This is a genomic window from Actibacterium ureilyticum, from assembly GCF_002285435.1.
Taxonomy (GTDB): Bacteria; Pseudomonadota; Alphaproteobacteria; order Rhodobacterales; family Rhodobacteraceae; genus Actibacterium_C; species Actibacterium_C ureilyticum.
Genome location: NZ_NSBT01000024.1, coordinates 385,926 through 441,190, shown reverse-complemented (window position 1 = coordinate 441,190; position 55,265 = coordinate 385,926). Strand labels below are relative to the sequence as shown.

Here is a 55,265-nt window from a genome sequence, read left to right as displayed (position 1 = left end):
GAAATCCGCGCGCGACGATCTGATCGACGCGGCGCTGGCGATGACACGCGCGCATGAAAAGCTGAAGATCCTCGAGGCGGCGCTGACCCAGTTGTCGACCGCCGAGCAAAGCATCGAATCCGTACCCGAGGAATCCTATAGCTATATCGCGCTGGACCTTGGGGATTTCTTCGACGCGCTTTACGATCTGGAAGGCGCGCTGAAGGCCGATGCCGATTACCGCGATGCCGATCTGGCGCATCGGCGGTACAGCTTCCTGGAAATCGGCTGCGGGTCGGGCCGCAACCTGTTCCTGCTGGGTGCGACGGACCGGTTCGAGGTCGGCCAGATGCGCGGTTTCGACATCTCGCCCGAGCTGATCGAGCACGGGCGCAAGGTCTTCGGGTTCACCGACCAGATCGGTGTGGGGGATTGCAAAAGCTTCGATTACGGCGATTTCGACGTGGTCTATTTCTATCGCCCGTTTTCCGACATGGCGGCGGAAGAGGCGTTCGAGGACTACCTGGTGCGCGGCATGAAACCCGGCGCCTATGTCATCGGGTGCAGCAACCTGACCTTTGCCGATGACCGGCGGCTGATCTCGAAATGTGAAAACGACCGGATCTTCAAGAAACTGCGCTAGCGCCCCGGCACGGTGGTGAAACCCAGCATGTGCCAGACCTGCATCCCGCCGCGATAATAGAAGATCTTGTCGGCGGGATAGCCGGCCTCGATCATCCGGCGGGCGGCGCTGGGGGATTGCCCGCACCACGGGCCGTTGCAGAACAGCGCGACGGTCTTCACCGCGGCGGCCTCGCAGATGAAACCGTCGAAATCGGGCTCGCAGCCCAACTCGTCCAGCCGGTCGGCGGCTTCGGTATAGGGGACCGAGACCGCGCCGGGGATCGTGCCGGCTTCGAATTCCGGGCGGATGCGGCCGTCGATCACCACCGCATCCGGGTCGGTCAGCATCTGCAACAGCTCCAGCTCGCCGATGGTGGTGACGCCGGGGGCGGGCGTCATCGGCTGGATGCAAAAGGACGGGCAGGGGCGCGAGGTGCGCGCCCATTCGCCGCCGATCATGTTGTCATTGTCCTGAATGCGCCCGATCTCGACCGGGCCGCCGGGGGTCTCGACCGTGACGGCGGGCATGTCGGGGCGGATATTCACCGGCTCTTGCGCGGCAAGGGGGCGCGCCAGCATCAGCGCGATCAGCAACAGGCGGTACATGGTCTTTCCTTTCGATCGGTTGCCGGGGTTCGCGCCTAGCCGAAGGTCGCGGCGACCTCATACATCACCGGCTCGAAGCTTTTGCACAGCTCGTTGATATGCCGGTTGCGCGCGCGCATTTCGGGGCTGCGCAGCATGGCCTGGAAATCCTCGCGCTTGCGCCATTGGGAATAGTTCGCGATCCGGGTCTGTGCGTCGTTGATATGCAGCCCCGCGGCGATGAAGCCGGGCTGCTTGCTGATGAATTCGGCATAGGCGTCCTGCAGGGCCTCGAGCAGGTCCTGACAGGTGCCCGGCGTGGTGTCGAAGGTGGTGATCACGGTCTGGAACGACGTGTCTTCGGTGATATGTGGCATGGGCGGTCCTCCTGCCGGGCAGTCTAGGCCTTCGGCCCGCCCGGTCAAAGCCTCAGCGTACCACCAGCACCGCACAGGGCGCGTGCCGCACGACCCGCGCCGCCGTCGATCCCAGGAAGTAGTCCTGCAATCCCGGCCGGTGCGACGCGATCACGATGCAATCCACATCGTGTTCGTCGGCATATTCCACGATGGTGCGCCCGGCATGGCCCACGACCACATCGGCATGGGTGTCCGGCGCGTCGCCCAGTTCCGATTGCAGCTGGGTCTTGATGGTCTGGCGGTTGTGCTGCTCCTGCCCCTCGGGCAGGTATTGCGCGACATAGGGCGGGATCGCTTCCAGCACCGTCAGCGCGGTGATCCGACCCCCCTGCGCCAACAGGCGCCGTGCCAGTTCCAGCGCCTCGCCGGTCTGCGGGCTGTGGTCCATCGCGATGGGCACAAGAACGTGTTTGTACATCGTGTCTCCTCCTGTTTCCGTCAGAAGTTTGACACCGGGCGCCCACGCGGTCCTTGATCCACATCAGCCCGCGATGGCGATCAGAACCTCATCGGCCAGCGCGTTGACCTCTTTCGCGGCGGGGCTGGATGCTCCGGCCTCCAGCACGCCCGCGCCCTGACCCAGCGATTCCGCAAAGACCACGCGATTGGCCAGCCGCGTTTCCGCCAGATCCGCCGAAAGCTCGGCCGCCTTGCCCTGAATGTCGGCATCCAGGCGCGTGCCCTTGCGGGTGCGGTTCAGCACGACCGTCACCGGGCGCCCCTCGCGCCGGGCCAAGTCCAGAACGCTTTCGGTGGCCCAAAGATCGACCTGGCTGATCGCGACGGGCACGATCACATGCGCCGCCGCGCGCAGGGCGGGCCGCAGGTCGCTGTCGGCCTTGGGCGGGGTGTCGATCAGCACGATGTCATGGCGGTCGGCCAGCTTGCCGGTCTCGTACCCCACGCCCCAGGCCGACGCGGTCGAGAACTCCATCCCCGGGTCGCCCAGCCGTTCGGCGCGGGTCATGAACCACCGGCCCAGGCTGCCCTGCGGATCGGTGTCCAGCAGGGCGACGTTCAACCCCCGTTTGGCAAAGGCAACGGCCAGGTTGGCGACCAGCGTGGTCTTGCCCGAGCCGCCCTTCTGCTGTGCGACGGTGATGATCGATCCGGCCATGTCCGGCATCCTTTCAGGGCTTGCTGCAGCGCAGCATGACACAGCGATTCCGATTCTGCACGCCGATAAAACCCTGCAAATTCAGCGTGCGATAAACCGAAGACAGCCCGCCGAAACCGGCGGGCTGTTCACAGGGTATCGCAAAACGCGATCCGAATCAGGTGGGATTGTCGACACGGCCCGTCAGCAGCACGCTGCCGCGCACGGCCACCGGCCAGTTCACCTGCGCCTCGTTCTGCGCCGCGCCGGTTTCGGTGCGCACATAGGGCATGTGATAGACATTGGTGCCGCCGCCATCGGTGATCGGATCCTCGGCCACCAGGGCGGTCACATTGCGCAGCCGCCCGTCGAAGGGCAGATAGCCGTCAAAGCTGCAATTCCACACCGTCTGGGCCGAGTTGATGTCGAATTTCAGGCTGACCGGGTTGCTGATCGTCTGGGTGACCCCGTTGAACGCGTTGCCCTGAACCGTGATGTTGCGCGCCCGCGTCCAGTCCAGCGTGGCATAGGTCGTGTCCACATGGTCGATCCGGTCGATCGAGCCGTTCAGCGACTTGAACGTGTTGCCCGAGATGTTCAGCCCCTGAATGTAATGCCCCGCGCCGACCGGCTTGATCACGAACCAGCGGAACCAGGCCGCGACATCATTGGCGGTAAAGACATTGCCGGTCACGGTCAGCCCGCCAAAGCTCAGCTCGTTATTGTGCTCGGGCTCGTCGTCATGCTCGTTGCTCCATTCGATGAAGCTGTTGTCGACGTAGTTGGCGGTGATCGTCGTCTTGACGTTGGTGCGGGTCAGGACCAGCCCGGGCTGGCGGATGCCGTCGGTCTCGTCATCGCCCTGGAACCAGTGGTTGGACGTGATCAGGTGGCCGGTGCCCGCCATCACAGCGAAATGCGCGAACCGCACCACGCGGTTGTCGCGCAGCTTGGTATCGTTGGCATTGACGTTCAATGCGATGGTGGTGCGGTCCTGCGACCGCAGGCTTTGCTCGTTCGAGATGAACTGGCAGCGGTCGATCAGCAGCCCCTGGCATCCCAACCCGGCCGAGGTCACACCCCGGTCGCGCGGCTTGGTGACGAAACAGTCGCGCATCTGAAAGATCAGCCCGTCATCGGGCAGCATCACGCCGCTGGCCTCGCCATCGCAATTCAGCTCGACATCGGCCAGCACGAAACGCGACAGCGATGCGAAGCCCGCGAAATCCAGCAGGTATCTGAACCGGGTGAAGGTATAGGTTTGCGTGCCCACCGCATCGAACAGCGGCTGGCTCAGCGTCACGGTGCCCGCGCCCACGTTCTTGGCCCGCACGTAAACCTCGCGGCCCACGCCCAGCCCCTGAACCAGCGACCCGATCTCGATATTCGCCACATCGGTCACATTGGTCAGCTGCATCGGATTGCCGGTGCTATAGGTCCCGGCAGAGGTCACGATCGCCGGGTCCCAATTGGTGCTGGCGACCGCGTTGAACTGGCCGTTGCGGATCACCCGACGCTGGGAAAAGGTGGTCTTGTTCGCCACCGCGCCCTGCATGTCGATGGGGCCGTCCACGTCGATCCGGCGGCCCTTCATGTCCAGGCTGTCATGGTCCGAGAAGTTGAACATCACCGCCACGGCGCGCTTGAACCCCTCCAGCTCGTCGCCGAACGCCTCGGCATAGGTTGGCAGGTCGAAGTTCTTGGTCAGGGCCAGGCGCTTGTCGGCGGCCATGCTGACCGTGCCCTCGAACCGCACCGGGGCCTCGAAGGTCATGTGATCGCCCAGCAGATAGGTGCCCGCCGGCACCAGAACCTCGCGCCCGCCCGCGGCGGCATCGGCGGCCTCGAACGCGACCCGGTCATCGGTGATCCCGTCGCCCACCGCGCCATAGTCGCGGACATCGACCCAATCCATCAGCTGCCGGTGATAGACCGATGTCACATCCTCGACGATCAGGTCGTCGATGCGCACCACGCCGCCATTCGCACCGGTCAGGTCCAGACCGATATGGGCATAGATCGGCGTCGTGCCCCACACCATGTCGACCCCGCCCCGGTTGCCCGCGCCGATGATCGCGCTGACCTCGACCACGTCGCCATAGGCGGTCAGGGCGGTTGTCGGCCCGACCTCGACCAGGCCCGTCACATGTGCACTGCCAGCGCCGCCCGCCCAGGCGGCGATCTGAACGGCGGGGAGGTTGCCGCTGACGGCCTTGATCCGCGCCGTAACCCGCAGGTAGCAGCCGGGCAGCAGCGGCGTTTCGCCCATATGGCGCAGCCTTTGCTGGCTGTCGGTCTTGATCAGCTCCAGGCAGGTACCGAAATCCTGATCGGCCACGATCAGGGTCGCGTTGGCCGCGCCGTCATAGGTGGCCGATCCCGGCGTGCCGTCTTCGCTGGACCAGACATCCAGCCCGTTTTCAAACGCCGGTGGCATCAGGATCAGCCCGTCAGTGATAGCCTTGTTCATCAATCATCCCTTTCCTCGCACGCATCCGCGCGCCGGGCCGTCGGACACGCCGCAGACAAGGAAAGACCGGGGTGCCGAAGCGCCGCTCGATTTTCAGTCACTCTGTCAGGAGAGACCGGGCGCCAGGCCCGGATGGACACAGCCCTATCAGCCGGGGATTAAGATCGGGTAAAGATCAGGCATTGAAATCGGGCCGCGCCAGCAGCGTGACGCCGTCGATCCGCCATGTGCCTTCGATCTGCACCATGTCATAGCGCAGCACATGCAGCCGTCCGGCCCGGTCGGTGATCATCACATCCTGCTGGTGGCGCCCCTCGGTGCCACTGCCGTCCAGGAACCGCACCTCACCCGGTCGCCAGACCATGGGATAGCCGTTCTGCACCATCTGTGCGAAACGCTCCGCCGATCCGAACAGGCGCTGGATCCCGGGCGAGGCATGGCCGAACGCGGTCGTGAAATCATCGGCCTGAAACGCGCGGATCTGGTCGGTGATCACGCTTTGGGCCAGGCTGTCGGCGCGCGCGCTCTGCGGCGCCGCAAGCACAAGTGTCGTGCACAGGATGATGGGTCGCATGGGTGCCTCCGCCGGATTCACCCATGAAAACCTAGCGCGCAGGCGCCCCCCGGCAAATGCCGGTCAGGCCGCCAATGCGCCCGCCAGACCCTTTTCCAGCAACGCAATCGATTCCTCGCGCCCGTAAAGCGCGATGAACCCGCCGAAACGCGGCCCCTGCGATTGGCCCAGCAGCACCTCGTAAAGCGCCTTGAACCAGTCGCGCAGCGGTTCGAACCCGTGGTTCTTGCCGACCGCGAAGACGATGGATTGCAGGAAATCCTCGCTTTGCCAGTCAACTTCGGGCAGGGGGGTGTCCTTGCCCTCGGCCTCGTTCTTGCGGGCGATGGCGGCCAGTGCGGTATCGCCATCCTTCAGACAGGCCACCAGATCCGCCATTGCGGCGCGTTCCTGTTCGGTCGGCGCGCGGAACTGCTTGGTGGGTTTCACGAAATCGTTGAAATAGCGCACCGCATAGCCCGCCGCCGCATCCAGACCGGGATGGGTCTCCGGCGTGGCATCGGCGTATTTGCCGATGAACCCCCACAGGGTGTCCTTATCCTCGGCGCTGGCGACCGACGCCAGGTTCAGCAGCATCGAAAAGCTGACAACCATGTCGCTGGCCGGCACATTATGCCCGTGGATGTGGTAAACCGGGTTCGCCAGCTGCTGATCCAGGCTTTGCCCCGGATAGGCGCGCAGCTGCTGATGGTATTCGTCCATCATCTTCGGGATCACGTCGAAATGCAGCCGCTTCGCCGTCTTGGGCTTCAGGAACATGAAATAGGACAGGCTTTCGGTGCTGGCATAGGTCAGCCATTCGTCGATCGAGATACCGTTGCCCGACGATTTCGAGATCTTCTGGCCCTTTTCATCCAGGAACAGCTCGTATGTGAAATGCTCGGGCGCTTTCTGGCCCAGGATCACACAGATCCGGTCATAAATCGGCGTGTTGGTCGAATGGTCCTTGCCATACATCTCGAAATCCACGCCAAGCGCGGCCCAGCGGGCGCCGAAATCGGGCTTCCACTGCAGTTTCACATTGCCGCCGGTCACCGGCAGGGTCCATTCGCGGCCGTCTTCGTCATCAAAGGTGATGGTGTGATCTTCGGCATTCACCGATTTCATCGGCACATACAGCACCCGGCCGGTTTCGGGGTGGATCGGCAGAAAGATCGAATAGGTCTGCTGACGCTCGGCGCGCAGCGATTTCAGCATCACCTTCATGATGTCGTCATAGCGTTCGACGGCGCGTTTCAGCACCGCGTCGAACTGGCCGGATTTATAGAATTCGGTCGCCGAATAGAATTCATAGTCAAAGCCGAAGGTGTCGAGAAACCGGCGCAGCATCGCATTGTTGTGATGGCCAAAGCTTTCGTATTCGCCAAACGGATCGGGCACAGCGGTCAGCGGCTTTTGCAGATGCGCGGCCAGCTGATCGTGGTTGGGCACGTTGCCGGGCACTTTGCGCATCCCGTCCATATCATCGGAAAAACAGATCAGCCGGGTGGGGATATCGCTGATATCCTCGAAGGCGCGGCGGATCATCGTGGTGCGCAGCACCTCGCCGAAGGTGCCGATATGCGGCAGCCCGCTGGGGCCGTAACCGGTCTCGAACAGCACCGATCCGCTTTCGGGCGGCGCGGTCTCATAGCGTTTGAGCACCCGGCGCGCCTCTTCATAGGGCCAGGCTTTGGAACGCATTGCGGCATCGCGCAGATCGGACATCGGTTATTTCCCTTACCAGCCGAAACCCCACGTTCCGGCAAGGTCAGCTACCTATTGCCCCCTTGGGCCCGCGTCAATATTCTGCGGCCCGAACCTGCCTGATGGAGCCCGTTTTGACCCAAGCCCAAGTGCCCCTTACCGCCCAGGACAGCCTGGTTGCGATCATGATCACGGTTTCCGCCTCGGACGAGGATATGCGTACCGCAGAGCTGATCACCATTCAGCGGGTGGTGAATCACCTGCCGGTCTTTGCCACGTTCGATCCCGACCGGATCCCCAATATCGCGCAGACGGTCTTTGACCTGCTCGAGGAAGAGGACGGCCTGGACGCGCTGTTCGGTCTGGTCAAGGACGCGCTGCCCGAAAAGCTGTACGAGACCGCCTATGCGCTGGCCTGTGACGTGGCCGCGGCCGACGGCACGCTGGACGAATCCGAGCTGCGCCTGCTCGAGGAAATCCGCTACGAGCTGAACATCAACCGGCTGCATGGCGCGGCCATCGAACAGGGCGCGCGGGCGCGTCACATGACGCTCTGACCCTCAGGTGCCGTGCAGCACCGACCAGCGGCTCAGCAATTGCTGTTGCAGATGACGGGCGCGCCGGGCCCATGACCGGCCGCCATCGGGGCGTTCGCGCTGGGCACGGCTCAGCGCGGCGCGGCGGTCCTCGTCCGCCGAAAAGATCGCAAAGGCCAGATCCTGTCCGTCCGGGGTGCGGATATATCCCGCCAGCGCGCTGACGAAATTCAGCGTGCCGGTCTTGGCGCGGATATCGGGCTGAACCGGCCCGGGAACCGCCATGTCCTTGGGCAGGTTCACCGCTTTCAGCAGATCCCGCAGCCCGCCATCCGGCCCCATCGCCACCAGGATACGCACCATGTCGCTGGCGCTGATGCGCGAGCCGTCGCCCAGCCCCGAATGATCGTGCAGCGCCGCATGCCGCGTGCCCAGCCGCTGCGCGGACCAGTCGCTCATGGCGCGGGCGGACTGGGCCAAGCTGTCGACCCGGCCCAGCCGGGCCTTGGTCGCGGTCATGCCCACCACCTCGGCGGTCAGGTTGGTGGAATATTTCAGCATGTCGCGCAGGATGTCCTGCAGGGGCGGGCTGGCATGTTCGGCCATCACCGTGCCATCGGCGGGGGTGGTGCCGGGCGCGCCCCGGTCCAGCACGATGCCGTGGGATCGGGCCAGGGTGCGGAACACCTCGGCCGCGTAAAGCTCGGGCCGCCGGACCGGCAGCCACCGGCTTCCGCCCTTGCCCAAGGCGCCGCGCGCAACGGTCCAGTTATCGACCTCGCCCTTGGTGGAATAGGTATAGACCGGCGCGTTGCGGTCGACGATCTGCATCCGCGCCACGCCCACCTGCGGGCGAAAGCGTCTGGCGCGGGCCTCCATCGTGATGGCGAACCCCTCGCTGGCGCGTTTCCATTCGAAATGCACCCGGTTGAAATTCAGGTTCAGCCCCGAAATCGCGGGGTTATAGCCCAGATGATCGGGCTGTTCGGGGTCAATCGCGCGCTTGTCGGGTAGCGCGCCGGAATCGTACAGGAACCGGCCCGTCACCTCGCGCACACCGGCGATCTTGAGCTGCGCGGCCAGATCGCCCAGCATATCGGTGTCCAGCACCGGATCGCCGCTGCCCGACAGGATCAGGTCGCCATCCAGCCGGCCATTCGTGACCGCCCCGTTGGTCACCAGCCGGGTGCGGAAGCGATAGGCGGGCCCAAGGGTTTCCAGCGCATAGATCGCGGTCAGCGACTTGGTAACGCTGGCGGGCGGCAGCGCCATCAGGGGCCTGGCCGATTCCACCACCGCACCGGTCCGGGCGTCAGCCACAACGAAGCCTGTCTTGCCCCCCAGCCGCGCCTGATCCAGCAAGGTGTCGATTTCCGGAACGGCCTGTTTGTGCAGCCCGCCGGGCCGGGGCGTCGGGCGGATTGACCGGGCCGGGGCCTCGGCCCAGGCCGGCAGCGCCGCGCTGGCGGCCAGCCCGCCCAACAGGGCACGTCGGGACAATGTGATCGCGGGGCGTGTCATGGGCGGAGTGAATCAAATTCGTCGCGCGCAGGCAACCCACGATCCTTTGATCCCGGCCTAGCGCGTCCAGTCGCCGCGCGCCCGGATCGCCGTGGACGAGGTGTGATCCAGCGGCACATTGATGAAACACCAGGCCGGGGCATGGGCCGTGGCCAGCCCACGCGCATCGCGGCCCCGGAGGCGATAGGGGGCATAGACATCGGCGGCCTTGGACATCCGCGCGGTCAGCCGCCGCCCGGGCCGGGCGATCACGCCGACGGGCACGCTGCGCATGATCTGTTCCCACCGGTCCCAGTGGTGGAACCCCGCCAGATTGTCGGCCCCCATCAGCCAGACGAAGCGCACACCGGGGTAAAGCCGCTGCATGCGCTTCAGCGTCTCGGCGGTATAGCGTGTGCCCAGCGTCGCCTCGATCCCCGTGACGGTGACCCGGGGGTGCTGCACCAGCGCGCGCGCGGCGGCAATGCGGCGGTCCATGGGCGCGGGGCCTTCGGTTTTCAACGGGTTGCCGGGGCTGACCAGCCACCAGACGCGATCCAGACCGAACCGCTTCATCGCCTCGAGCGTGATGTGCACATGCCCCTGATGCGGCGGGTCAAAGGACCCCCCGAGCAACCCGATCACCTGACCGGGGCGGGCATATGGCAGTTCATGGCGCATCGCGCCTGCATCCCTTCCCCCGCGCGCCCTGTCAATGCCAAACACCGGATTGACGCGGGTCAATGGTTGACCTAGGTAAACCAAATGGAATTCGACCCGATCACCCGTATCCGCCGTTTCAACCGCGCCGTGACCTCGCAAACCGGGGTGCTGGACAGTTCGTTCCTGGGGCGCGGGCGACCCTTGGGGCCGGCGCGGGTCATTCACGCGATCGGGGCGGGCGGCTGCGCGGTGGCCGATATCCGCGACCGGCTGCGGGTCGACAAAAGCCTGCTCAGCCGGATGCTCAAGGGGCTGGTGGACGAGGGGCTGGTGCGCCTGCGTACCGATCCCGACGACGCCCGGCACCGCATTGCCGAATTGACCGAGGCCGGGTTGGCGGAATTCGCGGCCTATGAATCGCTGTCCGATGCCCATGCCGAACGGCTGTTGCGGACGCATCCCGATCCCGGCGCGCTGCTGGCGGCGATGGATCTGGTGGCAACGGCGCTGTCCCGCGATGCGATTGCGCTGGTTGAATGCGACCCCCAGGGCGCGGAGGCCCGCAGCTGCCTGAGCGCCTATTACGCCGAGCTTCAGCAGCGTTTCGAACAGGGGTTCGATGTGAACCTCAGCCGCGATCCCGATGCCGATGACATGCGCCGCCCGCGCGGTGTCTTCCTGATCGCGCTGTCCGACGGTCTGCCGCTGGGCTGTGCGGGCCTCAAGGGTTCGGGCGGTCCGGTGGCCGAGGTCAAGCGGCTTTGGGTGTCGCCCGCCGCGCGCGGTCTGGGGCTGGCGCGGCGGCTGATGACACGGATCGAGGATACCGCGCGCGATCTGGGCATCGATACGCTGCGGCTGGACACCAATTCCGCCCTGCCTGAGGCGGTGGCGCTTTATGAAAACGCCGGTTGGCAGCGGATCGGGCGGTTCAACGACGATCCCTATCCGGATGTGTTCTTCGAAAAGCGCCTGTAACCGGCCCCGGCCAGACCGTTGACGGAGCCCGGAAACCGGCTAGGCTGGGGCGCACAGAAACGGGTCTCAAGCGGCCGCGCAACCGGCCGGGCGGGGCTTCCCCGCCCAAATCTCGTTACACTGGACATTCGGCGCATGACCGGGACTGGGCTGCACCCAGTGCGGGTCATGCAGGACACGACAGGTTGAGGCCCGTTTCTGCCCATGAGCGTTCTCGTCGATCCGGTCTTTGCCGCGCTGGCCAGCGGATTGGTGCATGTCGACTGGACCGCCGACCAGATCGCGGCGCATCTGCGCCGGCGGCTGCCCCGCCGGTTTCAGAGCCGCGCGGGCGACATCGCCCGCCACCTGCACGACCGCTTTCCCGGTGCCGCCAGCCCGGATGAGGAGCGGATCGCCGCGGCGCTAAGCGACGGCCCCGCCGCGCGGGCTTTGGTCCGGTTCTCGGACAAGACCGGGGAATTGCCCGCCTATATCTGGACCCCGGCGCGGTTCCAGCCGATCCCGGCCTTCGCCACCTGCGGACTGCCCGCGCTGACCACCCCAGAAGAGCTGGCCGACTGGCTGGGCTTGACCACCGCGCAACTGACCCGGTTTGCCGATCTCAAGGGCCTGTCGGCGCAGACCGACAACGCCTTTGCCCCGCATTACCGGCATCACCTGCGCCCCAAGCGCGACGGCACCCTGCGTCTGATCGAAGAGCCGAAGCCGTTGTTGAAGACCCTGCAGCGCCGCATCCTGCGGGGGATCCTGGCGCGGGTGCCGCCGCATGACGCGGCTTTCGGCTTTCGTGCCGGGCGGAACTGCACCATGGCCGCCGCCCGCCATGCGGGCGAGGGGGGTGTGGTCCGGTTCGACCTGGCGGCGTTCTTTCCGTCGATCGCGCAGCACCGCGTTTACGGGCTGTTTCGCGGCTTTGGCTATCCCGCCCCCGTGGCGCGGCACCTGACCGGGCTTTGCACCGCGCACACACCGGCGCGGGTGCTGACGACGCCGGGGCTGGCGGCGGCCGGGCACCTGAGCAGCCGCCATTTGCCGCAGGGCGCGCCAACCTCGCCCGCGCTGGCCAATCTGGTGGCCTTTACGCTGGATACGCGGTTGGCGGGATTGGCCCGGCGTTTGGACGCGACCTATACCCGTTATGCCGATGATCTGTGCTTTTCGGGCGATGCGCGCATTGCCCCGGTGCTGCGCGCCGCGCTTCCCGGCATCGTCGCCGATTGCGGTTTTCACCTGAACCCGGCCAAGACGCGCGTGCAGCCAGCCCATCACCGCCAGACCGTCACCGGCATCGTGGTGAACCAGCACCTGAACCTGTCGCGCCGCGACTATGACCGGCTCAAGGCACAGATCCACCACCTGTCCGATCCCGCCGATCCGCGCCGGGGCGACCGCGCCTTTCTGACCCGGCTTGAGGGGCGCATCGCCTGGCTGGAGCAGCTGAACCCGCACAAGGGCGCGAAGCTGCGCGCGCGGCTTGCCGCCGCGCTTTCGCCCGGACCCTAGGCCCTTTGCGCCACAGCGCCAATTGCCCTTGCCCGTCCGCTCGGCTACACCACGGCAAACGGCAATCAAGGGATGCGCGACATGGCTTCGTATCAGTACGTCTATCACATGGATGGGGTGTCCAAGACCTATCCCGGCGGCAAGAAGTGTTTCGAGAATATCCGCCTGTCCTTCTTGCCCGGCGTCAAGATCGGCGTCGTGGGGGTCAACGGCGCGGGTAAGTCCACGCTGCTGCGCATCATGGCCGGGATCGACAAGGACTTCACCGGCGAGGCCTGGGCCGCCAAGGGCGCCAAGGTCGGCTATCTGCCGCAGGAGCCCGAGCTGGATGCCAACCTGTCGGTGCGCGAAAACGTGATGCTGGGCGTGGCCGAGAAAAAGGCCAAGCTGGACCGGTTCAACGAACTGGCGATGAATTACTCCGACGAGACAGCCGATGAGATGGCCGCCCTGCAGGACGAGATCGACAGCAACAACCTGTGGGACCTGGACAGCCAGATCGACGTCGCGATGGAGGCGTTGCGCTGCCCGCCCGACGATGCGCCGGTCGAAACCCTGTCGGGCGGTGAAAAACGCCGTGTCGCGCTCTGCAAGCTGCTGCTGGAAGCGCCCGACATGTTGCTGCTGGACGAACCGACCAACCACCTGGACGCCGAAACCATCGCCTGGCTGCAAAAGCACCTGATCGACTACAAGGGCACGATCCTGTGCGTCACCCACGACCGCTATTTCCTGGATGACATCACCGGCTGGATCCTGGAGCTCGACCGCGGCCGCGGCATCCCCTACGAGGGGAACTATTCCGCGTGGCTGGAGCAGAAGGCCAAGCGGCTGGAGCAGGAAAGCCGCGAGGACAAGTCCAAGCAGAAAGTGCTGGAGCGCGAGCTGGAATGGATCCGCGCCGGCGCCAAGGCGCGGCAGGCGAAATCCAAGGCCCGGATCGCGGCGTACGAGGAACTGGCCGGCCAGTCCGAGCGCGAGAAACTGTCCCGCGCGCAGATCATCATCCCCAACGGCCCGCGTCTGGGCAGCAAGGTGATCGAGGTCGAGGGCCTGAAAAAAGGCTATGGCGACCGGTTGCTGATCGAGGATCTGACCTTCGCCCTGCCGCCCGGCGGTATTGTCGGCGTGATCGGCCCCAACGGTGCGGGTAAATCGACCCTTTTCCGCATGCTGACCGGTCAGGAACAGCCTGACGAGGGCAGCGTCAGCTTCGGCGACACGGTGCAGCTTTCCTATGTCGATCAGTCGCGCGACGCGCTGGATGGCAACAAGACCGTGTGGGAAGAGATCTCGGGCGGGGCGGAACAGATCGAACTGGGCGACGCCCAGGTCAATTCCCGCGCCTATTGCTCGTCCTTCAACTTCAAGGGCGGCGACCAGCAAAAGAAAGTCGGCATGCTGTCGGGCGGTGAACGCAACCGCGTGCACATGGCCAAGCTGCTGAAATCGGGCGGCAACGTGCTGCTGCTGGACGAACCGACCAACGATCTGGATGTCGAAACCCTGCAGGCGCTGGAAGCCGCTTTGGAAGATTTCGCCGGCTGCGCGGTCATCATCAGCCACGACCGTTTCTTCCTGGACCGTCTGTGTACCCACATCCTGGCGTTCGAGGGCGAGGCGCATGTGGAATGGTTCGAAGGCAACTTCGAGGCCTATGAGGAAGACAAGATCCGCCGTCTGGGACCGGACAGCGTCGAGCCGACGCGGGTGAAGTACAAGAAGTTCACGCGGTAGGGTGCAGATGTTCGAATATGACAGCAAAATTACTTGATGTTCGCTGTTTGTGCCGATATTCTATTCTTAACCAGCAAGAATCGGCGGGGCTGATTCGACGTGGATGCGCTGGGCGCCCGACCTGCGGCGCCCGCAATCTTCTGAAGTTGGCTAGCCCTTAGCGGGGCTGTGTGGGCCCTTAGCGGGGTACCTGCTAAGGCGGTCCGACGGAACCCAGCATAGTTCTGGACAATCCGAGCGGGTAGCCGTCGAAAGGTGGCTCCAAGTGTACATCAGGAGCGTTCCGAACCGCCTCGCTAGGGCGGTATAGAAGTACTGAGCCAACGAAATGGCTCGACATGTCGGGCATCGCTAAGGTTAATCCTATGCGGTTCATCTTCCGACTGGAAGGACGGGTTACTTATGCCGATGTTGTCGGCACCATCTCACTCGTCTTGACGATAATCGGGCTCTTTGTCTGATGTCGGGCGGCCTTCGGGCCGCCTTCCTTTTTATGACTTTGCGTAAGGTGGGTTTCACCCCACCACCCTGTCTGACGGTGTCGGTGGGGTAAAACCCCACCCTACTCGCCGAATCGGCCATCCAAATCCTCAGTGCGCCATTCAGAACCGACCAGCCCCAACCGGATGTCGCGATGGATAGAGGAATAGGGCCACGCCGACGCGCGCTTCGCCAGTCCATGTTTCACCGGGTTGCGCCAGCAATAAGCCAGATGCGCGGTGTAATCGGCTTCGTCCCGGATCATATGCTCCCAGAAACGGCGCTGCCATATCCCGCCGTCGCCCTTTTCGATCTTGCTTCGGGATCGCGGTAGGGTGGGGTTACACCCCACCAACGCGGAAGGACCGGTGGGGTGTAACCCCACCCTACCGTGTGATTTGACTGCGCGCGTGAAACGCGCCTTGAGCGCACCCCAGCGTGTCGAGAAATCTTCGTCGCCCGGCGGCAGCGTCCAGATCGCGTGCAGATGATCTGGCAGGACGACAAACGCGTCGCACCGGATGGGGCGTTCCGAAACCGTCGCGCGATAGGCCGCGCGCAGCAGATCGATATGGCGCAGCAACAGGTCATCCCCGGGCCGGGCGAGTTTCACCGTAAAGAAGTAGCAGGCGCCTGTGGCGCGGGCTCGCAGATAGTTTGACATACCCGCAAGATCGCCAAGCAAGGTTAACGGCGGGTTACCCTCCGCCTATGCCACAGGCATCCCCTTGACCCGGGCCAGGCGCTTCTGTGCGGCGATGCGGAAGGGGGCGTTCAGGGACCCGAAGCCTTTGAAATGTGGGGCGCGCTGAACGATCTCGAAGAACATGCCACCGGCGAAGCTGCGCGAGTACAGCTGGAAGAAACTCGCGCCGTTTTCCTCTTCATAGAGGATATGCGCGGCGCGCAGACGTGCCAGCAGGTCGCTGCCCAAGTCATAGCGCGCGGCCAGGTCGGCATAGTAATTGTCGGGCATCGGCAGGCTTTCGAAGCCCAGCCGCCCCAGCGCGTCGGCGGTGGCGAAGATGTCGTCGCATTGCAGGGCGATATGCTGCACGGCGGTGCCGAAGCTGTTGGCCAGGAAGTCGCCGGCCAGGGTGCGGTGGGTTTCCGCGCCGTTCAGCGTCACCCGCAGCGCGCCATCGGCGGCCTCGATCACCTGGCTGCGCACGATCCCGTCGGGGTCGATCACGTCGACCATCGGCGATTTGCGGGTTTCGAACAGCGAGGTATAGAACAGCGTCCAGCTCAGCATGTCCTCATAGCTCATGGTCTGGGCGATGTGGTCGATGGCCGTCAGATGGGGGGCTGCGGGGGGCGCTTCGCCGGTGGGCACGAATTCGGTCTGCCAGACATCCTGCGCATCACTGTCCTGGCCGATGAAATGCAGGACCGACCCGTGCAGGCCCTGGATGGCGGGGATCGCGCGCTCGCCCGGGCCAAGGGGCTGGTCGAATGTCCGGGCGCCAAGGGCGGTTGCCCGGTCCACGGTCTGCGGGGCCGAGGGCACGCCAAGCCCGATATCGCACACGCTGAGGCCGCGCGCGTTCCAGGTATGCGCGGCGTGCCCCTCGGTATCGGCATTCACCACGAAACGGATCGCGCCCTGCTGCCACAGGTCGACAGGCTTGTTGCGGTGGGTGGCAACACGGGCAAAGCCCAGCGAGCGCAGCAGCCCCGATATCCGGTCGTGATCCTTGCCGCGCGCGGCGAATTCGACGAACTCGACCCCCGTGACGGGGATGCGCGGGGGGATGGCGGGGGCGTCGGGCACCACGCCCGGTTCGGCACGGTTTACGTCATCCATCAGCGCCACCAGCGACCGGTAGCCGTCCTGGGCCACCATCTTCGCGTTGCTGCCGCGGAACTGGTCGTTGAAGATCTCCAGGCTGATCGGCCCGCGATAGCCCGCAGCCATCACCGCGCGCATGAAATCCGTAACCGCCAGGTCGCCCTCGCCCGGCATGTTGCGGAAATGGCGCGACCAGTACAGCAGATCCATCTCGATCTGCGGGGCATCGGCCAGCTGGACAAAGAAGATCTTGTCGCCGGGGATGGAGCGGATCGATTCAGGGCTGATGCCCCGGCCCAGCGTATGGAAACTGTCCAGGATCAGGCCGATATTGGGGTGATCGGCGCGGCGCACGATTTCCCAGGCGTCACGGTGATCGTTCACATGCTTGCCCCAGGCCAGCGCCTCGTACCCCACACGCAGACCGCGAGCGCGGGCGCGCTCGCCCAGCTCGGCCAGGTCATCGGCGGCGCGGTCGATCCCGCCCAGCGATGCGGGATGGACGCTCGAACAGATCAGGACCAGGTCGGTTTCCAGCTCTTGCATGACATCGAACTTGCGCTCGGCCCGGTCAAAGGCCCGCGACCGCAGCGGTTCGGGCAGACATTCGAAATCGCGAAAGGGCTGGAACAGCGGAATGTCCAGCCCGTGATCGCGGATCATGCGGCCCACGTCGCGGGGGCTGCCGTCATGGGCGATGAAATCCTGTTCGAAGATCTCGATCCCGTCGAAGCCCGCCGTCGCGATCGCCCCGAGCTTTTCGGTCAGCGTGCCCGAGATCGAAACGGTCGCGATGGCGGTTTTCATGGGGCGGGTCCTTTGATTGGCGCGGGTCAGTAGCCCAGCACCGATGGCAGCCAGGTGACGGTTGCGGGCACGAAGGTCAGGATCAGAAGCACCAGAACCTCGACCAAGAAGAACGGCAGGATCGCCCGTGTCAGGCGGGCCATGCCCACATTGGCGACCCCCTCGGCCACGAACAGGCACAGGCCAAGTGGCGGGGTGATCAGGCCGATCATCAGGTTGAAGATGACCAGAATGCCGAAATGGATCGGGTCGACGCCCAGCGATACCGCAATCGGGTGCAGGATGGGCACCAGAACCAGCATCGCGGCGATCCCTTCCAGGAACAGGCCCACGAACAGGAACAGCACGATCACCGCCAGCAGGAACGCGGTCTGTCCCGACACGTTGCCCAGCACCCAGTCGGTCAGCATGTTCGGCACCCGGCTATAGGTCAGCAACCAGTTCGCCGCGCCCACGGCCGCGATGATGATCAGGATGACCGAGCTGTCGCGCATGGCGTCGGCGAACAGGCGGGGCAGGGCGGAAAGCGTGATCCGGCGATAGACGAACAGCCCCAGCACCAGCGCATAGGCGACGGCAAAGGCCGCAGCCTCGGTCGGGGTGACGATCCCCATCAGGATCGAGCCGACGACGAAGACCGGCATCAGAAGCGGCAGGATCCCCTGACGCAGCGCGGTGCCCGGGGGCGTGGCCGCCAGCGTATCGGCGCCCTGCAGCGGGTCCTGAACCTTGACCGTCAGCATCACATAGACCGACAGGAACACCGCCAGCAGCAGCCCCGGAATAACGCCCGCCAGAAACAGCGCCGGGACCGAGACGCCCGACACGATCAGCGCATAGATGATCACCGGGATCGAGGGCGGGATGATCGGCCCGATGACCGATGACGCGGCGGTCAGCGCGGCGGCAAAGCTGCGATCATAGCCGTGTTTCTCCATCTCCGGGATGAAGACGCGGCCAATGGCGGATGTGTCGGCGACCGCCGATCCCGACAGGCCCGCGAAGATGACCGAGGCCCAGATATTCACCATTGCCAGCCCCGCGCGCATCCGGCCCACGATGACATTGGCAAAGGCGATGATCCGCCCGGTGATGCCGCTTTCGTTCATCAACTCGCCCGCCAGGACGAACAGCGGGATGGCCAGCAGCGGAAACGAGTTCAGGCTGCGGAAGACCTCGGTCGCGACGATGCGGATCGCATAGGGCGCGTCATTGGTGGCCATGAAACCCAAAAGCGCCGCCAGAATGGCGATGGCGATGGGGGCGCCGATGACAAGGCCAATGATCAGGATGGCATAGATCATGCGGGGGTGCTCCGCTGTGCTGCGCTCAGCCGTGCGACGAACCGCAGCGCGGCGGCGATGGCCAGCATCCCGCCACCGATGGCAATCGCATATTGCCAGGTGCCCAGCTTGCCGACCCCCTCCAGCACGGGCAGGCCGAATGTCGTGGCCAGCCCGTCGGCGGCGGATTTCAGGCCCGAACTGTCGATATGCCCGCGCCGCAGGGCAAAGGCGTGACCGGCCAGCGCCAGCGTGATCCCGGTGGCGATGGTCAACAGGTCCGAGGTCAGGGCCAGCAGATGGCGCAGCCGATGCGACAGCAGATCGGCCAGGATGGCGAACCGGATATGCCGGTCGGTCATATAGGCATACGAGATCCCGAACATCACACCGTATATGGTCAGATAGATCGGCAGCTCTTCGCCCCAGGCGATGGATTTGCCCAAGGTGTACCGGCGCAGCGCGTTGAAGAAGATGATCGCAAACACCAGCGCCATCGAACATCCCGCCCCAAAGGCGAAGAAGCGTCTGAAACCGTTCTGTATCTGTTGCATCGATGCGCCCCTGTCGAAAGCGGGCGCGCCGGGACCGGCACGCCCGTAGGTTTCAGCCTAGTTCGCGGCGGCGACGGCCTGTTGCAGCCGGTCGATCCAGACCGCGTCCTCGCCCAGTTCACCGCGCAGATATTCCACCACGGCAGGCTGTGCCTTTTCGGCGAACATGGCGATTTCCTCGGCGGTCGGGGCATAGACCTGCATGCCTTCCTCCTGCACCTTGTTCACGCCCTCGGCGGTGCCCCATTGCTGGATCGAGCGGCCCATGTTGCCCGCCACGCGCGCGGCCTTGGCCACCACGGCCTGTTCGGCGGGGCTAAGCGTGGCGAAGAATTCGTCCGAGATCACGATGAAGTCCGCGGCATAGACGTGGCCGTCCAGCGTCATGTATTTCTGCAGCTTGTGCAGGCCGTTGTTGTAGATCACGCCAACCGGGTTTTCCTGGCCATCGACCACACCGGTCGACAGCGCGTTGGGCAGTTCGGTCCACGCGATCGGGGTCGGCTCGCCGCCCAGGCCCTTGACCATCTCGACATAAAGCGGGATCGGCTGGACGCGGAATTTCAGGCCCTGCATGTCGGCGGGGGTGCGGATCTCGCGGGTGCCGTTGGTGAAATTGCGGAAACCGGTTTCGCCATAGGCCAGCGTGCGCAGGCCGGTCTGTTCCAGGCAATGCTGGGCCAGCGCGTCGCCGAAATCACCGTCCAGAACGTCCCAGGCGATGGTGGCTGACGAAAATGTATAGGGGATATCCAGCACACCCGCCGCCGGACAGGCCTTGGACATCGCGCCCGACACGATGGCGACCTGGGTCAGACCCTCCTGCACCTGGCCGACCAGCTCGGTCTCGTTGCCCAGGGCGCCCGCGGGGAACAGCTCCACCGTCAGGTCGGTTTCGCCTTCGACGATGTTCTTGAAGATATGGGCGGCGGCGCCTTTCTTCGATGCGGTCCACTCGTCGGGGTCCACATGCGCCACGCGCAGGGTCTGTGCCTGTGCGCCGGCCGCCAGGCCAAGGGTCAGCGCAGCGCTGGCTGCAAGGTTGGTCCAGTTAAACGTCATGATGTTTCCTCCCGTTAACGTTCAAGGCCGCAGAATGCGGGTTTCGTGATCGAAGGCGTCGAATGTCGCCTTCATCCGCTGGGGGTCGGCGGGCCGCCCCGTAAACAGTTCAAAGGCGCGCACCGCCTGATAAACGGCCATGCCCGCGCCTTCCAGCGTGCGGCAGCCACGTGCCCGGGCGCCGCGCAGAAGCTCTGTTTCCAGCGGGAAATAGACGATATCGGCCACCCACATATCGGCCGACAAAAGCGCAACCGGAAAGGCCGAGCCGGGCAGTTTCGCCATGCCCATCGGCGTGGCGTTGACCACGCCCTGCGGGCGGTCGCGGGCGATCAGCGCGGCGATATCTTCGGTGATCTGTGCCCGGGCGCCGGGCCTGTTGCGGGTGACCTGATGGGCCAGTTGGGCGGCGCGGTCGGGATCGGTATCGTGGATCGACAGGCGTGCAATGCCACAATCGATCAGCGCATGCGCCACCGCAACACCGGCCCCACCCGCCCCGACAAGCAGCGCGTGATCGTGGCCCGTGTTGCCGAATTCCCGGCGAAAGCCTTCGGCGAACCCCCACAGATCGGTGTTGTGCCCGCAACGTTTGCCGTCACGAAACACAACGGTGTTTACGGCCCCTACGGCGGCGGCGTTTTCCGACATTTCGGTCAGGTGGTCGATCACCGCGATCTTGTAGGGATAGGTGACATTCACCCCCGCATAGCCAAGCTGTTCCAGCTGATCGAGCTTTTGCGCCAGTGTGATGCCGGCGTTTTCCGGCGCGTCCATGTCATGCAGGCGATAGTCGCAGCAAAGCCCCTGACCCTGTGCCTCGGCCATGTGCATGGCGGGCGTACGCGACAGGGCGATGCCCTTGCCGACCAGACCGGTCCGCAAAAGCGCGCAAGGCTCTGTCGCTGTTTCAAGCGGCTGCACGATTGTCCTCCTCCATCGGTGTCGACGAATCGACGACTTCAGAATGTACCCGGTGGTTAATTTGGTCAATCCAAATGTACCGAGCGGTTAAAATGAGGGTTGAGGCAAGCGCCGCGACGGCCTAGTCTCGGCCACAGACAGGAGGCGCGCCCGGGCGATGGAAAAGACCGAAAAAGAGCCGAAAAAACAGTCGCGTAAGTGGAAGCAGAACCCAGAGGCGGTGCGCGCCGACATCCTGCGCGCGGCGCGGACAGAGTTCGCCCGGCACGGTCTTTCGGGTGCGCGTATCCAGGTGATTTCCGAAAAGACCCAGACCTCGAAGCGGATGATCTTCTATTATTTCGGCGACAAGGAGGGGCTTTATCGCGCCGTTCTGGAAGAGGCTTATCAAAGCGTGCGGCGGGCCGAGGCCGCGCTGGATCTGGACGGGATGCCGCCCGTCGATGCGTTGCGCAAGCTGGTCGAATTCACCTTCGATCACCACCGCGCGAACGAGGATTTCATCCGTCTGGTGATGATCGAGAATATCCACGATGGCCACCACATGGTCCAAAGCGACCGGCTGAGCGCGACCAATACGCCCGTCATCGCACAGATCACGCGGATCTGTGCAGCGGGCAAGGCGGCGGGGGTGTTCCGCGCGGATGTGTCGCCGCTGGAAATCCACTGGCAGATCAGCGCCATGTCGTTCTTCAACGTGTCGAACCAGACGACCTTTTCGATCAATTTCGGGGATGCGCTGTTTTCCGCACCGGCACAGGCCCATCTGCGCGAAACCGTTGTGCGCAGCATTCTGGCGGCGGTGACGGTGCGCGACCCCTAAGGCGTCCGGGTCGATCAGGACCGGTGCGACCGCCGGACGGTAGCCGCCGGTTGTCCGAACCGGCGGCGGAATGCGCGGCTGAAGGCGGGAAGCGAGTTGAAGCCGCTGCGCAGCGCGACCTCGGCCATCGGGTGGCGTGTATCGACCACCAGCCGGCGCGCCGCCTGCAACCGCATTTCCAGCGCGTATTCGCCCGGACCGATCCCGATCTGGGCGCGAAACAGCGTCTGAAGCCGCCGCGCGGACAGGCCCACGGCGGCGGCGGTGCGGGCCACGGGCTCTGGCGCGTCGATACATTCCGAAAGCCGCGCCACCGCCGCGCTGACCCGTGGATCGCCGCCATCGCGCAGGCCCGTGGCGATGGCGGTTACCTGGGATTCCGCGCCGCTGCGCTGGGCGATGATAAAGGTGCCCGCCACCTGCATCGCCACATGCGCGCCATGCCGGGCGGCGATCAGGTCCAGCATCAGATCCTGCACCGGCCCGGTCCCCCCGGCGCTCAGCACGGGGCCGCTGATCACGTATCGGTCGGGCACCACCTCCAGCTCGGGATGGGCGGCGGCGAAATCTTCCAGATCTTCCCAATGGGTCGTCACCCGCCGCCCCGCCAGCAGCCCGGCGGCGGCCAGCGGCCAGCACCCGCTGTCGATCCCCGCCAGAACGGGGCAGCCGCGCGCATGCCGCCGCAGATCCCGCAGCAGCGGCCCCTGCGACAAGCCCCGCGCGCCATAGCCCGCGATCACGAAAAGCGCCCGCGCGGGGCCCGATGCCGGGGGGCCACCGCCCAATGCCGCATCGGCGGGCAGCGACACCCCTGCGGTCAGCGGCACCGCCCCGCCATCCATGCTGAGGATCCGCCAGCGAAACGCCCGGGCGCCCAGATGCCGGTTGGCCGCCCGCAGCGGATCGATTGTCGAGCCGACGGTCAGCAGCGCGGCCTGCGGCAGCACTAGGATATCGATGTCCAGCGGTTCGGCCGATGGCAGAAATGGAAACTGCGCCATGTCGATCCTTTTGCCCTTGAAGCGGGCGGGCAGGTTTTTCCGAATATGTTAAACAGGCTGCCAGAAAGGTAAACCATTCCCGCGCGGGCTGGCTAGGATATGGCGACAACGCAGGAGAGTCCGATGCCGCTTGCCCCCAATCCCGAGGTTTTCGTCACCTGTGCCGTGACCGGTTCCGGCGGCACCCAGGATCGCAGCCCGCATGTGCCCCGCTCGCCGCAACAGATCGCCGAAAGCGCCATCGCAGCGGCCAAGGCGGGAGCGGCGATCGTGCATTGCCACGTCCGCGATCCCGAAACCGGCGCGCCGTCGCGCGATCCGGCGCTGTTTCGCGAGCTGACCGAACGCATCCGCGACAGCGGCACCGATGTGGTGCTGAACCTGACCGCCGGGATGGGCGGCGACATGGTGTTCGGCGATGTCGAGGCCCCGCTGCCGCTGAACCCCGCTGGCACCGACATGGCCGGGGCCAGTGTGCGCATGCGCCATATCGCCGACTGCCTGCCCGAGATCTGCACGCTGGATTGCGGCACCATGAACTTCGCCGAGGCCGATTACGTCATGACCAACACGCCCGGCATGCTGCGGGCGATGGGCGGCATGATGACCGCGCTGGGCGTCAAGCCCGAGATCGAGGCGTTTGACACCGGCCATCTGTGGTTTGCCCGGCAACTGGTGGACGAGGGCACGCTGATGGGCCCGGCGCTGGTCCAGCTGTGCATGGGCGTGCCCTGGGGCGCGCCGGACGATCTGAACACCTTTCTGGCGATGGTCAACAATGTGCCCGACGACTGGATCTGGTCGGCCTTTTCGCTGGGGCGGCACCAGATGCCCTATGTGGCGGCGGCGGTGCTGGCGGGGGGCAATGTGCGTGTCGGTCTGGAAGACAACCTGTGGCTGGGCAAGGGCCGTCTGGCCACCAATGCCGAACTGGTCGAGCGCGCGGTCGGTATCATCGAAAACCTGGGCGCGCGCGTCATCGGGCCGGAGGCGGTGCGCAGCCGGCTGGGGCTGGTCAAGCGCGCCCCGGTGCAGGTGACGGCATGAAGGCGGCCATCATCGGTGGCGGCGTGATCGGCGGCGGCTGGGCCGCGCGGTTCCTGCTGAACGGCTGGGATGTGGCGCTGTTCGATCCCGACCCACAGGCGGAACGCAAGCTGCACGCGGTGCTGGACAACGCCCGGCGGGCGCTGCCGCTGCTGTCGGATGCGGGCCTGCCCGCCGAAGGCCGGCTGAGCCTGGCCACCAGCATTGCCGAAGCCGTGGCTGGCGCCGATTACATCCAGGAATCGGTGCCCGAGCGGCTGGAGCTGAAACACCGGATCCTGGCCGAAATACAGGCCGCCAATCCACAAGCGCCGGTGGGGTCGTCGACATCGGGGTTCAAACCTTCGGATCTGCAACAGGGCGCGCGGAACCCCGGGGCGATCCTGGTCGCGCACCCGTTCAACCCGGTCTATCTGCTGCCATTGGTCGAACTCGTCCCCTCGCCCCGGACCCCGCCCGAGACATTGGCGGGCGTCCAGGACCTGTTGCGCGGCGTGGGCATGTATCCGCTGCATGTCCGCAAGGAGATCGACGCCCATATCGGCGACCGCCTGCTCGAGGCGCTGTGGCGCGAGGCGTTGTGGCTGGTCCATGACGGTGTCGCCACCACCGAAGAGATCGACGAGGTCATCCGCATGAGCTTTGGTCTGCGCTGGGCGCAGATGGGGCTTTTCGAGACCTATCGTATCGCGGGGGGCGAGGCGGGCATGAAGCATTTCATGGCGCAGTTCGGCCCCGCCCTGTCCTGGCCCTGGACCCGGCTGATGGATGTGCCGCCCTTCGATGCGCGGCTGGTCGACCTGATCGCGACGCAGTCGGATGCGCAATCGGGCCAGCACAGCATCCGCGAACTGGAACGCATCCGCGATGACAATCTGGTGGCGTTCCTGCGCGCGCTGAAGGATCGCGATTGGGGCGCGGGGCGGGTGCTGAACGCCCATGACCGCCGGATCGCGGCGGCGGCCCGGCCCGCCGCGCCTGTGGACGAACACGGGGCGCGCGGGTTGATCACCGCGCGTTTCGCGGTGTTGCCGTCCTGGATCGACTATAACGGTCACATGACCGAAAGCCGCTATCTGTTTGCCGGCTCGCAGACGGTCGATGCGTTCCTGGCGCGGATCGGCGCGGGGTTGGATTATGTTGCGGGTGGGCACAGCTATTACACCGTCGAAAGCCATATCCGTCACCTGGACGAGGCCCGGGTCGGCACGTCGCTTTGGGGGTCGGTGCAGTTGCTGGATCACTCCGAAAAGCGGCTGCATGTCTGGGTCGAGATCTGCCGCGCGGCGGACGGGGTCGCGATTGCCACCATCGAACAGATGTTGCTGCATGTGGACATGGCGGCCGGGCGCAGCTCTGCCGCGCCGCCCGCGATCCTGACCGCGCTGGACGGCATCGCCGCGTCGCAGGCGGGCATGGCGCGGCCCGAAGCCGCCGGGCGCCATGTCGGACAGGGGCGCGCGCCCACCGGATAAGGGTACCCCGACCGTGACCCACGCGGCTTGCCCTAGATCGGCAGCAGAAAGCTTTTGACAAAGCGCAGGATGCCCGTGCCCGGCCCGTCGCCGCGGCGGGTCGAGGTATCCCAGACCACGCGGTCGCCGCTGCCGACCTTCAGGTTGTAGCCGCTCAGGAACGTGTCCACCGTGGTCAACGCGGCCAGCACGCCGAAATGCGTCTCGGCGCCCCAGGCGACCAGCTTGGGCATCGGGGCCGGGCGCGCGCCGTCGTCGTCGGTGCTGATCCGGGCCGCGGCGGTGGTCCTGAGGATCAGGGTGCCGGGCCCGTCGGCGGCGTGATAGATCACGCGGCCCAGGATCAGCGTCGTGATGCTCAGGCTCGATATCCGGCGCACGCGCATGCCGTCGCTCATGCCGACGAAATCGGCGAAGCGGAACACGACCCGCTCGCCCGGGGCCAGCCGCCACACCACCAGCTCGGCGGGTTCGTCCACCTTCAGGTCGGCGTCGAACTCGTCCTCCTGCCCGGCGCGGTCGCCGTCGATCCGGTTCATTGCCCAGGTGCCCGAGACAATGCGCGCCACCGGAAAACGGTATCCCATCGGCCGCCTGCGGGCGGGCGGCGGCCCCTCGAGCGTGACGCCCCAGCGTGACACGTAATGCGCATCGGGCGTCGCGGCCGGGATGCGATAGACCGCCCCGTGTTTCGAGATCCCCGCCGGGTGGTCCGGCGGCGGGTGGGGCAGGAACCGGGCGGTCACGCCAAGCCCGCTCTTGGGCGAGAAGATCACCCGCGACAGCACGATGAACAGGGTCTTGAGCAGGATGATCAGGCTGTAGACCAGCGTCAGGAAGGATATGTTCCGCCACGTGCGAAAGGTGGCCTGGATCGCCGTCGCGATGTCGCGGGAAAAGGCCTCGTGCGCCTGGCGGGTTGTGGTGCGGGCGGTTTGCGTGGCGCTTAGCGCCTGAGCGCTGCCCGCGTCATAGATCGCATCGACCTGTGTCTTTGCTGCCCCCGTCATCTGGCCGTGCATGTCGTCCATCAACCGGTTCACGCGCCGGACGATCGCGGCCTCGGCATGGCAGGGGAAATCCAGCAGCCAGCATGATGGTTCGTCGAATTCGGGCAGGGCCGCGCGCGGGAAGGCGGCGTCGATCTTCTGCTGTGCCTCGGCCCGGGACGCGCCGCTGGTCTGGGCATCGTATCCCACCATGATCAGCGTGAACTGGTTGCGGATGTTCGACACACCCACCTGCAACTGGACCCAGTCCAGCAGCGCATGTTCCAGCGTCTTCGGGTTCTGGTCGTGCCGGGCCTGCCAATCGGCATAGAACCGCTGCGCCTCGGCCCGGTGATCGGCCAGCTGCGCGCCGAGCCAGTCATTGGCGCTGGCAAGGCGCGCGGCCTCTTCCAGCAGCGCAAACAGGTTCCGGCCATCGGCATGCAGGGACTGGTCCACCTGCGCATCGGCCCGCAGAAGCGGCCCCATCTGGCGTTCCAGCATCGCGCGGTCCTGGTCCAGCCGTGCCATCACGGCGCCGCCCACCCACAGGTTCAGCACCGCCCACCAGAATGCCGCCGCCGCAACGAAGACCACCGGCATCGGCCACCAGAATTTCAACGTGCGTCCCGTGGCCCGGCGCAGGGTCGCCGGATCCAGGCTGCGGAAAAACGCCCGGTTGTCGCGCACCATCAGCCAGACCATCCGCACCAGCACCGCAACGGCCAGGAACTGCAACGCGGTGATCAGATCGGGCACATAGCCCACGAACACCCGCCCCAGCACACCGCCCGGCAACACCGTGTGATGCAGTGCCACATCGCACAGCAGCAGCCCGACATAGGCCAAAAACCCCGGCGACAGCAGGTGCCCGTGACACAGGAACAGATAGGTACAGGCAAAGGCCAGCCCGGCATAAACCGCATGCACCGGCAGCTCTGGCCAGCCGCCCAATCCCGGCGGGTTGAACACATAGATCAGGCTGGACCACAACAAAAAGGCCGGCGCGGGCCACAGCCGCCGCCAGCCCAGCCGGTACATCGCGGCCACCGACAACAGCCCCGCAACCGTCAGCACGCCCACCGCCGGCACGCCCCAACCCACCTGTTGATAGAGCGTCAGCCGGTCGACAAAGGTCACGATGATCCCGTCCCGCGCCGAGGTAACGGGATCCAGCACATGGCCATAGGCCGCCAGGATCGGGGTCCAGCCCAGAAACAGAAGGAACCAGAAAAGCTGCCCTAGGGGGCGTTCATCCTCGGCGATGGGGGTGTGGGTCAAATGGCGGCTCGGGCGTAATGATCGGTGAAAAAGCCCGACCGGGATCGGGCGGCTGGAAATCGGTGGCGACAAGCTTTGTCAAAATCGCGGCATGTTTCAAGATATTCCCGCGTCCCTGTTGGGGCTGGCGGGGGCGAGCGGGCGGCTGCAACGGTACGTCGGAAGCTGCTTGCAGATGCCTGTCCGGGTGGTCGGATGACTGCCGGACAGACGCCCCGACCCCGTGGCACGCTGACCGGATCGCCAGGCTGCATGACGGATGCAGGCCCCCCCGCACGAGGTCCTGACCGCCGACACCCTGCGCCGCATGTACGGCGTCGAGGCCCACATCACCCGCGACACCGCAGATCGCCCACAGGTCCAGCTTGTGCGTGCCGTGGAGTAGCGGGCCGTGTGGGGCGCTTTTGCGGCGTCATCGCAGGTTCATAACGCGGGAAGAGTGTGGCACCATAAATTGCGCATCAATGACGTTGCGCTGCGCCCACCCAGGGTCGGGCGCGGCCCTATTCAATTGCGAGTTAGCGCGCTGTTCAACTGCTGAAGAGCGAGTTTGCAATCTCTAATCGCTTTGCGCGTTCCTTCAGGATAATCTGGGTAACGTGTGTAGCCGGGATCCGTGATGATTTCCTCGGCCAAATCCAAGGCTAAACCGATAATGCGCGGCAGACCCGCTTTTTCAATCGACCAGCCCACTGGTTGGAAATGAGTAAAACTGTTTCGGAAGTCATGGAGGCGCCATAAGTCGCGCTCACTGTCTCTTTTACAGTCGTCGAAGTATTTTGGCACAGTAACGCGCCATTCGCCCGGAAGCCGTTTTAGTAAATCGATCAGCGTTGCAACGTGATCCTTCGGGGGTTGCGGTTCGCCAAGTATCCACTCGCCGCCGCATTTCTCGACGATCGCTTTTTGGGTGCCTAGATTGTGATATTCCCTCAATTTCCGCTCCGACTCATCCGAAAGCGCACCGCCGCCGTCGGTTCGGGTCAGGAAACATACGCAAGCACCCTGAAGTAGGCTGTGGGCTCCAAGAATGGCCCACTTCCACATAGCCGGTTCTTTCAAGACCATATCTAAAGACAGCTTCAGCATCACAAGCGAAGCAAAGACATCATGGAATTCGTCAGTCCCATGAAATTCATCTTGAGAATGATCCGCTGGATTAGTCATTTCTCGGCGCCAACCTACCGCTTCCGCCGCTTCACCCCACCCCGTTGCCCCGGGCGCCCTGCCTTGGACCGGCCCACGGCGGCCTCTCCGGCGGCTTCGATCGCCGACTGACGGGCCAGCGGGTCGTCTGAGACGGCCAGGTCCACGGCCTCCAGCCGTTTGACCTCGTCCCGCAGACGCGCGGCTTCTTCGAATTCCAGGTTCTCGGCCGCTTTGCGCATTTCCGCGCGCAGGCCGTCCAGATGCGCCTCAAGGTTGGCGCCGTGCATGGGCTTGCCGATCTTGGCGGTGACGCGGCTCTGGTCGGTGTCGCCCTGATAGAGGCCGGCGAGGATATCCTCGACATTCTTCTTCACCGTTTCGGGCGTGATGCCGTGTTCCTCGTTGTAGGAGATCTGTTTCTCGCGGCGGCGGTTGGTCTCGGCCAGCGCGCGTTCCATGGAGCCGGTGATCCGGTCGGCATACATGATCACCCGCCCCTCGGCGTTCCGCGCGGCGCGTCCGATGGTCTGGATCAACGAGGTTTCGGAGCGCAAGAACCCCTCCTTATCCGCGTCCAGGATGGCCACCAGCCCGCATTCGGGAATGTCCAGCCCCTCGCGCAGCAGGTTGATGCCCACCAGCACGTCGAACGCCCCAAGCCGCAGGTCGCGCAGGATCTCGATCCGTTCGATCGTGTCGATGTCCGAATGCATATAGCGGACCTTGATCCCCTGTTCGTGCAGGTATTCGGTCAGATCCTCGGCCATGCGTTTGGTCAGGGTCGTGACCAGCGTGCGGAAGCCATCGGCCGTAACCTTGCGGATCTCGTCCAGCAGATCGTCGACCTGCATTTCCACGGGGCGGATCTCGACCTGCGGATCCAGCAGGCCGGTGGGGCGGATCACCTGTTCGGTGAAGACGCCGCCGGTCTGTTCCAGCTCCCACGCCGCCGGGGTCGCGGATACGAAGACCGATTGCGGGCGCATGGCATCCCATTCCTCGAACTTCAGGGGGCGGTTGTCCATGCAGCTGGGCAGGCGGAAGCCGTGTTCGGCCAGCGTGAACTTGCGGCGATAGTCGCCCCGGTACATGCCGCCGATCTGCGGCACGGACACGTGGCTTTCATCGGCGAAGACGATGGCGTTGTCGGGGATGAATTCGAACAGGGTGGGGGGCGGTTCACCCGGGGCGCGGCCAGTCAGGTAACGGCTGTAGTTTTCGATCCCGTTGCAGACGCCGGTGGCCTCCAGCATCTCCAGGTCGAAATTGGTGCGCTGTTCCAGACGCTGCGCTTCCAGCAGCTTGCCCTCGGCCACCAACTGGTCCAGGCGCGTCTTCAGCTCTTTCTTGATGCCGATCACCGCCTGTTTCATCGTCGGTTTCGGCGTGACGTAGTGGCTGTTGGCATAGACCCGGATGCGGTCGAACGTATCGGTCTTGGCACCGGTCAAGGGGTCGAATTCGGTGATCCCCTCAAGCTCTTCGCCGAAAAAGGACAGCTTCCAGGCGCGGTCCTCCAGGTGGGCGGGCCAGATTTCCAGGGAATCGCCCCGCACCCGGAACGACCCGCGCTGGAACGCCTGATCGTTGCGGCGGTATTGCTGCGCCACCAGATCGGCCATCACCGCGCGCTGGTCGTATTCCTTGCCTGCGATCAGATCCTGCGTCATCGCGCCATAGGTTTCGACCGAGCCGATACCATAGATGCACGAGACCGAGGCGATGATGATCACGTCATCGCGTTCCAGAAGCGCCCGCGTGGCCGAGTGGCGCATGCGGTCGATCTGTTCGTTGATCTGGGATTCCTTCTCGATATAGGTGTCCGACCGCGCGACATAGGCCTCGGGCTGGTAGTAGTCGTAATAGCTGACGAAATATTCCACCGCGTTGTCGGGGAAGAAGCCCTTGAACTCGCCATAAAGCTGGGCCGCCAGCGTCTTGTTCGGGGCCAGGATGATGGCGGGGCGCTGGGTTTCCTCGATCACCTTGGCCATGGTGAATGTCTTGCCGGTGCCGGTCGCGCCCAGCAGCACCTGGTCCTGCTCGCCGTCGCGCACGCCCTGGGACAGTTCGGCAATCGCCGTGGGCTGGTCGCCCGCCGGGGCGAAGTCGGTCTTCATCACGAAGCGCTTGCCACCCTCGAGCTTTTCGCGCGATTTCACGTCCGGCGCGGGGGCGTTCAGCACCGGTGCGGATTTGTCGGAATGGGCATAGGGCATGGTGGGCTCCTTGGGGCTGCACCAGATTTGATCTCTTTTTGTTCGCTTTCAAGGTGCATTGCAACCGCGATGGCGGGTGGGGCCGCGCGCGGATCAATTTTTGCGCGAATGAAAACAATTGAAACATCCAATGGTGGAGTGTATCCTTTTCATGCAGCGACAGCGTCGGCTGGACCTGAATACTCGTGCTCCCAGAGGGTTCGGCCGACGCACCGATCCCCTTGCGCTGGCGGCACGAATTTCTCATAACTGTCCCGATCTGAAACGGAGTCGCCCATGCCAGCCCGCATCTATCAGCCTGCTCGCACCGCCATGCAATCCGGCACTGCCAAGACCCATCACTGGGTTCTGGAATATGTCGCCGACAGCGCGCGTTCGGTCGATCCGCTGATGGGCTGGACCAGCTCGTCCGACACCCAAAGCCAGATCCGCCTGCGCTTCGACACCAAGGAAGAGGCGCTGAGCTATGCCGCCACCCACGGGATCGACGCCGTGGTGACCGAACCAAAGAAGCGCAAGCCGAACATCCGCGCCCGCGGCTATGGCGAGAACTTCGCCACCGACCGGCGGACCGTCTGGACCCACTGATCGGATGTCGGGGTTTCGCATTGCCCCGGCGCGCCCGTCCGAACCGCAGGCGCGTGCGCTGATCGCGCGGCACGTGGCCCAGATGGCAGCGCAATCCCCCGAGGAAAGCTGCCATGTGCTGGACCTGTCGGGGCTTGAGGTGCCGCAGGTCGATTTCTATCTTCTGTGGCAGGGCGATCAGGCCATCGCGATGGGCGCGCTCAAGGCGCTGTCAAATGGCGGGGTCGAGCTGAAATCCATGCATACGGTGTCAGAGGCGCGCGGCACCGGCGCGGGCCGGGCAATGCTGGAACATCTGATGGCGCTGGCACGGGAGCGCGGCGCCGATGCGATCTATCTGGAAACCGGATCGACCGACGATTTCCTGCCCGCGCGCAAGCTCTATGAGCGGTACGGCTTCGTCGTCAGCACCCCGTTCGAGGGGTATGACCACGACCCCTGGTCGGTGTTCATGACGCTTGACCTGACGCCCGGCGCTTGACCCCGGACACGCCGCTGGCATAACTGGCGGCCAAGCGGTCCCTTAGCTCAACTGGATAGAGCAGCTGACTTCTAATCAGCAGGTTGAGGGTTCGAGTCCTTCAGGGATCGCCATTTCCAAACCGATGCTGCGTTTCAACCGTCGGTCGGCGCGCCGCCCTGGAAGTCGTTGCCGTTCCGATAGTCGCAAGGCGCCTCCTGCATTTCCAGGTGCAGGCCGTCGCCGGTATAGGGATGGGCGCGGGCCAGCGCCTCGTCCACCTCGATCCCCAGGCCGGGGTCGGTGGGGGCGGGGATATACCCATCCTCGACCCGTATGGCGCCCTTGATCAGGGCGTCGTGGAACGGGGTTTCGATGGTTTCGGCCATCAGCAGGTTCGGGATCGACACGCTGAAATGGATGTTCGCGGCCCATTCCACCGGCCCGGCGTACAGGTGCGGCGCCATCTGGGCGTTATAGACCTCGGCCATGGCGGCGATCTTCTTGGCCTCCCATATCCCGCCGACGCGGCCCAGCGCGGGTTGCAGGATCTGCACCGCTCCGGCCCGCAGCAGCGGGGCGAATTCGGCCTTGGTGCACAGCCGCTCGCCCGTGGCGATGGGGATGCGCACGCCGCCCGCGACCTGTGCCATGGCGGTGGCGTTGTCGGGGGGCACGGGTTCCTCGAACCACAGCGGATCATGGGGTTCCAGCGCCCGGCCCAGCCGGATGGCCCCGGCGGTGGTGAATTGCCCATGGGTGCCAAAGAGCAGATCGGCGCGGTCGCCCACCGCCCCACGGATTGCGCGGCAAAACGCGACGGACCGCGTGATGTCAGATCCCGCCGGCATATGCCCGCCGCGGATCGTATAGGGTCCCGCCGGGTCGAACTTGACCGCCGTATAGCCACGCGCGACGCAATCGGCCGCCGCCTCGGCCGCCAGATCGGGGTCGGTCCAGAAGGCGTGCGCATCGTGATGGGCCAGCGGATAAAGATAGGTATAGGCCCGCACCCGGTCATTCATCCGCCCGCCGATCAGCGCCCAGACGGGGCGATCGCGATCCTTGCCCAGAATGTCCCAGCACGCGATTTCCAGCCCCGAAAATGCGCCCATCACCGTGGGATCGGGGCGCTGGGTGAAGCCGCTGGAATAGACGCGGCGGAACATCAGCTCGATATTCTCGGGATTTTCACCCTCCATGTGGCGGGCGAAGACATCGGTGATGACCGCACGCATCGCCTCAGGCCCGACCGTGCTGGCATAGCATTCGCCCCAGCCGGTGATCCCGGTATCGGTGGTCAGCTTGACCAATATCCAATAGCGCCCGCCCCAGCCCGGCGCGGGCGGGGCGGTGACGATGATATCCAGATCGGTCAGCTTCATTCGAAGACGATCACGTTGCGGCGCGCGGCGCCCGATTTGGTGTCGGCGATGGCCGCATTGATCTGATCCAGCCGCCAGCGGCCCGAGATCAGCTCGTCCAGCTTCAACCGGCCCTGCTGGTACAGATCGACCATCCACGGAATGTCCCGCGCCAGCACCGTATCGCCCATCAGCGATCCGACCAGCGCCTGACCGGTGGCGGCGATGATCACGGGCTCATAGCTGGCGGTCTGGCCCGAATGGGGCATGCCGACCATCACCATGCGCCCGCCTGTCGCCAGAAGACGCGGCGCGCTGTCATAGGCCGGGATCGCCCCCACGGTCACCAGCACCGCATCGGCGCCGCGCCCGCCGGTCAGCTTGCGGACAGTTTTCCACGGTTTGGGATCGCTGGCCAGCATCCCGTCGGTGGCGCCAAAGGCGCGGGCGGTGGCCAGCTTGTCATCGGTCATGTCGACCGCGATGATCCGCGCGGCCCCGGCGATGCGGGCGCCCTGAATGGCGTTCAGCCCCACCCCGCCCGCGCCGATCACCACCACGTTCTGCCCCGGACGCACCTGCGCGGCATTCACCACCGCGCCGATCCCGGTGATCACGCCACAGGACAGCAGACAGGCCGCATCCATCGGCATGTCGGCGGGGATCGCGGCGATCTGGCTGTGATGGACCACGACCTTTTCGGCAAATGCGCCGCAGGACAGCCCATGTTGCAGGGTGCCACCGTCCAGCGTGCTGAGCGGGCCACGGTCCCGGTCATAGGGCGTGCTGCACAGGACCGGCGCGCCGGTCGCGCAGCTGGGGCAGGTGCCGCAGGCGCGGATCAGCGTGACGATCACCGTATCGCCCACGGCAAAGCCGCTCACGCCGTCGCCCACCGCTGTGATGCGCCCGGCGGCCTCGTGCCCGAAGACGGCGGGCAGGCTGCCGCCCCATGCGCCCTCGGCAAAGGAGATATCGGAGTGACAGATGGCGCAGGCGGCCAGCGTCACCTCGACCTCGGCCGCGTTGGGGGCGCGCAGGGTGACCTCTTCAATCGTCAGCGGCGCGTTGAACTGATGCGCGACGGCGGCCTTGATGCGTGTCATGTCGCCCCTTTCGTGTCTGGTGGCGCGGATCGGGTGGCTTGCGCCCATCCAATCAGCGCCCGGTATGCAGTTTCATGTGCCTGAGCGACAAAGGCAATGCCGCCTGCGACGCGCGGCTCAGCGCGGGGCATGATCGCGCGCGATCCCGGCCAGCAGATCGGTCAGCGCAGCAGCTTGTGTCATCTGCGGCAGGTGCCCGCTATCCAGGCTCAGGATCCGGTCGCAGCGGGTTTCGGTCGCCATGGCCTGTTGCAGTTCGGGCGTGATCGTCTGGTCGCGCAGGCACCGGACATAGATCTTGGGCACCATCCCGAACCGGTTGCTGCTCAGTCGGACGGGATCCGTCTGGGCGCGGTTCGGCTGCACCTGCAGCCCGGCGCGGATCGCGCTGCGGGTTGCCGGATCGGCGTCCTGGGCCAGAAAGGGCAGGGCGCGGTCGGGGTCCAGCACGGTCGTGCCGGGCACCGGGCCGGGCTGAACCGCCGCACCGATCGTCGGCGCCTCGCGCTTTTTCAGCGACAGCAGGCTGTCGCCATCACGCGGCAGAAAGGCGCACAGATAGACCAGCGCGCGGAACCGTTCGGGCGCCTGTTCCGCCGCTGCGGTGATCGCCATGCCGCCCATCGAATGCCCCACGACCAGCGCTGGCGGGCGCCCCTGCAACGCATCGACGATCCGGTCGGCATAATCCGACAGGCGCACGGTTTCGGGCGGTGTGGGGTCGTGGCCGTGGCCCGGCAGGTCGATGGCATTGACCCGGAACCCTTTGGCGCGCAGCCGGGCGGGCACCGTGCCCCAGCTTTCGGCGCTGCCCCAGGCGCCATGAACCAGCAGGATCGGCAGGGCGTCAGACATGGCCTGTCTCCTTCAGAAAGCGCAGCAGAAGCCGGGCGAATTCGGCGGGCTGTTCGACACATGGCAGGTGCCCGGCCCGCCGGATCAGCTCGAACCGGGATCCGGGGATCAGGCCCACAGTCTCGCGCACCAGATCGGCGGGGGTCGCACCGTCCTCGCTTCCGGCGATGCCCAGCGTCGGCAGGCGCAATCCGCTTGTGGGGGTATAGAAATCGGTGCCCGAGATCGCGGCCAGACAGCCCGCGACCCCCTGAACATCCTGCGCCAGGAACCGCTCCCGCCAGGCGGCGAAGTCGGGGCCGGCGCGGAAGGCGCGCGTGAACCAGGCGGGCAGGGTGGTGTCGGCCAGCGCCGTCATACCGCCCCGGTGCAGCGCGTCGATCCGGGCCTGCCATTGCGCGGGCTGGCCCAGCTTGGCGGCGGTGTTCGACAGCACCAGCGCGCGGATCTGGTCCAGCCGCTTGACCGCCAGCCCCTGGGCCACGAACCCGCCCAGCGACAGGCCGACAAAGACGCAATCGCGCACGTCCAGATGATCCAGCAGCCCTTCGGCATCGCGCACCAGCTGACCCATCGCATAGGGCGGGGGCGGGCAATCGCTGTGCCCGTGGCCGCGCATGTCATACCGGATCAGCCGCAACCCCGGCGGCAGATGCGCCAGCACCGCGTCCCACAGATGCAGATTGGTACAGATGGCATTGGCAAAGACCACCGGCGGGCCGTCCGCCGGCCCATCGGCGCGGTAATGCAGGCGCAGTCCGTTCAGATCGACAAAGGGCATCAGTCGTTGATCTGCATATGCGCCATGATCTGCCCGTGATCGGACGCCAGCTTGTTATACGGCGCCTCGGGGTGCGAGCCGTCGGTCAGGTGGTCGTTGAACACGCTGAAATAGGCCATCTCGCCCACGCGGTCTTCGTTGTCCGGGTGGAAATGCCGCGACATAAAGATCTGGTCGATGCTTTCATAGGTGCCGCCAAAGGCCGCCGTATAAACCATGTCGCGCAGCGATTTGCGCACGAACAGCTTTTCCGCCGAATGCAGCCGCACGCGGTTCACGGCGGCGGTGATCCGGGCGGCGTCCTCTTTCGAATAGCGGTCGTTATAGTCGGTCGCGTCGTGGCGCAACATCCAGGCATAGTTGCGGAACGGCAGCTCACCCGAGATAATTTCCGAACTGACCGCATGTTCGCCATCGTTGAAATCGCCCAGCACCATGACGGGGCGACCGGCGTCGATCTCGGCCACGATGGCGCGGCGCAGCACCCAGGCCTCGGCCATGCGGCGGACGGCGGCGCGCAGGCTGCCCATCGCCCGGCCCAGCGGGTCATAGCGCGTCAGGTCCTCTTCGGGTGCGTAGTCGGCACCGGGGGGCGTGATGAACTCGCCCAGTTTCGATTTCAGGTGACAGTTGAAAACCGTGATCACCTGATCGCCCACGGGCACCCGCACCTTCAGGATCGGGCGCGACAGGCGGCGCAGGCGGAAATGACCGGTTTCCATGTCGGGATCCATGCCGCGCAGGGGCTGAAAGGGGATCTCCAGCGGCTGGTCCAGATCCTGGATCACCTGCGGTTCGCCGACGAACCCGAACCGCGACAGCACCGCGACGCCGGGCCGCCGTTTGCCGGGCTGACCGCTATCGGCGGCATTGGGGGCAAAGGCCAGCGCCGCATCGGTATAGGGGGTATAGCCCAGTTTCCGGAAAATCGCCTTCTTGTGATAGCCCTTGGATTTGTCGGGGATCGTCGCGGCGTTCAGCGCGGTGCCGCGGGCGTCGGCCTCGGCGATCACGGCGCGCAGGGCTTCGTCCTCGAAGATCTCCTGAAAGCCCACGATATCGGCATCCATCGACAGCAGCTGCTCGGCCAGCCACGCCTCTTTCCAGGCATATTCCTCGGGCGTGTAGGTCTGGAACTCGTAATATTCCTTATCCGCCCCGATCAGGTTCTTGACGTTGAAACTGGCAATGGTGAAGCCGGTCATGATCCATCCCCAAAGGTCGCGATGGCGGTCTGAAAGATGGCCGGATCGACATTCCCGCCCGAGGTGATGGCAAAGACCGTGTCGCCCGCGATCTGGTCGCCGTGATAAAGGGCTGCGGCCAGCGACACCGCGCCGCCCGGTTCCAGCACGATCTTCAACCGGGTGAAGGCCGCGGCCATGGCGCGCTGGGCCTCTTCCTCGGTCACGACGACACCCGGCCCGCAAAGCCGTGCCATGATCGGAAAGGTGATCTGCCCCGGCTCAGGGGTCAGAATCGCATCGCACAGGCCCCCGGCCTGCTGTTCGTTCCGCTCGATCCCGCCCGAGGCGAGCGAGCGCGCCACGTCGTCATACCCCGCAGGCTCGACCGGGCGCACGCGCAGGGTCGGCGCGTCGGCCTCCAGCGCCAGCGCGACGCCGGATGTCAGCCCGCCACCACCACAGCAGACCAGCACATCGGCCCCTTCGATCCCCATGTCGTTGGCGTCACGGGCGATCTCCAGCCCCGTTGTGCCCTGTCCCGCGATCACCTGCGGCTCGTCATAGGGGCGGATCAGGGTCAGGCCGCGTTCGGCGGCCAGCGCCTCGCCGATCTCCTCGCGGTTCTCGCCATTGGCGCGGTCGTACAGCACGACCTCGGCCCCCAGCGCGCGTGTGTTGGCGATCTTCAGCTGTGGCGCGTCGGCGGGCATGATGATCACCGCAGGCACCCCATGCTGGGCCGCGGCCAGCGCCACGCCCTGCGCATGGTTGCCCGAGGAATAGGCGATCACGCCGCGCGCCCGCGTGTCGGCGTCCAGCGCCGACAGCGCCGAATACCCGCCCCGGAACTTGAACGACCCGGTATGCTGCAGGCACTCGGGTTTGACCAGCACGCGCCGCCCCGCGATCTCGTCCAGAAAGGGCGAGGATAACAGCGGCGTGCGCCGTGCATGGCCATCCAGCCGGTCGGCGGCGGCGCGGATCATGTCGATATTCATGCGATCTGCTCCAGAAAGGTGTTCAGGGCCGTCAGGCTTTCGGGTTCGTCCAGAAACGGCACATGCGCCCGGTCGGGCACGTCCGTGTGGATCAGGTCCGGGCGGCGGCGGGCCATTTCGGCCACGGTCTGGGCCGACAACAGATCCGAATTCGCGCCCCGGATCACCGCCAGCGGGATCGGCCCGATTGTGTCATAGAGCGGCCAGGCATCGGGGATATCGGCCTGAAACGCGGCCAGGAAGGAATCGCGTAAGGCGGGGTCATAGCGGATCACCAGCCCGTCGGCGGTTTCGTCATAGTGATGCTGCACCTCGCTCAACCAGCGCTCGGGCGGGACATTGGCAAAGCCCGGCATATAGGCGGGCAGTTTCTCGGCCAGCGCGGCATGGGTCGGGGCGCTGGGGTTGCGCCCGACATAGTCGAAGATCCGTTCCAGCCCGCCACGTTCCAGCACTGGCCCGACATCGTTCAGGCACAGCCCCGCGATCCGGTCAGGGACCGACGCCGCCAGCCCCATCCCGATCAGCCCCCCGCGCGAGGTGCCAAGGATCGCCGCCCGTTCGATGCCCAGATGATCCAGCAGCGCCAGCGCGTCCTGCGCCTCTTGCGCGACGGTATAGGTGTCGGCCCCCGTCCAGTCGGACGCCCCGCGCCCGCGATAATCCATGCAGATCATCCGCACCCCGCCCAGATGCGGCGCGACATAGTCGAAATCGGCGCTGTTGCGGGTCAGGCCCGCCAGGCACAGCAGCGGCTGGCCGCTGCCGGTGTCGGTAAAGGCCAGCTTGGCGCCATCGGGGGTGGTAAAGATGTTCATGCGGCCCTCGTGACCAGTTGGGGAATGGCGGTCAGGTCGGACAGCACATGCGCGGGCTGCCAGGGCAGGCGATCCATCGGCAAGCCGGCGCGGTTGACCCAGGCGGTGGTGAACCCGTAGCCGCTGGCGCAGCCCGCGTCCCAGCCGTTCGACGACACGAACAGAACCTGATCGCGGGCGCAGGCGAAGCGGTCCTCGACCAGCGCATAGACCGATGCATGGGGCTTGAAAACGCCCACGGTTTCAACCGACAGCACATCGTCCAGCAACGCCCCGATCCCGGCGGAATCGACCGCCCCGGCCAGCATGTCGGGCGAACCGTTGGACAGGATCGCGGTGGCCATGCCGGCGGCTTTCAGATCGGCCAGCATCTGCGGCACCTCGGGATAGGCGCCGAGCTGCCAGTAAAGCGCCAGCAGACGCTCGCGCAGGTTCGGGTCGGACAGGCCCGCAGCCGCCATCGCCCAGTCCAGCCCGTCCTGCGTCACCTGCCAGAAGCTGTCATGCGCCCCGGTGATCGCGCGCAGCCAGCTGTATTCCAGCTGCTTGCGGCGCCAATCCTCGGCCAGTTGCGGCCAGATTTCGGCCAATGCCGCGTTGCCGGGTTCGCCTGCGGCCTGACGCGCGGCGGCGGCCACGTCGAAAAGCGTGCCATAGGCATCGAAAATGCAGGTGGTGATCGTCATGCGCGCCTCCCTCGGGGGCGAGACTGGCACAGCCCCGCCGGATGGGAAAGCGCCGATTTCGCGCCGTCCGGCGGGCGGTCCGGCGCCGGGGTTTCCCTTTGCGGCAATCACCGTTAGGGTGGGGCCACATTCCAGAGCACCTGCACACGCAGCCTCTGCCATTCACCCCCCATGACAGAAAGAGACGCGATGACCCAGGTCAAATCCGGCGATACCGTTCGCATTCATTACACCGGCACCCTTGCCGATGGCTCCACCTTCGACAGCTCCGCCGGGCGCGACCCGCTGGAATTCGCGGTCGGGTCGGGCCAGATCATTCCGGGCCTGGACAAAGCCATGCCGGGCATGGCCGTGGGCGACAAGAAAACGGTCGAGGTTCCGGCGGACGAGGCCTATGGCGCGCACAACCCCGATGCCCGCCAGGCGATCCCGCGTGACCAGATCCCCGCCGATATCCCGGTCGAGGTCGGCTTGCAGCTGCAGATGCAGACGCCTCAGGGCCAGGTCATGCCCGTGGTCGTCGCCGACGTGACCGAGACCGAGGTCACGCTGGACGCCAACCACCCGCTGGCGGGCAAGGACCTGACCTTTGCGATCGAACTGGTCGAGATCCTTTCCTGACCTGAATCATGGTCCGGCCCGCCGCGCTGTGATCTGATCCACCGGGATCAGACAGCGAAAGGCCGGGCCATGTCATCCAGGTTGGAGACCCTGCGCGCGCAGATACGCGAGCTTCAGAACGCCTTCCAGCAGGAGGTCGATGAACGCCGCGCGCAGTTCCGCTATCGGGTTGAAAAGCGCCGCGTCGTGTTCGAGGCCGAGATGCGCAAGGCCCACCGCGAGGCGCGCGAGGGGTGGCTTTCCTTCCTGTCGCGCGCCCGTCCGATGGTGATCCTGACCGCGCCGCTGATCTATGGTCTGATCATCCCCTTCGCGCTGCTCGATCTGTTCGTCAGCGTCTATCACGCGGTCTGTTTCCGGGTTTACGGTATTCCACGGGTCCGGCGCGCGGATTACATCGCCATCGACCGGCAGCACCTGGCCTATCTGAACGGGCTGCAAAAGCTGAATTGCATCTATTGCGGCTATTGCAACGGGCTGATCGCCTATGTCCGCGAGGTCGCATCGCGGACCGAACAATACTGGTGCCCGATCAAACATGCCCGCCGGCTGACGGCGACACATGCCCGCTATGACGGGTTCGTGGATTACGGCGATGCCACGGGGTTCCGGGCGCGGATGCTGTCGATCCGGGACGATCTGGCCGACGAGGCGGTTACAGAAACCACGCCACCAGCCACAGCCCCCCCATCAGATGGGCCGCAGCGGTGAAGATATAGGCCCCCAGCGCCACCAGCGCCTGCGGTTGGCGCATCGGGCGCTGGACCATGTCCAGATCGCGCATGCCAAAGGCGCTTTGCGCCCCCATCAGCGCAAAGAAGAACAGGACGGTCGACTGCATCGCCAGTGCCGCGGCGGCAAAGGCCGCGCTCATCCCGATGGTCATCACACGCGCCGCGCCGGGCCAGAACGCATAGGCGATGTTGCGCACGCAGCGCCCGCCATCCAGCGGCCAGAAGGGCAGCAGGTTGAAGAAGTTCAGCGCCGCCGTGACCGAGCCGAAGATCCAGAAGAACTCCGACACCGCCATCGACATCGGCGCCAGCAGCTCTGCCAGAACAAAGCTCAGGATCATCGGCGCCAGACAGATCGCAGGACCCATCAGCGCGATGAAGAAATCCTCGCCCTGCGTATCGGGGGCGCGGTCGGAAATCGCCACCCCGCCCAGCAGGGGGATCAGCCGGAACCGCGCGTCGTCATGGCCACAGATCCGGAACGCCGCCACGTGGCCGTATTCGTGGATCATCACCGAGAAGACGATCGCCAGCCCGTACATCGGCCCCCAGAAATAGGCCGCCGCCGCAAAGGCCAGCGCGCCCAGGACCATCCCCTGGCCATCAAACCCCGACACCGCCAAAGTGCCCGTGGCGGTCAACCCGCCCCGAAGCGTGTAAAGCGTGATCAGGCACAACAGAACTGCGAATACAAATGTCATGCGGAGGATGTCGTCAAAGAATGCGTCACCAACGTGGCCAGAACGGGGAATTCACAGACTTTCTGCGGTGCGGCATTGTGGCGGGTGGAAGGGTAAGAGCGAAGCTTTTTGGTGCTTGTGTTCTAAGGCAAAGCTGTGGTGGGCTGCTGCCATGGGTTGCGTTCATTTTTGAGGTAGAATGTGTCGAGAAACGCCCGAAATGTATCTAAAGGACCGAGCAAAATGAGTGGCCTTCGGCTGCTTAGCGCATCTTTGCTCAGTGTGTTGGGATTCTCGACCATCACGGCGCATGCAGAAATGCGCCACGGGCCATACACCATTGACGACAAGATCGTCGTACATATGGGGGATACCGCGTTTGAAGTGCCAGTATTTCCCGGGCTGTTCTTAGTCGGTCAGTCTGCACCAAGAATAGAAAGGGTTGTGACCAGCGGCTCGAGGCGAGATGACGGTACTGTAGAGCGTATTTGGTTATTCGGTTCTTATCCCTTTGAAGCGGCTCAAATTGCGATTCATCAACCACCTTCTTCTCAAATAATGAATGTAATACTGGATGGTGAAAATACCTATGAAATTCAAGGATTGACTATAACCAGGGTTTCAAATCTAGCCTCTCATAAGAGGCAACTAAATAAATTGCTCGAAGGTGACTATGAGCGCCACCCAACGGAAATTGAAGGATTCTTCCGAAGATCAATTGATCATGGCTTCAATCCAATGGCATCTGAAAATCTCAAGCTTTTAGGTTACCCGATCACAGTGCGCTGTATCTTAAGATCAAATCAGAGAATTGATATAGGGGAGGTGGACACTTGTCGGGTCGACGGATCTAGCGACCTTGGGTTCGTTATTTCTTTTGGCATAAATACAGATGCGCGTTTGAATGGCCATTGGCCGAGTCTCAGCAAGGCAGATCAGGAGTGGGTGCAGCCACTTCGTGAAGTTGAACGGGCGTTTAAGGCGTTAATCTACGACGACGCCCCAGAGGGTGCCTCCGCTAAGTAGTCTTGGTCTCAGCCACTCGCTCGGTTGCGATGCGGAGTACTTCGACACCCAGAAGTTCAACGTCCCTATAAATTCTCGGGCTGCGGCATGCCCAGGACGTGATAGCCGCCATCGACGCGGATGATCTCGCCGGTGGTGCAGGCACCGTGGTCGGATGCCAGATAGACGGCGGTGCCGCCCACGGCGTCCAGCGTGGCGTTGGCGCGCAGGGGCGCGTTAGCCTCGGTCTGACGAAATGTCTTGCGCGCGCCGCCGATGGCGGCACCGGCCAGCGTCTTCATCGGGCCGGGGCTGATCGCGTTCACGCGGATACCGTCGGGGCCCAGATCGTTGGCCAGATAGCGCACGGCACTTTCCAGCGCTGCCTTGGCCACACCCATCACGTTATAGAACGGCGTTACCCGGTTCGATCCCTGATAGGTCAGCGTCAGGATCGTGCCGCCCTCGGGCATCAGCGCGGACGCGCGCTTGGCCACGTCGATCAGCGAATAGCACGAGATATCCAGCGAGTTCTTGAAGTTCTCGCGCGAGGTGTTGATGAAACGCCCCGTCAGCTCGTTCTTGTCGGAATAGGCGATGGCGTGGATCACGAAATCCATCGTGCCCCAGCGGTCCTTCAGCGCGGCAAAGGCCGCATCCATCGACGCATCGTCGGTGACATCGACATCGACCAGAAAATCCGAGCCGACACTGGCCGCCAGCGGTTCGACCCGCTTGCCGAACGCCTCGCCCTGATAGGAAAACGCCAGCTCGGCGCCCTCGTCGGCCAGCGCCTTGGCGATGCCCCAGGCGATGGAGCGCTCGTTCGCGACGCCCATCACCAGGCCCCGCTTTCCCTTCATCAAATCCGGCATGTCCCTCTACCCGTGGTACTTGCTCATACAGATGGTGCCATTGGTCCCGCCAAAGCCGAAGCTGTTGGACATCACCGTGTCCAGCCCGGCGTTTTCGACGAATTCGGTGGCGATCTCGTCCGGGTTGATGCCCGGATCCAGCGTTTCGATATTGGCCGAGGGCGCGATGAAATCACCATTCATCATGATCAGGCTGTAAATCGCCTCGTGCACGCCCGCACCGCCCAGGCAGTGCCCGGTCACGGATTTGGTCGATGTGATGGGCGGCACGTTGCCTTCGCCAAAGACGCGGCGCACCGCCTGAACCTCGGTCACGTCGCCCGCGGGGGTCGAGGTGCCGTGCGCGTTGATATAGCCCACCTTGCGGTCGCCCAGCGTGGCCATGGCCAGCTTCATCGACCGTTCCGCGCCCTCGCCCGAGGGGGCGACCATGTCATGGCCATCCGATGTGGCGCCATAGCCCGTGACCTCGGCATAGATCTTGGCGCCGCGGGCCAGGGCGTGGTCCAGTTCCTCCAGAACCAGCACACCGCCGCCGCCCGAAATCACGAAACCGTCGCGATTGGCGTCGAACGCGCGCGACGCCTTTTCCGGCGTGTCGTTGTATTTCGACGACATCGCGCCCATCGCGTCGAACAGGCACGACAGGGTCCAGTCCAGTTCTTCGCCGCCGCCGGCAAAGACGATGTCCTGCTTGCCCATCTGGATCTGCTCGACCCCGTTGCCGATGCAATGCAGCGACGTGGTGCAGGCCGAGGTGATGGAATAGTTCACGCCCTTGATCTTGAACGGCGTCGCCAGACAGGCCGAATTGGTCGACGACATGCAGCGCGTCACCATGAAGGGACCCATCCGCTTGGGGCTGCCCTTTTCGATCACGGTCTGATGCGCGCTGAAGAAGTTCGAGGTCGACGGACCGCCCGAACCCATGATCAGCCCGGTGCGCGGGTTCGACACATCGCTGTCCTCAAGCCCGCTATCGGCAATGGCTTGTTCCATCGCGATATAGTTATAGGCCGCACCCGGCCCCATGAACCGCAGCTGACGCTTGTCGACATGTTCGGCCACGTCGATCTGTGGCATGCCGTGGATCTGGCTGCGGAAACCGTGTTCGACGTAATCGGGGGCCGGTACGATCCCCGACTTGCCCGACCGCAGCGCAGCGGTGACTTCTTCGACATTGTTCCCGATCGAGCTGACGATGCCCATTCCGGTGATGACGACGCGGCGCATGGCGCTCTCCCTTGATCTGGTCCGGCTCAGCTTTCGCTCAGCGCGACTTTCATGTCTTTGACCTGATAGATAACTTCTCCATCAGCCTCCACAATACCGTCGGCGACGCCCATGGTCAGGCGGCGTGTCTGCACGGCCTTGGTGAAATCGACCTTATACGTCAGCATCTTGCGGTCGGGGCGGACCATGCCGGTCAGCTTGACCTCGCCCACACCCAGCGCATAGCCGCGCCCCTGCCAGCCGCGCCAGCCCAGGTTGAACCCGGTCAGCTGCCACAGGCCGTCCAGACCCAGACAGCCCGGCATGATCGGGTTGCCGGGGAAATGGCAGTCGAAGAACCACAGGTCGGGCGTGATGTCGAATTCGGCCACCACATGGCCCTTGCCATGTTCGCCGCGGTCGCCCGAGATATCGGTGATCCGGTCCATCATCAGCATCGGCGGCGCGGGCAGTTGCGCGTTGCCGGGGCCGAACAATTCGCCCCGCGCGCATTTCAGCAGATCGTCTTTGTCGAAACTTGTCGGATAGTCGGCCATTCAGCCCCGCCCCTTTGTCGCTTTTATCGTCGTTCGCCCATCCTGTAACATCGCGCTTTGCGCGCATGCAATAGCGCCCGGTCACCCGCCGGTGATCGATGCGGGTGTGATTTTGTTTGATACCGACCGGCAGAGTGCCCTATATTCATGGCAATGACACTGGATACGCTGAACAATGACATGTCGCAGGCGGCATTGCGCCGGGGGACCGATTGGCTCTCGGGGGCCGGTTTGCGCCCGACCCGGCAGCGTGTCGCGCTGGCGGCCTTGCTGATGGGCGATGGCTGCGACCGGCATGTCACCGCCGAAAGCCTGTTCGCGGCCAGCAGCGCCACGGGCGAGAAAGTGTCGCTGGCCACGGTCTATAACACCTTGCGCGCCTTTTGCGACGCGGGCCTGATGCAAGAGGTCATGGTCGATGGCTCGAAAAGCTATTTCGACACCAAGACCCACGATCACCCGCATTTCTTCTGGGAAGACGAGGGGCGGCTGAGCGATGCCCCCGCGCATGAGATCAAGATCGCCCAATTGCCCAAGGCGCCCGAGGGCGCAAAGATCGCCAAGGTGGATGTGGTGATCCGGCTGCGCCGCGCCTGATATCCCGCGCCACGGGTTCCCTTACGTTTCTTAATCTGGATCAAGGTTGCCGCCGTCGAATGGGCGCAGATATCCTTGCATGGAATCACAGCAAGGAATCGAGAGGTCCAGATGCGGAGCCTGCGCCCCCTTATCGTCGTGACGGTTCTTGTTGCGGCGGCCGCCGCGATCGGCTGGTCGCTTTATGTCAATGGCGGCAATGGCGTGCCTGCCGGTTTCGCCACCGGCAATGGCCGGGTCGAGGCTGACCAGGTGGATGTGTCGACCAAGGCAGCCGGGCGGGTCGCGCAGATCATGGCGCAGGAAGGCGATCTGGTCGAACAGGGGCAATTGCTGGCGGCGATGGACGTGCGCGAGCTGACCGCGCAGCTGAACCGTGCCCGCGCCGATGTCGACAGCGCGGATTCGGCTGTGAACCAGGCCAAGGCCGTCATCGAACAGCGCCGGTCCGAACAGGCGCTGGCGCAGCAGGAATTCGACCGCGCGACCGGACTGGCAGAGCGCGGCGTCGCCTCGCAGCAGGTGGTGGATCAGGCCGCGGCAGAGCTTAAATCGAACGTTGCGGCACTGGATGCCTCGATCGCGGCGCTGCACACGCAGGAACGCACGGCGGATGCCGCCCGCGCGCTGGTGGACCTGTATCAGACCCAGATCGACGATGCGCAATTGTCGGCCCCGGTGCAGGGGCGGGTGCTGTACCGACTGGCCCAGCCGGGCGAGGTGTTGGCGGCGGGCGGGCGTCTGCTGACGCTGCTGGATTTCGGCCAGGTCTATATGGAGGTCTTTTTGCCCAACGATCAGACCGCCATGATCCGCCTGGGGTCCGAGGCGCGGATACAGCTGGACGGGGTGCCGGTGGCGATCCCGGCCTATGTCAGCTTCATCTCGCCCGAGGCGCAATTCACCCCGCGCCAGATCGAAACCCGCAGCGAACGCGACAAGCTGATGTTCCGGGTCAAGCTGCGGGTGCCGCAGGAACTGGTCACCACCTATATCGAATATGTCCGCACCGGCATGCGCGGCGAGGCGTATATCCGGCTGTCGGATTCCGACGGTGCCCCCTGGCCCGAGGCGGTGCAGACCCTGATCCCCGAAACGCCGCCCGCCGATGGCTGACGGGATGGACCCGGTCGCCCGCATTTCCGGTGTCTCGCACCGCTATGGCAAGGTCTGCGCGCTGGACGATGTGACGCTGGACATCCCCGCGGGGGGCATGGTCGGGCTGATCGGGCCGGACGGGGTGGGCAAATCCACGCTGCTGGGATTGCTGGCGGGCGCGCGGCGGTTGCAGACCGGCGGGATGCAGGTGCTGGGCGGCGACATGGGCCGGGCGAAGCACCGGCGGTCGTGCTACAGCCGCATCGCCTATATGCCGCAGGGGCTGGGGCGGAACCTATATTTCGAGCTGTCGATCCGCGAGAACCTGGAGTTCTTCGCCAAGCTTTTCGGACAGGGCCGGGCCGAGCGCGCCCACCGGATCGACCGGCTGCTGCGCGCCACCGGGCTGGACCCGTTCATCGACCGGCCCGCGGGCAAGCTTTCGGGCGGGATGAAACAGAAGCTGGGCCTGTGCTGTGCGCTGATCCACGATCCCGATTTCCTGATCCTGGACGAGCCCACGACCGGGGTCGATCCGTTGTCGCGGCGGCAGTTCTGGGATCTGATCGACGATATCCGCGCCGAACGCCCGGGGATGAGCGTTCTGGTCTCGACCGCCTATATGGACGAGGCGGGGCGCTTCGATCACCTGATCGCGATGAATGCGGGCCAGGTGCTGGCCAGTGGCGCGCCACACTCCCTGATGGCGCAGACCGGGGCCGACACGCTGGAGGACGCCTTTCTGGCGCTTTTGCCCGGCGGCGCGGACCGGCGCGCGCTGGTCATCCCGCCGCCGCCCGCCGATGGCGACGAACCGGCGATCCGGGCGCATGGGCTGACCAAGACATTTGGCGATTTCACCGCCGTCAAGGATGTCAGTTTCGCCATTCCGCGGGGCGAGATATTCGGCTTTCTGGGGTCGAACGGCTGCGGCAAGACCACCACGATGAAGATGCTGACCGGCCTTCTGGATCCCAGCGCCGGTCAGGCCTGGGTGCTGGGCCACCCGGCGGATGCCAGCGATCTGGACACGCGCAAGCGGGTGGGGTTCATGACGCAGTCCTTCTCGCTGTACAAGGAACTGACGATCCAGCAGAACCTGTGGCTGCACGGCCGGCTGTTCGAGATGCCGCGCGCGCGCATCGCCGAACGGGTCGAGGCGCTGCTGGACCGGTTCGGGTTGCAGGACCATCGCCACGATCTGGCCGGGGCGCTGCCGCTGGGTCTGCGACAGCGCCTGTCGCTGGCGGTGGCGGTGATCCACGGCCCCGAGATCCTGATCCTGGACGAACCCACATCGGGCGTGGACCCGGTGGCGCGGGATTCGTTCTGGGAGCTGCTGATCGACCTGTCGCGCAATGACCGGGTGACGATCTTCATCTCGACCCATTTCATGAACGAGGCCGCGCGCTGCGACCGGATCTCGTTGATGCATGCGGGGCAGGTGCTGGTCTGTGACACGCCCACGGCGCTGGCCGATACCTATGGCGGTGGCGACCTGGAGGAGGCCTTTGTCAACCAGATCGCCCGCGCCACCGGGCAGGACACGGGCCACGCCGCCCAGCCCGTGACCACGGACGCGCCAACCCCGGCGCGCCGCGCGCCCGGGGCGCTGGGGCGGTTGATGGCTTATAGCCGGCGCGAATTCACCGAGGTGCTGCGCGATCCGATCCGTCTGGCTTTCGCGTTTCTGGGCAGTCTGATCCTGCTCAGCATCTTCGCCTATGGGCTGTCCTTCGATGTCGACGACCTGCATTTCGCGGTGTTCGATCAGGACCAGACGCCCGAAAGCCGGGCCTATCTCAGCAATTTCAGCGGCTCGCGCTATTTCATCGAAGAGCCGCCCATCTATAGCATCGACGCGCTCGAGGCACGGATGGCCGCGAACGAGATCTGGCTGGCCATCGAAATTCCCGAAGGGTTCGGCCGCGATCTGAAGGCGGGGCATGTGCCCGGCGTGTCGGCCTGGATCGACGGCGCCAACCCGTCGACCGCCGCCACGATCGAAGGTTATGTGAACAGCGGCCACACGCTTTACCTGTCCACGCTGAACCCCGGCGCGGAGAGTTCGGCGGTGGTCGATATCGAAACCCGCTATCAATACAACCCGTCGCTGGAAACGATCTTTACCATCGCGCCGTCGATCCCGGCGGTTCTGCTGATGCTGATCCCGGCGATCCTGATGGCGGTCAGTATCGCGCGCGAGCGTGAAACCGGCACGATCACCAATTTCCACGTCACCCCCACCCGCAAGCTGGAATTCCTGATCGGCAAGCAGATGCCCTATGTCGGGATCGGGATGGCGAATTTCCTGCTGATGGTGCTGATGGCGGTCTATATCTTCCGGGTCCCGCTCAAGGGCGACGGCGTGCTGCTGACCCTGGCGGCGCTGGCGTACCTGTTCGCCGCGACCGGGGTGGGGATGCTGATGTCGTGTTTCACCCGCAGCCAGGTCGCGGCGGTCTTTGCCACGGCGGTTCTGGCGATGGTGCCCACGGTCAATTTCTCAGGGCTGGTGCAGCCGGTGTCGACGCTGGAAGGGGCGGCGCGCAATATCGGCACCTTCTGGCCCACGACCTATTACATGGAAACCAGCGTGGGTGTCTTTACCAAGGGGCTGGGCTTTGCCGAGCTGGGCGGCAACATCCTGATCCTGATCGCGTTCAGCCTGCCGCTGTGGCTGGCCAGCTCGGCCGCGCTGAAAAAGCAGGAGCCCTGAGGATGCGGTCGATACGCAACATATTGTGGCTCTGCACCAAGGAATTTCGCGCGCTTCTGCGCGACGCGGTGCTGATCGCGATCATCTTCTATGCCTTCGGCCCCGGCATCTATGTGGAGGGGCAGTCGGTCGCCGAGGATGTGAACAACGCCGCCGTCGCCTTTGTGGACGAGGACCGCTCGGCCCTGTCGCGGGCCATGGCCCAAGCGCTTTATCCGCCCTATTTCCAGCGCCCGGTGATGATCCCGGCCAGCACGATGGAAACGGCGATGAACCAGGGGCTTTATACTTTCATCGTGGTGCTGCCGCATGGGCTGGAGGCCGATATCCGCGCCGGCCGGCAGCCCGAGATCCAGATCAATGTCGATGCGACCGCGACCCAGCAGGCGTCGATCGGTACCGCCTATCTGGTCAATATCCTGACCGATGCGGCGCAGCAGGTCGTCGCGCCGGACGCCACGGATGACAGCCCGGTCAACCTGGTGGTGCGGCGGGCGTTCAACTCCAATGGCAACACCTACTGGTTCGGGTCGATCCTGGGCCTGCTGAATCAGTTGACGATGATCACCATCATCCTGACCGGCGCCGCGATCATCCGCGAACGCGAACACGGCACGCTGGAGCATCTGTTGGTGATGCCCGTCCGCGCCTTCGAGATCGCCCTGTCCAAGGTGCTGGCCAATGGCGCGGTGATCTTCCTGGGCTTTGTGCTGGGGATGCTGGTGGTGATCGAGGATATGTTGCACGTGCCGATGAAGGGCCAGCACGGGCTGCTGTTTCTGGGCACGGTGATCTATCTGTTCGCGGCATCGGCCTTTGGCATCCTGCTGGGGATCGTGGCGCGGACCATGGCGCAATTCGCGCTGTTGCTGATGATGACGATCATGCCGATGATGATCCTGTCGGGCGGGATGAGCCCCATCGAAAGCCAGCCCGATTGGCTGCAACCCATCACCTGGCTTCTGCCCTCGCGACACTATCTGGATTTCGCGACGGCCATCGTACACCGCGGGGCGGGGTTCGGGATCGTCTGGCCGGAATTCCTGGCGACCTTCGGGCTGGGGGCGGCGTTCTTTGCGCTGGCGCTGGTGCAGTTCCGGCGGTCGATCTCAAGCGTCGGCCGATCCTAGAACCACTGGCCCGGCTCCATCAGGCCCAGTTCCAGAAGCTGTTTGGAATTCCATTCGAACGGGGTCGAGCTGCGCCATTGGAACGTGCTGATCGCGTCGCGCGAACCGGGGTTCGTCTTCAGCGCCTTAGCGGTGCGGAACGAACAGATCGTGGCGGTCAGGTTGTGGTGCCACGGACAGGCATAGGTGTTGTATTCCGGCTCGCTGAACGTGTGGTCGGGGCGCAGCGTCAGCCCCGGCTTGGCGCGGAACAGCGCGATCCGGTCGATCTTGCGCCGCTCCCACGGGACGTGCTCCTCGAACCGCCAGCGCAGCCCGCCATAGAAATCCATCTGTCGGTCCAGCGCGGCCCAATCAGCGTCGGCATCCTTGCGCGCCAGCGCGTAGTAGCCCGACCGGTCCAGATGCGCGTCCCCCAGCGCCACGGCATTCGGGGCCTGCCCCAGATCCCCGGCATAAAGGTCGATGACATAGCACAGCATGGCATCGCGCCGTTCCTCGGTGTGGAAGGCCAGCAATTCGCCAACCGCGCGTGTCTCGCAATAGGGAAAGAACAGGTATTCGGCGTTGAAACAGTAATACAGCCACTGCGACCCTGCCGCCGCGATCACCGCGTTCACGCTGGCCGCCACGGATGCGGGGCCGGCGGGCATGTGGTCGATACGGATGATGCGGTCGGCCAGGTCCTCGTCGATCGCGATCTGCGGCGGGGCAAGCACCAGAAGGGTGGGAAAACCGATCTTCAGGTGGTGACGGATGGTCGATGCGACCTCGACCGGGTCCTCGACAAAGATCATGGCGACCGGCCCGCGTTTCAGCGCCGCGGCATTCTCCGCCAGGAACCTGTCCAGCCCGTCATACTGCATCCGTGCGCCACCTGCCCGTTGAATTTCGCGCAGACTCGATGAATTCGCGCTCCATTGCAAGCGTTGCGGGACGCCCCGCGATTGTGTAGATGAGCGGCTTGAGATCAGGAACCGCGCCCATGTCCGAACCCAAGAAGCTGTATATCAAGACCTATGGCTGTCAGATGAATGTCTATGACAGCGAACGCATGGCCGAGGCGCTGGGCGGCAAGGGTTATGTGGAAACGCAGACCCCCGAAGACGCGGACATGATCCTGCTGAACACCTGTCACATCCGGGAAAAGGCGGCCGAGAAGGTCTATAGCGAGCTGGGCCGGTTCAAGGGGCTGAAGGCGGAAAAACCGGACCTGAAGATCGGCGTCGCAGGCTGCGTGGCCCAGGCCGAGGGCGAAGAGATCATGCGCCGCCAGCCGCTGGTCGATCTGGTGGTGGGCCCGCAAAGCTATCACCGCCTGCCCGAGATGGAGGCGAAGACGCGCCAGGGCGCCAAGGCGCTGGACACCGACTTCCCCGAGGAAGACAAGTTCGAGCACCTGAAATCCCGCCCCAAGGCGAAGCGCGGCCCGACCGCTTTCCTGACCGTGCAGGAAGGCTGTGACAAGTTCTGTGCGTTCTGCGTGGTGCCCTATACCCGCGGGGCCGAGGTCAGCCGCCCGGTGGACCGCGTGTTGACCGAGGCGCGCGATCTGGTCGAGCGCGGCGTGCGGGAAATCACCCTGCTGGGGCAGAACGTGAATGCCTATCACGGCGCGGGGGCGGATGGCGATTGGTCGCTGGCCCGCCTGATCTGGGCGCTGAACGATATCGACGGGCTGGAGCGGATCCGCTTCACCACCAGTCACCCCAACGACATGGATGACGACCTGATCGCGGCGCATGGCGATTGCCCCAAGCTGATGCCGTACCTGCATTTGCCGGTGCAATCGGGCAGCAACCGCATCCTGAAACGGATGAACCGCAGCCATGACCGCGACAGCTATCTGCGGCTGATCGAGCGTATCCGCGCCGCGCGGCCCGACATCCTGATCTCGGGCGATTTCATCGTGGGCTTCCCCGAAGAGACCGAGGAAGACTTCCGCGACACGCTGGATCTGGTCGAACAGGTGAAATACGGCCAGTGCTATTCCTTCAAATACTCGACCCGCCCCGGCACCCCGGCGGCGGAACGTCCGCAGGTCGACGATGCCGAGGCATCCGACCGGTTGCAGCGGCTTCAGGCCCTGCTGTCGCGCCAGCAGCGCGAGTTGCAGGACGCGATGGTGGGCCGCACCGTGGGGGTGCTGTTCGAAAAAACCGGCCGGCTGGACGGGCAGCTGGTGGGTAAATCCGACCACCTGCACGCGGTCTATGTTCAGGCCGATGCCAGCCTGCTGGGGCAGGTCGCGCAGGTGAAGATCGTCGAAAGCAACACCAACTCGCTGGGCGGCGTGTTGGTCTGACCGGACCGCGACTGCCCGATTTCGGGCAGCTGACGCGTCGTTGCGCACTTTTTTGTTTCAGTTTCGTAAAAGAAATCAGCAAGCACTTGCGTTGTATGCGGGTGCGGTCCACCATATCTATGAACATATAGCCAACGGAGTTGTTTTTGGGCATCAGCGCTCTGACCCCCCCGACGCACGGCGATGACGTGCATGAGAAGCTTCTGGAATTTCCGGATAATCGTTTGCTGATCGACCTTTGCGGTGAATTCGACCGCAACCTGGCCCAGATCGAACACAAGCTTGGGGTGCATATCCTGCGCCGGGGCAATCAGCTGGCCATCGTTGGCGAAGACGCGGCACGCGATCAGGCCGCGCAGGTTCTGGAACAACTTTACGCACGGCTCGAATCCGGGCGCGCGATCGATGCGGGCGATATCGACGGCACGATCCGGCTGGGCGATTCCGGCAAGGATACCGGCGGGCGCGCAGGCGACCAGATGGAGCTGTTCCAGGGCGGCAAGGTCGAGATCAAGACCCGCAAGAAGCTGGTCGAGCCGCGGACAGAGGCGCAGAAAGCCTATGTCACCAACCTGTTCCAGAACGAGCTTGTCTTCGGTATCGGCCCGGCGGGCACCGGCAAGACCTATCTGGCCGTGGCGGTTGCGGTGAACATGTTCATCGGTGGCCATGTCGACCGGATCATCTTGTCGCGCCCCGCGGTCGAGGCGGGCGAGAAGCTGGGCTATCTGCCCGGCGACATGAAGGACAAGGTCGATCCTTACATGCAGCCGCTTTACGACGCGTTGAACGATTTCCTGCCCGGCAAGCAGCTGGCCAAGCTGATCGAGGAAAAGAAGATCGAGATCGCGCCGCTGGCCTTCATGCGCGGACGCACGCTCTCCAACGCCTTTGTCGTGCTGGACGAGGCGCAGAACGCCACCACGATGCAGATGAAGATGTTCCTGACCCGTCTGGGCGAGGGCTCTCGCATGGTGATCACCGGCGACCGCAGCCAGGTCGACCTGCCGCGCGGGGTTCAGTCGGGGCTGGCGGATGCCGAGAACCTGCTGAACGGGATCGACCAGATCAGCTTCAACTATTTCACGTCCAAGGATGTGGTGCGCCACCCGCTGGTGGCCAAGATCATCGAAGCCTACGACAAGGCCGAGGCTTGATCCGGCGGGCGCGGGTGCTTGGGGTCACCCGCGCCGGCGGTCATTCATCGCCGCCGTTTACCGCGCGGACCGCTGCACCGGTGCCTTTGACCGCCAGTTTCGCCGCGCCAGCGGTCACCTTGACCGCGGATTTGGTCACGAAAAGTGCGCTGTCGACCGTGTTGTCATAAGTCTTTTCGGCCGAGCATCCGGCCAGAGCAGACGCGGTCAGAAATGCAATCAGCAGGGGTTTGGCGGCGCTCATTCTGTCGTCCTTTCCATTCAGACGGTTAAGGGTGCGAAGACGCCCAGCAGGGGGCGCCTGCCCGGTATCTTTCGTGCCGGTTCAACGCTGCCGTCTTCGCAGGTCCTGATCTAGCCGGTTCCAATCCTCAAGAAAAACGAATAAGAATAATATTTGAGGTGAGTTTTGCATATGGATGGCCGCGATGGATATTGCCCTGATCCGAACCTTTCTGGAAGTTGCCGCAACCGGATCCTTCGTGAATGC

General features: G+C 64.8%; 54 protein-coding genes and 1 tRNA gene (2 of these 55 cut by a window edge). 22 read left to right on the top strand and 33 right to left on the bottom strand.

The annotated features are described in order from the left end of the window. Positions 1-622, top strand: partial view of a class I SAM-dependent methyltransferase gene (locus tag CLM60_RS08195; RefSeq protein WP_176473826.1) — the 3' portion only. It extends 38 nt beyond the left edge of the window; the window shows 622 of its 660 coding nt (coding positions 39-660); the start codon falls outside the window, past its left edge; its stop codon occupies positions 620-622. On the opposite strand, the gene CLM60_RS08190 is transcribed toward CLM60_RS08195, so the two are convergent. From CLM60_RS08190 to CLM60_RS08160, 7 genes are all read right to left on the bottom strand, one after another. Next, the gene (locus tag CLM60_RS08190) at positions 619-1,209 is read right to left on the bottom strand and encodes a rhodanese-like domain-containing protein (RefSeq protein ID WP_095588664.1); all 591 of its coding nucleotides are present in this window, start codon (positions 1,207-1,209) and stop codon (positions 619-621) included. The two genes, CLM60_RS08195 and CLM60_RS08190, sit on opposite strands and share 4 nt — an antisense overlap. 35 nt (positions 1,210-1,244) lie before the next feature. After that, positions 1,245-1,565, bottom strand: a complete 321-nt coding sequence (locus tag CLM60_RS08185) for an antibiotic biosynthesis monooxygenase family protein (RefSeq protein WP_095588663.1) — start codon at positions 1,563-1,565, stop codon at positions 1,245-1,247. Positions 1,566-1,617: 52 nt separating this feature from the next. Next, the gene (locus CLM60_RS08180) at positions 1,618-2,025 is read right to left on the bottom strand and encodes a universal stress protein (protein ID WP_095588662.1); all 408 of its coding nucleotides are present in this window, start codon (positions 2,023-2,025) and stop codon (positions 1,618-1,620) included. A 63-nt stretch (positions 2,026-2,088) separates the two neighbouring features. Beyond that, positions 2,089-2,724 carry a ParA family partition ATPase gene (gene parA / locus CLM60_RS08175; RefSeq protein ID WP_095588661.1) on the bottom strand — a complete coding sequence of 212 codons (636 nt, stop codon included), beginning with the start codon at positions 2,722-2,724 and terminating at the stop codon, positions 2,089-2,091. A gap of 157 nt (positions 2,725-2,881) precedes the next feature. Next, complete coding sequence (locus CLM60_RS08170) at positions 2,882-5,173, bottom strand: glycosyl hydrolase family 28-related protein (protein ID WP_095588660.1); 2,292 nt, start codon at positions 5,171-5,173, stop codon at positions 2,882-2,884. A 175-nt stretch (positions 5,174-5,348) separates the two neighbouring features. Further along, on the bottom strand, positions 5,349-5,747 hold the full coding sequence (locus tag CLM60_RS08165) for a DUF4864 domain-containing protein (RefSeq protein ID WP_095588659.1): 399 nt from the start codon (positions 5,745-5,747) through the stop codon (positions 5,349-5,351). Between the two features lie 63 nt (positions 5,748-5,810). After that, entirely contained in the window at positions 5,811-7,454 is a 1,644-nt protein-coding gene (locus CLM60_RS08160) for a lysine--tRNA ligase (RefSeq protein WP_095588658.1), read from the bottom strand. Positions 7,455-7,555: 101 nt separating this feature from the next. Between CLM60_RS08160 and CLM60_RS08155 the strand changes: the two genes are divergently transcribed. Further along, the gene (locus CLM60_RS08155; protein ID WP_095588697.1) at positions 7,556-7,990 is read left to right on the top strand and encodes a tellurite resistance TerB family protein; all 435 of its coding nucleotides are present in this window, start codon (positions 7,556-7,558) and stop codon (positions 7,988-7,990) included. A 3-nt stretch (positions 7,991-7,993) separates the two neighbouring features. On the opposite strand, the gene dacB is transcribed toward CLM60_RS08155, so the two are convergent. Next, complete coding sequence (gene dacB, locus CLM60_RS08150) at positions 7,994-9,490, bottom strand: D-alanyl-D-alanine carboxypeptidase/D-alanyl-D-alanine endopeptidase (RefSeq protein WP_095588657.1); 1,497 nt, start codon at positions 9,488-9,490, stop codon at positions 7,994-7,996. 57 nt (positions 9,491-9,547) lie between these two features. Then, the gene (locus tag CLM60_RS08145) at positions 9,548-10,150 is read right to left on the bottom strand and encodes a nicotinate-nucleotide adenylyltransferase (protein ID WP_095588656.1); all 603 of its coding nucleotides are present in this window, start codon (positions 10,148-10,150) and stop codon (positions 9,548-9,550) included. A gap of 84 nt (positions 10,151-10,234) precedes the next feature. On the opposite strand from CLM60_RS08145, the gene CLM60_RS08140 reads away from it, so the two are divergent. The 3 genes from CLM60_RS08140 to ettA all read left to right on the top strand — a co-directional run bounded on the left by CLM60_RS08140 (position 10,235) and on the right by ettA (position 14,353). Beyond that, positions 10,235-11,110, top strand: a complete 876-nt coding sequence (locus tag CLM60_RS08140) for a bifunctional helix-turn-helix transcriptional regulator/GNAT family N-acetyltransferase (RefSeq protein WP_095588655.1) — start codon at positions 10,235-10,237, stop codon at positions 11,108-11,110. A 204-nt stretch (positions 11,111-11,314) separates the two neighbouring features. Then, positions 11,315-12,616, top strand: coding sequence for a reverse transcriptase family protein (locus CLM60_RS08135; protein WP_095588654.1), 1,302 nt, complete (start codon positions 11,315-11,317; stop codon positions 12,614-12,616). Positions 12,617-12,697: 81 nt separating this feature from the next. Further along, the gene (gene ettA / locus CLM60_RS08130; RefSeq protein ID WP_095588696.1) at positions 12,698-14,353 is read left to right on the top strand and encodes an energy-dependent translational throttle protein EttA; all 1,656 of its coding nucleotides are present in this window, start codon (positions 12,698-12,700) and stop codon (positions 14,351-14,353) included. A gap of 562 nt (positions 14,354-14,915) precedes the next feature. Here the strand turns inward: ettA and CLM60_RS08125 are convergent. The 6 genes from CLM60_RS08125 to CLM60_RS08100 are packed head-to-tail and all read right to left on the bottom strand — an operon-like array spanning position 14,916 to position 21,255. After that, positions 14,916-15,497, bottom strand: coding sequence for an REP-associated tyrosine transposase (locus CLM60_RS08125; RefSeq protein ID WP_095588653.1), 582 nt, complete (start codon positions 15,495-15,497; stop codon positions 14,916-14,918). 45 nt (positions 15,498-15,542) lie between these two features. After that, positions 15,543-17,432 (bottom strand): bifunctional sugar phosphate isomerase/epimerase/4-hydroxyphenylpyruvate dioxygenase family protein, encoded by a 1,890-nt coding sequence (locus CLM60_RS08120; protein WP_095588652.1) that lies wholly within the window; start codon positions 17,430-17,432, stop codon positions 15,543-15,545. Positions 17,433-17,458: 26 nt separating this feature from the next. Then, the gene (locus tag CLM60_RS08115) at positions 17,459-18,736 is read right to left on the bottom strand and encodes a TRAP transporter large permease (protein WP_095588651.1); all 1,278 of its coding nucleotides are present in this window, start codon (positions 18,734-18,736) and stop codon (positions 17,459-17,461) included. Next, positions 18,733-19,269: a TRAP transporter small permease gene (locus CLM60_RS08110; protein ID WP_095588650.1), complete on the bottom strand. Its 537-nt coding sequence runs from the start codon at positions 19,267-19,269 to the stop codon at positions 18,733-18,735. The genes CLM60_RS08115 and CLM60_RS08110 overlap by 4 nt, the downstream gene beginning before the upstream one ends. A gap of 57 nt (positions 19,270-19,326) precedes the next feature. Continuing rightward, entirely contained in the window at positions 19,327-20,331 is a 1,005-nt protein-coding gene (locus tag CLM60_RS08105; protein WP_095588649.1) for a DctP family TRAP transporter solute-binding subunit, read from the bottom strand. Between the two features lie 21 nt (positions 20,332-20,352). Continuing rightward, the gene (locus CLM60_RS08100) at positions 20,353-21,255 is read right to left on the bottom strand and encodes a shikimate dehydrogenase (protein ID WP_095588648.1); all 903 of its coding nucleotides are present in this window, start codon (positions 21,253-21,255) and stop codon (positions 20,353-20,355) included. Positions 21,256-21,412: 157 nt separating this feature from the next. Between CLM60_RS08100 and CLM60_RS08095 the strand changes: the two genes are divergently transcribed. Next, positions 21,413-22,078, top strand: a complete 666-nt coding sequence (locus CLM60_RS08095; protein ID WP_095588647.1) for a TetR/AcrR family transcriptional regulator — start codon at positions 21,413-21,415, stop codon at positions 22,076-22,078. Between the two features lie 14 nt (positions 22,079-22,092). Here the strand turns inward: CLM60_RS08095 and CLM60_RS08090 are convergent, their stop codons facing one another. Further along, a complete protein-coding gene (locus CLM60_RS08090; protein WP_095588646.1) occupies positions 22,093-23,082 on the bottom strand; it encodes a GlxA family transcriptional regulator in 990 nt (329 codons plus the stop codon). A 123-nt stretch (positions 23,083-23,205) separates the two neighbouring features. On the opposite strand from CLM60_RS08090, the gene bcoG reads away from it, so the two are divergent. Together bcoG and CLM60_RS08080 are read left to right on the top strand one after the other, a co-directional pair. After that, positions 23,206-24,129, top strand: coding sequence for a 3-dehydrocarnitine:acetyl-CoA trimethylamine transferase BcoG (bcoG, locus tag CLM60_RS08085; protein ID WP_095588645.1), 924 nt, complete (start codon positions 23,206-23,208; stop codon positions 24,127-24,129). Next, positions 24,126-25,604 carry a carnitine 3-dehydrogenase gene (locus tag CLM60_RS08080; protein WP_095588644.1) on the top strand — a complete coding sequence of 493 codons (1,479 nt, stop codon included), beginning with the start codon at positions 24,126-24,128 and terminating at the stop codon, positions 25,602-25,604. Before bcoG ends, CLM60_RS08080 begins: the two co-directional genes overlap by 4 nt. 32 nt (positions 25,605-25,636) lie before the next feature. On the opposite strand, the gene CLM60_RS08075 is transcribed toward CLM60_RS08080, so the two are convergent. Continuing rightward, positions 25,637-27,874, bottom strand: a complete 2,238-nt coding sequence (locus CLM60_RS08075; RefSeq protein WP_095588643.1) for a DUF2339 domain-containing protein — start codon at positions 27,872-27,874, stop codon at positions 25,637-25,639. 259 nt (positions 27,875-28,133) lie between these two features. On the opposite strand from CLM60_RS08075, the gene CLM60_RS21320 reads away from it, so the two are divergent. Then, the gene (locus CLM60_RS21320; protein WP_281256674.1) at positions 28,134-28,259 is read left to right on the top strand and encodes a hypothetical protein; all 126 of its coding nucleotides are present in this window, start codon (positions 28,134-28,136) and stop codon (positions 28,257-28,259) included. Positions 28,260-28,381: 122 nt separating this feature from the next. Here the strand turns inward: CLM60_RS21320 and CLM60_RS08070 are convergent, their stop codons facing one another. Both CLM60_RS08070 and uvrB read right to left on the bottom strand, forming a co-directional pair. Then, positions 28,382-29,041: a hypothetical protein gene (locus tag CLM60_RS08070; protein ID WP_141246483.1), complete on the bottom strand. Its 660-nt coding sequence runs from the start codon at positions 29,039-29,041 to the stop codon at positions 28,382-28,384. 14 nt (positions 29,042-29,055) lie between these two features. Continuing rightward, positions 29,056-31,242: an excinuclease ABC subunit UvrB gene (uvrB, locus tag CLM60_RS08065; RefSeq protein ID WP_095588641.1), complete on the bottom strand. Its 2,187-nt coding sequence runs from the start codon at positions 31,240-31,242 to the stop codon at positions 29,056-29,058. A gap of 276 nt (positions 31,243-31,518) precedes the next feature. Between uvrB and CLM60_RS08060 the strand changes: the two genes are divergently transcribed. The 3 genes from CLM60_RS08060 to CLM60_RS08050 all read left to right on the top strand — a co-directional run bounded on the left by CLM60_RS08060 (position 31,519) and on the right by CLM60_RS08050 (position 32,424). Continuing rightward, positions 31,519-31,830 carry an ETC complex I subunit gene (locus tag CLM60_RS08060; protein ID WP_095588640.1) on the top strand — a complete coding sequence of 104 codons (312 nt, stop codon included), beginning with the start codon at positions 31,519-31,521 and terminating at the stop codon, positions 31,828-31,830. Between the two features lie 4 nt (positions 31,831-31,834). Then, a complete protein-coding gene (locus tag CLM60_RS08055) occupies positions 31,835-32,311 on the top strand; it encodes a GNAT family N-acetyltransferase (protein WP_095588639.1) in 477 nt (158 codons plus the stop codon). 36 nt (positions 32,312-32,347) lie between these two features. After that, positions 32,348-32,424, top strand: a tRNA-Arg gene (locus CLM60_RS08050). 21 nt (positions 32,425-32,445) lie between these two features. Here the strand turns inward: CLM60_RS08050 and CLM60_RS08045 are convergent. The 8 genes from CLM60_RS08045 to CLM60_RS08010 form a co-directional block, all read right to left on the bottom strand. Continuing rightward, positions 32,446-33,675: a mandelate racemase/muconate lactonizing enzyme family protein gene (locus CLM60_RS08045; RefSeq protein ID WP_095588638.1), complete on the bottom strand. Its 1,230-nt coding sequence runs from the start codon at positions 33,673-33,675 to the stop codon at positions 32,446-32,448. Next, positions 33,672-34,760, bottom strand: coding sequence for a Zn-dependent alcohol dehydrogenase (locus tag CLM60_RS08040; protein WP_095588637.1), 1,089 nt, complete (start codon positions 34,758-34,760; stop codon positions 33,672-33,674). The genes CLM60_RS08045 and CLM60_RS08040 overlap by 4 nt, the downstream gene beginning before the upstream one ends. Before the next feature lie 117 nt (positions 34,761-34,877). Then, positions 34,878-35,615: an alpha/beta fold hydrolase gene (locus tag CLM60_RS08035; protein ID WP_095588636.1), complete on the bottom strand. Its 738-nt coding sequence runs from the start codon at positions 35,613-35,615 to the stop codon at positions 34,878-34,880. After that, entirely contained in the window at positions 35,608-36,396 is a 789-nt protein-coding gene (gene pcaD / locus CLM60_RS08030; protein ID WP_095588635.1) for a 3-oxoadipate enol-lactonase, read from the bottom strand. The genes CLM60_RS08035 and pcaD overlap by 8 nt, the downstream gene beginning before the upstream one ends. Beyond that, positions 36,396-37,601 carry an endonuclease/exonuclease/phosphatase family protein gene (locus tag CLM60_RS08025; protein WP_095588634.1) on the bottom strand — a complete coding sequence of 402 codons (1,206 nt, stop codon included), beginning with the start codon at positions 37,599-37,601 and terminating at the stop codon, positions 36,396-36,398. Before CLM60_RS08025 ends, pcaD begins: the two co-directional genes overlap by 1 nt. After that, positions 37,598-38,581: a threonine ammonia-lyase gene (locus tag CLM60_RS08020; RefSeq protein ID WP_095588633.1), complete on the bottom strand. Its 984-nt coding sequence runs from the start codon at positions 38,579-38,581 to the stop codon at positions 37,598-37,600. The genes CLM60_RS08025 and CLM60_RS08020 overlap by 4 nt, the downstream gene beginning before the upstream one ends. Further along, positions 38,578-39,399: an alpha/beta fold hydrolase gene (locus CLM60_RS08015; protein ID WP_095588632.1), complete on the bottom strand. Its 822-nt coding sequence runs from the start codon at positions 39,397-39,399 to the stop codon at positions 38,578-38,580. Before CLM60_RS08015 ends, CLM60_RS08020 begins: the two co-directional genes overlap by 4 nt. Continuing rightward, positions 39,396-40,085: a haloacid dehalogenase type II gene (locus tag CLM60_RS08010; protein WP_095588631.1), complete on the bottom strand. Its 690-nt coding sequence runs from the start codon at positions 40,083-40,085 to the stop codon at positions 39,396-39,398. The genes CLM60_RS08015 and CLM60_RS08010 overlap by 4 nt, the downstream gene beginning before the upstream one ends. A 189-nt stretch (positions 40,086-40,274) precedes the next feature. Between CLM60_RS08010 and CLM60_RS08005 the strand changes: the two genes are divergently transcribed. Continuing rightward, complete coding sequence (locus CLM60_RS08005; RefSeq protein ID WP_095588630.1) at positions 40,275-40,706, top strand: FKBP-type peptidyl-prolyl cis-trans isomerase; 432 nt, start codon at positions 40,275-40,277, stop codon at positions 40,704-40,706. Between the two features lie 69 nt (positions 40,707-40,775). Then, the gene (locus CLM60_RS08000; protein WP_095588629.1) at positions 40,776-41,417 is read left to right on the top strand and encodes a hypothetical protein; all 642 of its coding nucleotides are present in this window, start codon (positions 40,776-40,778) and stop codon (positions 41,415-41,417) included. Here CLM60_RS08000 and CLM60_RS07995 read toward each other — a convergent pair. Continuing rightward, positions 41,362-42,141 (bottom strand): metalloprotease, encoded by a 780-nt coding sequence (locus tag CLM60_RS07995; RefSeq protein WP_095588628.1) that lies wholly within the window; start codon positions 42,139-42,141, stop codon positions 41,362-41,364. The two genes, CLM60_RS08000 and CLM60_RS07995, sit on opposite strands and share 56 nt — an antisense overlap. A 222-nt stretch (positions 42,142-42,363) precedes the next feature. Between CLM60_RS07995 and CLM60_RS20645 the strand changes: the two genes are divergently transcribed. Next, positions 42,364-43,146, top strand: coding sequence for a hypothetical protein (locus CLM60_RS20645; protein ID WP_141246482.1), 783 nt, complete (start codon positions 42,364-42,366; stop codon positions 43,144-43,146). Between the two features lie 65 nt (positions 43,147-43,211). Here the strand turns inward: CLM60_RS20645 and CLM60_RS07990 are convergent, their stop codons facing one another. The 3 genes from CLM60_RS07990 to fabA are packed head-to-tail and all read right to left on the bottom strand — an operon-like array spanning position 43,212 to position 45,769. Beyond that, positions 43,212-44,000: an enoyl-ACP reductase FabI gene (locus CLM60_RS07990; protein WP_095588627.1), complete on the bottom strand. Its 789-nt coding sequence runs from the start codon at positions 43,998-44,000 to the stop codon at positions 43,212-43,214. Between the two features lie 6 nt (positions 44,001-44,006). Beyond that, the gene (gene fabB / locus CLM60_RS07985; protein WP_095588626.1) at positions 44,007-45,233 is read right to left on the bottom strand and encodes a beta-ketoacyl-ACP synthase I; all 1,227 of its coding nucleotides are present in this window, start codon (positions 45,231-45,233) and stop codon (positions 44,007-44,009) included. Positions 45,234-45,259: 26 nt separating this feature from the next. After that, complete coding sequence (gene fabA, locus CLM60_RS07980; protein ID WP_095588625.1) at positions 45,260-45,769, bottom strand: bifunctional 3-hydroxydecanoyl-ACP dehydratase/trans-2-decenoyl-ACP isomerase; 510 nt, start codon at positions 45,767-45,769, stop codon at positions 45,260-45,262. Between the two features lie 153 nt (positions 45,770-45,922). Between fabA and irrA the strand changes: the two genes are divergently transcribed. The 4 genes from irrA to CLM60_RS07960 all read left to right on the top strand — a co-directional run bounded on the left by irrA (position 45,923) and on the right by CLM60_RS07960 (position 51,313). Further along, positions 45,923-46,366 carry an iron response transcriptional regulator IrrA gene (irrA, locus tag CLM60_RS07975; protein ID WP_425427217.1) on the top strand — a complete coding sequence of 148 codons (444 nt, stop codon included), beginning with the start codon at positions 45,923-45,925 and terminating at the stop codon, positions 46,364-46,366. 111 nt (positions 46,367-46,477) lie between these two features. Next, positions 46,478-47,482 (top strand): HlyD family secretion protein, encoded by a 1,005-nt coding sequence (locus CLM60_RS07970; RefSeq protein WP_095588624.1) that lies wholly within the window; start codon positions 46,478-46,480, stop codon positions 47,480-47,482. Beyond that, entirely contained in the window at positions 47,475-50,183 is a 2,709-nt protein-coding gene (rbbA, locus tag CLM60_RS07965) for a ribosome-associated ATPase/putative transporter RbbA (protein WP_095588623.1), read from the top strand. The genes CLM60_RS07970 and rbbA overlap by 8 nt, the downstream gene beginning before the upstream one ends. A gap of 2 nt (positions 50,184-50,185) precedes the next feature. Beyond that, positions 50,186-51,313, top strand: a complete 1,128-nt coding sequence (locus CLM60_RS07960; RefSeq protein ID WP_095588622.1) for an ABC transporter permease — start codon at positions 50,186-50,188, stop codon at positions 51,311-51,313. Here the strand turns inward: CLM60_RS07960 and CLM60_RS07955 are convergent. Then, positions 51,310-52,179, bottom strand: coding sequence for a hypothetical protein (locus tag CLM60_RS07955; RefSeq protein ID WP_095588621.1), 870 nt, complete (start codon positions 52,177-52,179; stop codon positions 51,310-51,312). The genes CLM60_RS07960 and CLM60_RS07955 overlap by 4 nt on opposite strands. A gap of 119 nt (positions 52,180-52,298) precedes the next feature. Between CLM60_RS07955 and miaB the strand changes: the two genes are divergently transcribed. Beyond that, positions 52,299-53,618 carry a tRNA (N6-isopentenyl adenosine(37)-C2)-methylthiotransferase MiaB gene (miaB, locus tag CLM60_RS07950; protein ID WP_095588620.1) on the top strand — a complete coding sequence of 440 codons (1,320 nt, stop codon included), beginning with the start codon at positions 52,299-52,301 and terminating at the stop codon, positions 53,616-53,618. Between the two features lie 146 nt (positions 53,619-53,764). Continuing rightward, entirely contained in the window at positions 53,765-54,775 is a 1,011-nt protein-coding gene (locus CLM60_RS07945; protein ID WP_095588694.1) for a PhoH family protein, read from the top strand. 40 nt (positions 54,776-54,815) lie between these two features. Here the strand turns inward: CLM60_RS07945 and CLM60_RS07940 are convergent, their stop codons facing one another. Next, positions 54,816-55,019, bottom strand: a complete 204-nt coding sequence (locus tag CLM60_RS07940) for a hypothetical protein (RefSeq protein WP_095588619.1) — start codon at positions 55,017-55,019, stop codon at positions 54,816-54,818. 184 nt (positions 55,020-55,203) lie between these two features. On the opposite strand from CLM60_RS07940, the gene CLM60_RS07935 reads away from it, so the two are divergent. Next, positions 55,204-55,265 carry the beginning of a LysR family transcriptional regulator gene (locus CLM60_RS07935; protein WP_095588693.1) on the top strand. Its footprint extends 880 nt past the window's final position, so 62 of the gene's 942 nt are visible here — the first part of the coding sequence; it begins with the start codon at positions 55,204-55,206; its stop codon lies off the right edge, out of view.

What these genes read in the sequence shown, in the direction of transcription:
- CLM60_RS08060 (WP_095588640.1), top strand. Translation starts at nt 31,519, where the DNA reads ATGCCAGCCCGCATCTATCAGCCTGCTCGCACCGCCATGCAATCCGGC.
- CLM60_RS08180 (WP_095588662.1), bottom strand. Translation starts at nt 2,025, where the DNA reads ATGTACAAACACGTTCTTGTGCCCATCGCGATGGACCACAGCCCGCAG.
- CLM60_RS08080 (WP_095588644.1), top strand. Translation starts at nt 24,126, where the DNA reads ATGAAGGCGGCCATCATCGGTGGCGGCGTGATCGGCGGCGGCTGGGCC.
- CLM60_RS07995 (WP_095588628.1), bottom strand. Translation starts at nt 42,141, where the DNA reads ATGACATTTGTATTCGCAGTTCTGTTGTGCCTGATCACGCTTTACACG.
- CLM60_RS08005 (WP_095588630.1), top strand. Translation starts at nt 40,275, where the DNA reads ATGACCCAGGTCAAATCCGGCGATACCGTTCGCATTCATTACACCGGC.
- fabA (WP_095588625.1), bottom strand. Translation starts at nt 45,769, where the DNA reads ATGGCCGACTATCCGACAAGTTTCGACAAAGACGATCTGCTGAAATGC.
- CLM60_RS08165 (WP_095588659.1), bottom strand. Translation starts at nt 5,747, where the DNA reads ATGCGACCCATCATCCTGTGCACGACACTTGTGCTTGCGGCGCCGCAG.
- dacB (WP_095588657.1), bottom strand. Translation starts at nt 9,490, where the DNA reads ATGACACGCCCCGCGATCACATTGTCCCGACGTGCCCTGTTGGGCGGG.
- CLM60_RS08155 (WP_095588697.1), top strand. Translation starts at nt 7,556, where the DNA reads ATGGAGCCCGTTTTGACCCAAGCCCAAGTGCCCCTTACCGCCCAGGAC.
- CLM60_RS08140 (WP_095588655.1), top strand. Translation starts at nt 10,235, where the DNA reads ATGGAATTCGACCCGATCACCCGTATCCGCCGTTTCAACCGCGCCGTG.
- CLM60_RS08105 (WP_095588649.1), bottom strand. Translation starts at nt 20,331, where the DNA reads ATGACGTTTAACTGGACCAACCTTGCAGCCAGCGCTGCGCTGACCCTT.
- parA (WP_095588661.1), bottom strand. Translation starts at nt 2,724, where the DNA reads ATGGCCGGATCGATCATCACCGTCGCACAGCAGAAGGGCGGCTCGGGC.
- bcoG (WP_095588645.1), top strand. Translation starts at nt 23,206, where the DNA reads ATGCCGCTTGCCCCCAATCCCGAGGTTTTCGTCACCTGTGCCGTGACC.
- CLM60_RS08035 (WP_095588636.1), bottom strand. Translation starts at nt 35,615, where the DNA reads ATGTCTGACGCCCTGCCGATCCTGCTGGTTCATGGCGCCTGGGGCAGC.
- CLM60_RS21320 (WP_281256674.1), top strand. Translation starts at nt 28,134, where the DNA reads ATGCAGGCCCCCCCGCACGAGGTCCTGACCGCCGACACCCTGCGCCGC.
- CLM60_RS08045 (WP_095588638.1), bottom strand. Translation starts at nt 33,675, where the DNA reads ATGAAGCTGACCGATCTGGATATCATCGTCACCGCCCCGCCCGCGCCG.
- CLM60_RS08025 (WP_095588634.1), bottom strand. Translation starts at nt 37,601, where the DNA reads ATGACCGGCTTCACCATTGCCAGTTTCAACGTCAAGAACCTGATCGGG.
- CLM60_RS08090 (WP_095588646.1), bottom strand. Translation starts at nt 23,082, where the DNA reads ATGGCGCAGTTTCCATTTCTGCCATCGGCCGAACCGCTGGACATCGAT.
- CLM60_RS08055 (WP_095588639.1), top strand. Translation starts at nt 31,835, where the DNA reads ATGTCGGGGTTTCGCATTGCCCCGGCGCGCCCGTCCGAACCGCAGGCG.
- CLM60_RS08125 (WP_095588653.1), bottom strand. Translation starts at nt 15,497, where the DNA reads ATGTCAAACTATCTGCGAGCCCGCGCCACAGGCGCCTGCTACTTCTTT.
- rbbA (WP_095588623.1), top strand. Translation starts at nt 47,475, where the DNA reads ATGGCTGACGGGATGGACCCGGTCGCCCGCATTTCCGGTGTCTCGCAC.
- uvrB (WP_095588641.1), bottom strand. Translation starts at nt 31,242, where the DNA reads ATGCCCTATGCCCATTCCGACAAATCCGCACCGGTGCTGAACGCCCCC.
- CLM60_RS08110 (WP_095588650.1), bottom strand. Translation starts at nt 19,269, where the DNA reads ATGCAACAGATACAGAACGGTTTCAGACGCTTCTTCGCCTTTGGGGCG.
- CLM60_RS08095 (WP_095588647.1), top strand. Translation starts at nt 21,413, where the DNA reads ATGGAAAAGACCGAAAAAGAGCCGAAAAAACAGTCGCGTAAGTGGAAG.
- CLM60_RS08015 (WP_095588632.1), bottom strand. Translation starts at nt 39,399, where the DNA reads ATGAACATCTTTACCACCCCCGATGGCGCCAAGCTGGCCTTTACCGAC.
- CLM60_RS08040 (WP_095588637.1), bottom strand. Translation starts at nt 34,760, where the DNA reads ATGACACGCATCAAGGCCGCCGTCGCGCATCAGTTCAACGCGCCGCTG.
- CLM60_RS07990 (WP_095588627.1), bottom strand. Translation starts at nt 44,000, where the DNA reads ATGCCGGATTTGATGAAGGGAAAGCGGGGCCTGGTGATGGGCGTCGCG.
- CLM60_RS08190 (WP_095588664.1), bottom strand. Translation starts at nt 1,209, where the DNA reads ATGTACCGCCTGTTGCTGATCGCGCTGATGCTGGCGCGCCCCCTTGCC.
- CLM60_RS07960 (WP_095588622.1), top strand. Translation starts at nt 50,186, where the DNA reads ATGCGGTCGATACGCAACATATTGTGGCTCTGCACCAAGGAATTTCGC.
- CLM60_RS08000 (WP_095588629.1), top strand. Translation starts at nt 40,776, where the DNA reads ATGTCATCCAGGTTGGAGACCCTGCGCGCGCAGATACGCGAGCTTCAG.
- CLM60_RS08115 (WP_095588651.1), bottom strand. Translation starts at nt 18,736, where the DNA reads ATGATCTATGCCATCCTGATCATTGGCCTTGTCATCGGCGCCCCCATC.
- CLM60_RS08145 (WP_095588656.1), bottom strand. Translation starts at nt 10,150, where the DNA reads ATGCGCCATGAACTGCCATATGCCCGCCCCGGTCAGGTGATCGGGTTG.
- fabB (WP_095588626.1), bottom strand. Translation starts at nt 45,233, where the DNA reads ATGCGCCGCGTCGTCATCACCGGAATGGGCATCGTCAGCTCGATCGGG.
- CLM60_RS07970 (WP_095588624.1), top strand. Translation starts at nt 46,478, where the DNA reads ATGCGGAGCCTGCGCCCCCTTATCGTCGTGACGGTTCTTGTTGCGGCG.
- CLM60_RS08020 (WP_095588633.1), bottom strand. Translation starts at nt 38,581, where the DNA reads ATGAATATCGACATGATCCGCGCCGCCGCCGACCGGCTGGATGGCCAT.
- CLM60_RS08010 (WP_095588631.1), bottom strand. Translation starts at nt 40,085, where the DNA reads ATGACGATCACCACCTGCATTTTCGATGCCTATGGCACGCTTTTCGAC.
- CLM60_RS08070 (WP_141246483.1), bottom strand. Translation starts at nt 29,041, where the DNA reads ATGACTAATCCAGCGGATCATTCTCAAGATGAATTTCATGGGACTGAC.
- irrA (WP_425427217.1), top strand. Translation starts at nt 45,923, where the DNA reads ATGACACTGGATACGCTGAACAATGACATGTCGCAGGCGGCATTGCGC.
- miaB (WP_095588620.1), top strand. Translation starts at nt 52,299, where the DNA reads ATGTCCGAACCCAAGAAGCTGTATATCAAGACCTATGGCTGTCAGATG.
- CLM60_RS08160 (WP_095588658.1), bottom strand. Translation starts at nt 7,454, where the DNA reads ATGTCCGATCTGCGCGATGCCGCAATGCGTTCCAAAGCCTGGCCCTAT.
- CLM60_RS07955 (WP_095588621.1), bottom strand. Translation starts at nt 52,179, where the DNA reads ATGCAGTATGACGGGCTGGACAGGTTCCTGGCGGAGAATGCCGCGGCG.
- CLM60_RS20645 (WP_141246482.1), top strand. Translation starts at nt 42,364, where the DNA reads ATGAGTGGCCTTCGGCTGCTTAGCGCATCTTTGCTCAGTGTGTTGGGA.
- ettA (WP_095588696.1), top strand. Translation starts at nt 12,698, where the DNA reads ATGGCTTCGTATCAGTACGTCTATCACATGGATGGGGTGTCCAAGACC.
- CLM60_RS08135 (WP_095588654.1), top strand. Translation starts at nt 11,315, where the DNA reads ATGAGCGTTCTCGTCGATCCGGTCTTTGCCGCGCTGGCCAGCGGATTG.
- pcaD (WP_095588635.1), bottom strand. Translation starts at nt 36,396, where the DNA reads ATGCCCTTTGTCGATCTGAACGGACTGCGCCTGCATTACCGCGCCGAT.
- CLM60_RS07940 (WP_095588619.1), bottom strand. Translation starts at nt 55,019, where the DNA reads ATGAGCGCCGCCAAACCCCTGCTGATTGCATTTCTGACCGCGTCTGCT.
- CLM60_RS08170 (WP_095588660.1), bottom strand. Translation starts at nt 5,173, where the DNA reads ATGAACAAGGCTATCACTGACGGGCTGATCCTGATGCCACCGGCGTTT.
- CLM60_RS08185 (WP_095588663.1), bottom strand. Translation starts at nt 1,565, where the DNA reads ATGCCACATATCACCGAAGACACGTCGTTCCAGACCGTGATCACCACC.
- CLM60_RS08120 (WP_095588652.1), bottom strand. Translation starts at nt 17,432, where the DNA reads ATGAAAACCGCCATCGCGACCGTTTCGATCTCGGGCACGCTGACCGAA.